The sequence below is a fragment of the Rhodococcus sp. Chr-9 genome (genome assembly GCF_000801125.1).
Classification (GTDB): Bacteria; Actinomycetota; Actinomycetes; order Mycobacteriales; family Mycobacteriaceae; genus Rhodococcus; species Rhodococcus pyridinivorans.
On the sequence record NZ_JTIZ01000089.1, the window covers coordinates 342,610 to 398,559 of the forward strand.

Genomic DNA, 55,950 nt, shown 5'->3' on the forward strand with positions numbered 1-55,950 from the left:
ACGGATCCTTTTCGCGCCAGGGTGTTCTCCGTCGATCGGGTCGGGCGCGGGGCGGCCGGTCGCCGGTCGCGGGCGGTCACCACGATCGGCCGTACCGTGGGTAGTCGCCGCGGCGACACCGGCCCGGTTCATCTGCCCGCCACGATCCGCGCGTCCGCCTTCACCGATCGGGGTCTGCAGGTGCGCCGCAAGATCATCGAAGGCCGCGAGACCAATCTCGTCCTGCTCTGCGTCGACGCATCCGGGTCGATGGCAGCACGCAACCGGATGGTGCAGGTCAAGACCGCTGTCCTGTCGCTGCTGCTCGACGCCTACCGCCGTCGCGACACCGTCGGACTCGTGACTTTCCGCGGCACCGGTGCGACCGTCGCACTCCCGCCGACGAATTCGGTGGACGTGGCTGCCGCACGGCTGCGAGAACTTCCCGCCGGTGGGCGGACCCCGCTGGCGGAGGGGTTGATCGAAGCGGCCACCACCCTTCGGCGTCATTCCCTGCGGGATCCGCGTCGACGCGCCCTGCTCGTCGTGGTTACCGACGGTCGCGCCACCGCCGGACCGGACGCTGTGCAGCGCTCGCTCGACGCCGCGGACGTCATCGCTGCACAGGGAATCTCCTCCGTGGTGGTCGATTCCGAGACGGGCCGGTTCCGGATGGGTCTCGCGGCCCGTCTCGCCGAACGCCTCGGCGCCGAGTATGTGCCCGTCGGTGAGGTCGATGCCGACGCTTTGACCGGAATCGTCCGAGAGAGGGCCGCCTGATGCCGAAGGGACAACCCACCGTCGTCCCCGCCGACGGTCTCACCACCCGGCAGCGCCGCAACCGGCCGCTGCTGATGGTCAACACCGGCGACGGAAAAGGAAAGTCCACAGCCGCATTCGGCCTCGCACTGCGTGGCTGGAACCAGGGCTGGTCGGTCGCCGTCTTCCAGTTCGTCAAGTCCGCCAAGTGGCGACTCGGCGAGCAGACCGCCTTCGAAACCCTCGCCGATCTGCACGCCGAGCGCGGCACCGGGGGGCCGATCGAGTGGCACAAGATGGGTTCCGGCTGGTCGTGGTCGCGCAAGGAAGGCACCGAGGAGGATCATGCCGCCGATGCGCTCGCCGGGTGGCGTGAGATCCAGCGACGTCTCGCCGCGGAGCAGCACGGCCTCTACGTGCTGGACGAGTTCACTTATCCGATCGCCTGGGGCTGGGTCGACATCGACGAGGTCGTCGATACGCTGACCTCACGGCCGGGACACCAGCACGTCATGATCACGGGGCGGCGTGCGCACCCGAAACTCGTCGAGGTCGCCGACCTGGTGACGGAGATGACGAAGGTCAAGCATCCGATGGATGCGGGACAGAAGGGCCAACGAGGGATCGAGTGGTGAGGGTTCCACGCGTCGTCGTCGCCGCACCGGCATCCGGGCATGGGAAGACCACCGTCGCCACGGGTCTCATGGCGGCACTGCGTCGCGCCGGCCACATCGTGTCGGGGCACAAGATCGGTCCCGACTACATCGATCCCGGCTACCACTCGCTCGCCACCGGCCGACCGGGCCGCAACCTCGACCCGCACCTCGTCGGCGAGGACCTCGTCGCTCCTCTCTTCCTGCACGGCGCCGCCGGTGCGGACATCGCCGTGATCGAAGGGGTCATGGGGTTGTACGACGGGATGATCGGCACCGAGGGGTACGCGTCCACCGCCCACACCGCGGCCCTGCTGTCCGCACCGGTGATCCTCGTCGTCGACGTCTCGCACGCCTCCCGGTCGATCGCGGCGATCGTGCACGGCATGGCGTCCTACGACCGCGGCACGCGGATCGCCGGCGTGATCCTGAACAAGGCCGGATCGCAGCGACATTCGGACGAGGTGATCCGCGCACTCGAACCGACCGGTATCCCGGTGCTCGGTGTGCTCGGTCGCGACGACGGCGTCACCGTCCCCTCGCGCCATCTCGGCCTGGTGCCCGCCGAGGAGCGCGACGAGGCGACCGCGCAGGTGGATCGTCTCGCCGCGCGGATCGCCGAGCGCATCGACCTCACCGAGATCCTCGGTATCGCCTCGGCAGCACCCGCTCTGTCGGCGACGCCGTGGTCACCGGGCACGCCCACCGAGGACGGACCGGTGATCGCCGTCGCCGGAGGCCGCGCCTTCACCTTCCGCTACACCGAGACCGAGGAACTGCTGCGCGCACACGGATGCCGACCGGTGACCTTCGATGCCCTGCGCGACGAACGACTGCCCACCGGCACCGCGGGCATCTACCTCGGCGGCGGGTTCCCCGAGGTACATGCCGCCGACCTCGCCGCGAACCTCCCCTTGCGCACGCACCTGCGTGCCGCGATCGCGGCGGGAGTTCCGACCGTCGCCGAGTGCGCCGGTCTGCTCTATCTGGGGCGTGAGGTCGACGGGCACGAGATGGTGGGAGCCCTCGACACTGCGGCACGGATGACCCCGCGCCTGACCCTCGGCTACCGCACCGCGATCGCGCCGCAGGACACCCTGCTCGCCTCCGCCGGCACCCGCGTCACCGGCCACGAATTCCACCGCACCGTGATCGGTTCCGGCTCGTCTGCCGCGTGGCTGCTCGACGGCCGGCCGGACGGCATCGCCACCGCAACGGTGCATGCGTCGTACCTGCACACGCACTGGGCCGGACATCCCGATCTCGCACGACGGTTCGCAGACGCCGCACGGTCGGCGGAACCCGCCCCCGAACCCACCTCGGCACCTGCGCGTCGTCGAACACCCGAACCCGACCTGCACCATCACGGCGACCGCGACGCGACCGAGGGGCTGGTCGACCTCGCCGTCAACGTCTCGCGCCGACCGCGACCGGCATGGCTCGACGACGCCCTGCGTGCATCGCTGGACGATCTCGCCCGGTATCCCGACCCGAGCGATGCACGCGCCGCTCTCGCCGATCGTCACGGCCGCAGCGTCGACGAGGTCCTCCCGACCGCCGGAGGTGCCGAGGCGTTCACATTGATCGCTCGGGCACGGGCGTGGCGGAAGCCGGTGGTGGTGCACCCGCAGTTCACCGAACCGGAGGCCGCACTGTTGGCCGCCGGACATCGTGTCACGCGGGTCGTGTTGCGCTGCGATGACGGGTTCGTCCTCGATCCGGGTGCGGTCCCGGAGGATGCCGACCTGGTCATCGTCGGCAATCCGACGAACCCCACCTCGGTCCTGCACCCGGCCGACACGCTCCTGGCACTGACCCGACCGGGACGGGTGGTCGTGGTCGACGAGGCGTTCATGGACGCCGTTCCCGGCGAAACCGAATCGTTGACGGGACAGCTCGTTCCGGGACTCGTGGTGCTGCGGTCGCTCACCAAGACGTGGGCGATCCCGGGTCTGCGCGCCGGATACGTGGTCGGCGACGCCGCAGTGCTCGCGGATTTCGCCGCGCAGCAACCACCCTGGTCGGTGTCCACTCCCGCAGGGGCCGCGATGATCGCGTGCGCATCCGGTGACGCAGTACGCGAGACCGAGGTGATCGCACAGGAGATCGCCGGCGACAGGAAGGTTCTCATCGACGCCCTCACCGGACTCGGAATCCACGTGGTCTCCCCCGCGACAGCCCCGTTCGTGCTGGCGGAAACGCCAGAGGGAACGCGGGAGAGATTGCGGGAGAAGGGCTTCGCGCTGCGTCGCGGCGACACCTTCCCCGGCCTCGGTGACGACTGGGTACGGATCGCGGTGCGCGACGCGGCGACCACGGCAACGCTCGTCGAGGCGTGGAGAACGATCCTGTGAAGCACAGGGCACTCGGACTGGCGCTCGGCTACGCCGCCGACCAACTCGTCGGCGACCCGCAGCGGTGGCATCCCGTGAGCGGCTTCGGGAAGTTGGCGCGCGCCGCCGAGGGCCGGCTGTATGCCGACCACCGCGTTGCCGGGGTGGTGTTCACCTCGCTGCTGGTCGGCTCTGCCGGAGCGCTGGGATACGTCGCCGACCACGCGACCCGCGGTCGTCCGGTGCCGGCGGTGGCGGTCACGGCGCTGACCACCTGGACCGTGCTCGGCGGCCGCTCCCTCGGATTCGAGGCCCGGACGATCGACGCCCAACTCCGCGACGGCGATCTCGCCGCGGCGCGGCAACAGGTGACCCACCTGGTGGGCCGCGACCCGTCTCGGCTCGACGAGAACGGGATCGCGCGCGCCACGATCGAGTCGGTCGCCGAGAACACCTCCGACGCCGTCGTCGCCCCGCTGTGGTGGGGTGCGGTCCTCGGTCCGGCCGGCCTGCTCGGGTACCGCGCCGCGAACACCCTGGACGCGCGCGTCGGTCACCGCACACCGCGGCTCGAACGGTTCGGCTGGGCCTCGGCCCGGTTCGACGACCTGCTCAATCTCGTCCCCGCTCGCCTCACCGCCCTGCTGGCTGTCGCACTCGGTGACGACGGCCGGGGCGCGGTCCAGGCGTGGCGCCGGGACGCCCGTCAGCATCCGAGTCCGAATGCCGGTCCGGTCGAAGCGGCGTTCGCCGGTGCTCTCGGGATCCGGCTCGGCGGCTCGAACGTCTACCACGGTGTGGTCGAGGATCGCGGCACGCTCGGCGACGGACCCGCGCCGGCCCCGGAAGATATCGGCCGTACCGCGCGACTCGCCTCCAAGGTCGGACTCGGAGCCGTGGCGACCGCCATCGCGGTCGCCCTCGTCCATCGATAGCCTCCCCGATATTTCCCAGCCGCGACGGGAATTCCGGCCGAGGGTGAAATTCCGGGGTGAATCCGTGTTCGTTCTGCCCGAAACGTAACTCCGGTTGCTGGACGCGACGAACATGGCGCACTGCGCCACGCCGAGTCGGTCGCGTCAACTCCGACAACACGTCGGCGTCCACGGCCGACAACCTGTCACGGAATGTCCCGCAGGTCCTCGATGCGATGGTCGAACTCCCCCTCGGTGTCGTCGACCGAGTCCTCGACGCGGCCGTTCTCGAGCGGCCGGTACACGAAGACGGTGTTCAGTCCGACTTCGCGGGCGGCCCGCAGATCGTAGGGATGCGACGCGACCATCGCGGCCCGGAAGGGATCGACGCCCAGATACCGGCAGGTGCGCTCGTACAGGAAACGTTCGGGTTTGAAGGCGCCGAACAGTTCGGCCGTGAGGATGGCATCGGCCTCGAGCTGCTGGTCGCGGAAGAGCGCGATCATCGTGGCCATGTCCGTATTGGACAGTGTCGCCACCACTGCCTGCGAACGGAGTTCGTTCAGCCCGGGCCGCACGTCCGGCCATGCCTCGAGGCGTTGCCAGGCCCGCGCCGTCTCGACGCGCACGTCCTTGGGAAGGTCGATCCCGAACTGCTCGCACACGTCGCCGAGTCCGTCGACGTAGGAGTCCTGCACGCGATACCACTTCTCCACCGACTGGTCGAGACGGAGGATGCGTTCGTAGTAGTCGCTCCTCCAGGCCCGCACCAGGTCGCCCACGGTCGCCGGATCGGCATCGGGTCCGAGCGCATGGGCCACCGCCCGGGTGACCGGGGTGTAGAAGTCCATCAGCGTGCCCTGCACGTCGAAGATGTACGCGTCGTATCGGCTCACGCCTTGGAGCATGCCCGATCGCGCCTGCCCGAAACTGCTTTCCCGAACCCGCACGCCGATGTGACCCGCGTCGCATACTGGGACCGAAGCGTCGCCGCGCTCCGGGGGTGCACCATGGACGACCTGGCGGAATTCCGTCACGATCTCGATCGCATCGAACACCGCGTCGCCGGTGAGGTGGTCGTCGGCCGCTCGCGGGTCCGGATCCTGGCCGGGTGCGTCGCGCTGCTGGTCATGGGTCTGCTGCTTCCCCAGGCCACTTCGGTGACGTCCCTGACGACCCTTCTGCGCTGGGACTCCGAGGCCGCAACCCTTCCCCTCCGTGTCTTCGACGTCTTCGTGGTGGTGTTCGGCATCCTCGTACCGCTCGTCGCATTGCTCCGCCGCCGGTGGGGTGCCGCAACGCTCGCGATGCTCGGTTCGGGGGCGGCGTCGATGGTGGGACTGTTCGCCGTCTGGTCACAGGCCGGGATGGTCGCCCACACCTCTCACGCACCGCACGTCGGCCTGTATCTGTGCTGGGGCGCGGTGATGGCATCCACTGCGGTGTGGTTACCCGTCGTGCTCTCCACCGCTCCCCTGCGCAGCGCCCCTCCGGTCACCTCCGGAGTTCTGACTCCCCGGAACGGTCGCTGACCGCACCGTTCGCCGCTCGACAGTGGCGCACGACACGCTTGCGGTGCAACACTGTAATCAGTGCAACGCGCACAGGTTGATCGGTGCGACACGCACCGGGTCGCGTCCCGAGGAGGACATCATGCGACATTCACACATCCACGGATTCGGACGACCGGGCGGCTGGCAACAGGCAGACGTCCCCGACGCGAGCGATGCTGCCGAGTGGTTCGCCGGCAGGCTCCCCGACGACTGGTTCACCGGACCGCCCGACATCGAGATCGACAGAGAAGAGATCTTCGTCGTCGGCCCCCTCGGGGTACCCGACGGCACGAGCGACACCGAGATCGACGGACGCATCGCTCGATTCCGCGAGACCACGCGCGCCGACCGGATGCGCATCGCCGACGAGGCCGAGGCCCGCTACGGCCGCAACGTGGCCTGGGGCGTGACGGTCGGCGACCGGACCGACCTGTTCACCCACCTCGCCGTCCCGGTCATGACGCGACTGCGCCAACCCGAACGGAAGGTGCTCGACACCCTTGTCGACGCCGGTGTCGCGCGGTCCCGTTCGGACGCACTGAAGTGGACCGTCAGGCTCGTGGGGCAGCACTCGGAGCAGTGGCTCCGGGAACTGCGCGAAGCGATGAAGAAGGTCGACGATCTGCGTTCCGAAGGTCCGCAGATCTGACCTCCGCCACCCGGAGGACCCATTCCCGCGCTACCGTCACGGTCTCCACCGTGGCGACACCGCGGGGTGTGGGCGGGCGGCGTATGACGATCACGCGCACGCCCAGTTCATCGGCGGCGTCGAGTTTGCCGCGGGTGAGCGAACCACCCGAATCCTTCGTGACGAGGGTATCGATCCCGTTGTCGAGCAGCAGCTTCCGTTCGTCACTCGCCGTGTAGGGGCCGCGTCCGAGCAGCACCGACCAGCTCGGTGGCAGTTCGGTCGTCAGTGGATCGACGACGCGGACGAGCACGTCGTGCGCGGCGAGCGGTCCGACGAAGCGGTCGAGTGTCTGCCGTCCGGTGCTGAGGAAGATCCTCCGGCCGGTCGCGGCGACGTGCGCGGCGCCGTCGTGGTCGTCGACCCACGTCCACCAGCCGTGCGCGTCGTGCCAGCCCGGTCGTTGCAGGCGCACCAGTGGCACGTTCGCGGCGGCGCATGCCGCGGCGGCGTTCGCGCTGATGCCCGCGGCGAACGGATGGGTGGCGTCGACGACGGCTCGGATACCGCGCTCGGTCAGGTACCGGACGAGACCGTCCGCTCCGCCGAACCCTCCGATGCGCACCGGACCGACGGGCAGGCGTGGATTGCGGACCCGGCCTGCCAGGGAGGATTCGAACGCGATGTCCGCGTCGTCCAATGCCGCGGCGAGGGAACGGGCTTCCCCCGTCCCACCGAGGATGAGGACCGTCACCGCAGGGTTCCCCTCAGCACGGGCAGGGTTCGCTCGTCGGAGAGCATGGTGAGCAGAGCGTCCATGTCGAGATGTTCGTCGACGAGGTCCGCGAGCGCCTCGATGCGGACCTCGCGTGCGGCCGGGAAACTCACTTCCCCGGTGCGGATCTCGCGGCCCACCACCGCAGCGACCTCGCGTAACCACGCCCAGCGCAACGCGTCCCCTTCGAGGGCGCCGTGCCACATGGTGCCGAACACCGAACCCTCCCGGGTGCCACCGAGGAATTCGGTGCCACCGTCGACGGTGACGCGTCCGTGATGGATCTCGTATCCGGAGGCAGCCGCATCCAACGCTGACCCCCTCGGCAATCGGAGGACCTTCTCGTGTCCGAACTCGGTTCGGGCCGGGAGCAACCCGAGACCCGCTGCGCTTGCGCCGGGAACACCCTCGACGCCGTGCGGGTCGTCGATGCGCGTGCCGAGCATCTGGAAGCCGCCGCAGATACCGAGGACCGGTCCACCTCGGCGGACGTGGTCGACGATCGCGGTGTCGAGTCCTCGCGAGCGCAGCCACGCGAGATCCGCGAGGGTCGCGCGTGTTCCGGGCACGATCACGACGTCGGCGCCGGCGAGCGCTCGCGGGTCGTCGACGAAGCGGACCCGCACGTCCGGTTCGAGGCACAACGCGTCGACATCGGTGAAGTTGCTGACCCGCGGCAGCATCACGACGGCGATGCTCAGTGCGCCGTCACCATCGTGTGCGGGACGGGAGGTGAGGGCGAGTGAATCCTCCGAGTCGAGCCACAGGTCGCGTTGCCATGGCAGCACGCCGAGCACCGGGCGGCCGGTGAGCCGTTCGAGCGAGTCGAGTCCGGGCTTCAGGAGCGAGACGTCGCCGCGGAACTTGTTGATCACGAAGCCGCGGATCAACTGCTGATCCGCGGCGTCGAGCAGGGCCAGCGTCCCGTACATCGAGGCGAACACACCACCGCGGTCGATGTCGCCGACCACGACGGTCGGCATCGAACCATGTTGCGCCAGACCCATGTTCACATAGTCGTGGTCGCGCAGATTGATCTCGGCCGCGCTCCCGGCACCTTCGCACACCACCACGTCGAATCTACGCCGGAGGTCGTCGAAGGCACCGAATGCCGCGTCGGCGAGATGCTTTCGTCCACCGGCGAACTCACCCGCCTCCAGCGCTCCGGCCGGCCGCCCGAGAACCACGACGTGGCTGCGCCGGTCGCCGCCGGGCTTGAGCAGCACCGGGTTCATCGCGGCCTCGGGGATCGCACGGGCAGCCACTGCCTGGATCCACTGGGCGCGCCCGATCTCCGCGCCCTCGCTCGTCACCATCGAGTTGTTCGACATGTTCTGCGCCTTGAACGGCGCGACCTTCAGGCCGCGCCGCGCCAAGGATCGGCAGATCCCGGTGACGACCACGGATTTTCCTGCATCCGAGGTCGTTCCGGCGACGAGCAGACCCGAACCCATGCCGTCAGGCCGGGATCGTCACGCGACGGGACGCGCGTTCGGTGAGGTATGCGAAGACCACACCGAGCACCGCCCACAGGGTGAGCTGCACGGTGAACGACGCGACCCGGAACTCCCACAACAGCGTCGCAGGGAAGCCCTCCCCCACCTCGTCGATTTTCGGCAAGGCGAGATATCCGAGACCCACCACGACGAGGAAGGCGACCGCCGGGCCTGCGATGCGGACGGTGTGCAGATCCTGGGCGGCCAGCGCCTTCGCCACCGCGACGGCCACTGCGATCGCGACGAGTCCGAGAACGACCGAGGCGAGCCACAGCAGGGTGCGTTGATCGATCGTGTCGGGATCACCGACGGCCGGCGGATTCGCCGGATACTTCACGAACGGGACGGCCTCGACGGCGAGCCACGCTCCGGCCGCCCCGAACAATCCGAGCTTCCAGCCCGGCATGTCAGTGAGGCGACGCGCGAAGTGCAGCACCGACGCGTAGAGGGCGCCGAACGCGAGACCGGCGAGAGTCGTCGCGAGGAACAGTCCGGCCTTCTGCCCGGTACGGTCGACGAGCGCATCCTCGCCGTGACTGTGACCGTGGGATTCCCCGGTGGTCGCAGCGTGGTCGTGATCATGCGAATGCGCCTCGCCGGCAGCTTCTTCGAGCGCGATCGCGGATTCGATGTGGGGTTCGCCGACGACGAAGGCGACACCGCCGGCGAGCAGACCCGCGACGAGTCCGGCGAGCAGGCCCCGCAGCAGCAGGTGGAGGTAGGTTCCGGGCATCGTGGTCCCCGTTCTCAATGGCACGGAAGACCGAGGAGGTGCCGGCCGTCGTGCATCAGTTCGTGCATGAACATGCCGGTGCGCGAGATCGCGCCCTGATCGAATCCGACCAGGTAGAGAACGAGAAAAGCCGCGACGATCACTGCGGCGAGAGCGACTGCGAGTGCGGCGGAGCCGAGCGACTCGTCGGGGGTATGGACAACAGCCATGACAATCCTCCTGGGATTTCGCGCCCCATTCGATTCCGTCATGTGCCGCGGGAGTTTTCTGGCTTCCGGAGATTTCGACATCTCCGGTTACAGTGGCGCGACCGCTCCGGCTTTCCACCGGATTGCCTACACCTCGGCACATCTTTACCGACGCACCTTCGCACCGGGCGTTGTGCGATGTCAAGCGGAGAGGACGTACCTGCCGTGACCCGATTGTTCGTCGTCGCACACGCTTCCACGCGTGCGACGGAACAGGCCCGATTTCCGTGCGACGAACCGATCTCCGATCGGGGCCGCCGCGAACTCGGACGCTTCGCGGTGCCGGTCGTCGACCGGTGGGTGTGTGCACCCGAGCGACGCGCGGTCGACACGGTCCACGCCTTCGGTGTCCCCGCCGAGATCGACTCCGCGCTGCGCGAGCTCGACTACGGCAGGTGGTGCGGGGCGGCGATGGGTGATGTGCCCGAGGGCGAGCTGGCGATGTGGCTGACCGAGCCGGCGGCCGCACCGCACGGCGGCGAGTCCGTCGAGGACCTCATCCGCCGGGTCGGCACCTGGCTGGCGGCACAGGACGACGGCTACGAACGGGTCGGGGTGGTGACACACCCGGCGGTCGTGCGAGCGGCGACGGTGTGCGCTCTCGACGCTCCGGCGGCGTCGTTCCGGAGGGTCGACGTGGGACCGCTGGACGTCGTCCGGCTCTACGGCGGGCCGGGTCGGTGGACTTTGCGGCCGAACCGATTCGCGCGGTGAGCTACCAGGTGACGTCCTTCTCGCACTGCTTGCCGTCGACCGTCGACTCCACCTGGACGGTGGCGTGCTCGAGCCCGTGCGACGACAGCGCGGTGCGCGCCGAGTCGAGGATCCACTGCGGGTCGTGGTCGCTGACGAGATGCACGGTCGCGACGTCCATGCCGGTGGTCAGCGTCCACACGTGCAGGTCGTGCACGCCGCACACGCCGGGCAGCGCGAGCAGGTCGGTGCGCAGCAGGTCGACGTCGAGATGCGCCGGCGAGGTCTGAGTGAGGATGCGCAGCGACTCGGCGGCCAGTCGCAGGGCGCGCGGCACGACCCACAGGGAGATGAGCACACCGACGACGACGTCGGCCAGGCTCCAGCCGAAGATCATGACGAGTGCGCCCGCGATGAGGACGCCGACGGATCCGACGGCGTCGGCGAGCACCTCCATGTAGGCGCCGCGCACCGCGATGCTGTCCTTCGCGTCGGCCCGCAGCATGAGCATCACGACGATGTTGGCGGCCAGTCCCGCGAGGGCGGTGACGATCATGGGCAGGCCGGGAAGTTCGGGGGCGTCGCCGATGCGGTCGATCGCCTCGTAGAACACCCAGCCGGCGACGCCGAGCAGCAGCACCGCGTTGACCATCGCGGTGAGGACTTCGGCGCGATGCCAGCCGAAGGTGCGCGAGGCCGCGCTGCTCCCGCGTCGGGCGAGGATGAGGGCGACCATGCCCATGGACACCCCGACGACGTCGGTGAGCATGTGGCCCGCGTCGGCGAGCAGGGCGAGAGAACCGATCAGGAGACCGACGAACGCCTCCAGTACGAAGAACGCTCCGAGGATGCCCAGCGCGAAGGCCATGCGCCGGATGACGGCGCGCGTGGGACCGGCGCCCTGACCGTGACCGTGGCCGACGCCGTGTGAGTGCCCGTGACCCGAACCCATCGAACTCCCTCTCCGAACCTCGGGCCATCGTATGCACGAATGCGCATATGTTTCAACGGCTACGTGCCCGGCGGGCTCGGAGGGCTTACTCGTCCGGGTGGTAGGCCGGATGTTCGACGGTGGATGGAAGGGTCGCGATCGCGGTGATCCGCTTGAGTCCGGCGGTCTGCAGCAGGTCGACGATCAGTGACCTCATCTGCGCGAACACCACCGTGGCCGACACTCCTGCCCCGGCGATGAGTTCGGGATCCATCTTCTTGGCGATGCTGCGCAGCACACGTGCAGCCTCGGCCTGGTCGGGCTGCTCCCCCGGCTCCGCGAGAACCATCTCGCGGAGCACGTCCACCGCATCGGCTACCTCGGCGAACAGCTGCACGAGCCGCGGATCAAGGATCTCGTCGTCGCGGACGAGGGTCAGCGACCGGCGCGCGAGCACGCGAATGTTGCGCATCGCGTGATCGATCGGGTCGGCGGCAGCCGTCAGGACCGCGAGACGCTTGCGGCTGTTCCAGTACAGCGGCGAGATCCGGCTGATCTCCCGACCGCCCTTGAGGTGGGTGCGCATCGAGTCGATCGCGGGCTGGGTGGCCCGCGCCTGCTTGAGGGCGTCCTCGATCGGTTTCGGGTTGTTCTCGACGAGCCCGGTCTCGACCTTCCTCAGGACCTCGCTCGCCGTGGCGAGGATCTCGGCGGCGTTGCGCCGGGCACGCCGCACCGGATGGGTGGGGATCATCGCGACGACCGCGATGCCCGTGAGACCCCCGACCAGGGCGTCGACCATCCGATCGGGCCCACCGGTGCCACCGGGTGGCAGCAGCGTCGCCACGAGCACCGCGGAGTTCCCGGCCTGCATCGCGAAGATCGGGCCGCTGTTCAACGCGACCGCCGTACTCATCGCGATGGTCACGACGAGCGCGATCTGCCACGGTCCGCTGCCGATCAGCGAGACGAGCAGGTCGCCCACGCCGATCCCGACGGTCACACCGCAGACGAGTTCGACGGAACGCCGCAATCGGGCGCCGAGACCGAGCCCGAGGGAGACGACTGCCGCGATGGGGGCGAAGAAGGGCTGTTGGTGCCCGACCAGATCCTTCGCGACCCACCACGCCAGGCCCGCCGCCAGCGCGCACTGCACGATCGGCAGCGCCGATGTGCGCAGCCGTTCGAACGAGTCGGTCAGGCGTTTACGAGCTCCCTGACGGGTGGGTCGACGCCGGGTCGCCGCGGACAGTCTGTTCAACACAGACATGTACGGGCGTCTATTCGACGCCGAGTTCTTCCGCTGCCCGCGGGTCGCAGTCCTCGAGCAGGTCCAGGCAGCGGGCGTGCTCGTCCGACTCACCGATGGTTCGGGCTGCCCGGGCCAGGACGGCGACGCAACGCAGGAAACCGCGGTTGGGTTCGTGGCTGTAGGGCACGGGACCGAAACCCTTCCAGCCGTTGCGGCGCAGCTGGTCGAGACCGCGGTGATATCCGGTGCGTGCGTAGGCGTATGCCTGGATCGTCTCGCCACTGTCGAGTGCGGCCTCGGCGAGGTGCGCCCAGGCGATCGAGGCGGTGGGATGGTCGGCTGCGACCTTCGCCGGGTCCTCGTTGTTCAGCAGGGCCGACTCCGCGTCGTCGTCGCCGGGGAGAAGGGTGGGCTGCGGTCCGAGAAGATCACCGAAAGACGTCATGGGGTCATTGTGCCCTTCCGTGGCGAAGGCTCGATAGAGTCCCCGGGTAACCGCAGGCCGTCGAGCGAGGTGCAGCACGTTGTCGGACCCGAAGAACGAAGAGTCACCCGAGCAGACTTCGACGACCCCTTCTGTCGAGACACCGGACGAGAGTGCGGAAAACGAACCCCCTGTCGAGCCGGCGGCGACCGACGAAGCAGCCGCAGAAGAAGCGGTATCCGAGGATGCAGTGCCCCAGGATGCAGTGCCCCAGGATGCAGTGCCCCAGGATGCAGCGTCCCAGGATGCAGTGCCCGAGGATGCAGTGGGCGCGGGAACCGAGAAGGCCGACGAGCCGGCGGAGCAGGTCTCCGAGAAACCTGAGGAGCCGACCACCGATGCGGCGTCCTCGGGTGAGGACGCGAGCAGCGATGAGCCGGAACAGGCTGCAGACGAGAGCGTCACCACGGACGAGACCGTGGCGCTTCCCGTCGTCGAACCCGAGACCGTCGAGTCCCGCCCGACCCCCGAATCCGAGCCCGCGCCCGATGTCACCTCCGCCGATGCGCCCACGGTGCAGATCCCGGTCCGCAGCCACGTGCCGAAGGCGCCGCCGCAGCGCATCGCTCCGCGCCGTGAGGAACCGACGGTTCAGCCCGAGCCCGTCCGCGTCGCCGTCCAGCCCACGCCCACGCGCATCCCGCCGGCCCGCGACAAGAGCCGCGGTCGTCGGCTGATCGCTGCCGGAGCAGCGGCCGTGCTGGTGGTCGTGGCGATCGTCGCGGCCGGGGTGATCGTGTTCCTGAAGGACCGCGCCGACAATTCCCCCGAGAGCCGGATCCGCGCGAGCATCGACACCTTCGTCGGAGCACTCGAATCGGGCGACCTGGGGACTCTGCGGGAGTCGACCTGCGGAGCGCTCTCCGACTTCTACGAGACGGTCGATCCGGAGAACTTCCGCGACATCCACCGGCTCGCCGTCGAACAGGGCGAGATCCCGGTGGTGACGAGCGTCGATCGCATCCAGATCACCGAGGGCACCGCCATCGCGCAGGTCACCGCGCACACGGTGAACGATCCCGACGATGTCACCGACCGCACCTTCGACCTCACGCTCGACGGTGAGCAGTGGAAGGTCTGCAGCGAATAACGGGACGACAGCGACCACGAGTGTGCAGAAGTCGTCGTTCGCCCTCGGCGTGTCGCGAGGATTTCTGCACACCGTAGGGACGACGAAGGGCGCCGACGAGAACGTCNGTCATGGACGCCTCGGCCTTCTTGAGGTAGCTGCGCGGGTCGTAGGCCTTCTTGTTGCCGACCTCGCCGTCGATCTTGAGCACACCGTCGTAGTTGGTGAACATGTGTCCCGCGATCGGACGGGTGAACGCGTACTGCGTGTCGGTGTCGACGTTCATCTTCACGACGCCGTAGCTCAGCGCCTCGTCGATCTCCGACTTCAGCGAACCCGAACCGCCGTGGAAGACGAGGTCGAACGGCTTCGACCCCTCGGGCAGACCCAGCTTCTTCGACGCGGCGGCCTGGCCCTCGGCGAGGACGGACGGCTTGAGCTTGACGTTGCCCGGCTTGTAGACGCCGTGGACGTTGCCGAAGGTAGCGGCGAGCAGGTACTGGCCCTTGTCGGCGCCGAGCGCGTCGACGGTCTTCTCGAAGTCCTCGACCGTGGTGTAGAGCTTGTCGTTGATGGCGTTCTCGACGCCGTCCTCTTCACCGCCGACGACGCCGATCTCGATCTCGAGGATGATCTTCGCGGCCTTGGCGGCAGCGAGGAGTTCCTGCGCGATCTCGAGGTTCTCGTCGATCGGGATGGCCGAGCCGTCCCACATGTGCGACTGGAACAGCGGGTTCTGTCCGTTGTTCACGCGCTCCTGCGAGATCGCGATGAGCGGGCGGACGAAGCCGTCGAGCTTGTCCTTCGGGCAGTGGTCGGTGTGCAGAGCGATCGTCACGTCGTACTTCTCGGCGACGACATGGGCGAACTCGGCGAGTGCCACGGCGCCGGTGACCATGTCCTTCACACCCAGGCCCGAGCCGAACTCGGCGCCACCGGTCGAGAACTGGATGATGCCGTCGCTGCCGGCGTCCGCAAAGCCCTTGATGGCGGCGTTGATCGTTTCGGACGACGTGCAGTTGATGGCCGGAAACGCGAAGGAGTGCTCCTTGGCGCGGGCGATCATCTCGGCGTAGACCTCGGGAGTTGCGATGGGCACGGCAGGTGACCTCCATGTCGACGTGTCTGTGCGCTCGGCCGATGTGGGCGGCGGCGCGTTGTCCCTGCATTATGGCAACTCCGGACGTCGAACGCTTGAGTGCATCCGCGAAGTCACGTGCGGCTGTGCCCGGCCGAGTGCCACTACGATGGCAGCCGTGATGACGGAGGCCCGCTCGGAGGCGAAACCCGAGGACGACGACCGCACCGCCCAACCGAAGCCGGCCGAGATGCTCGCCAACGTCGCGCGAGGCGGCCTGATCGGAGTTGCAGAGACGGTACCCGGCGTGTCGGGCGGTACAGTGGCCCTGGTCACAGGGATTTACAGTCGCCTGATCGCGTCCGGCAAGCACATCACGGACGTCCCCCGCGCGATGGTCGGGGGAGTGGGTTGGCGGACCGCTCTGCGACGTGTCGACTGGTGGCTTCTGATTCCGGTCGCTGTCGGCATGGTGGTCGCCGTGTTCTCGATCGCCGGGGTCATGGAGTCGTTCGTGAGCAACCAGCCCGTCTATTCCCGGGCATTGTTCATGGGAATGATCGCGACGTCGGTGATCGTCCCCTTCCTGGAAATCGAACGCGGAGCCCTACGTGCACGGGGAGCGAAGGGCCGCGCGTGCGCTCTGTTCGTACTGATGGCCGCCGCTGTGTTCGCGCTGACGTCGCTGCCTCGCAGCGAGATGACCGATCCGTCCCTGATCCTGGTCTTCGGCGCCGCGGCCGTGGCAGTCTGCGCTCTCGTGCTGCCGGGTGTCTCGGGATCGTTCTTCCTGCTGGTCGTCGGCCTCTACGCGCCGACGATGGCCGCCGTCGACGATCGGAACGTGCAATACCTGGGCGTGTTCGCGCTCGGGGCACTGGTGGGTGTGGTGACGTTCGTGCGCGTACTCGAATGGCTGCTGGAACGCCATCACACCGCGGCCATGGTCGCCGCAGCGGGTCTGATGCTCGGCTCACTACGTGCGCTGTGGCCGTGGCAGACGGATACCGGAGCACTCCTCGGCGTAGGCGACGGCTGGCCACTCGCATCGGGTCTGTTCGTGGCCGGTGCCGCTGTGGTCGGCGTGGTCGCTCTGGTCCAACGCCGGGTTTATGCCGCTGATGCCCGCGCATCCGTGGAGGCAGCGGAGCAAGCACGAAGTATGGAACAACGCTGAAGAACGACGCCGAACGCTGTACCGGGTCGGAGGATCGGTTCGTGAATCGGTACTCTCGCACGTCGTGATTACTTCGGTCCCCACGACCAACCTGGCACTGCTTCCGGGGTTTCTCGATCCTGTCAATCTCCTGAATTCGTTCGGGACCTGGATGCTCATCGGGCTACTGCTCGTGGTGTTCATCGAATCCGGCCTGCTGTTCCCGCTGCTGCCCGGCGACTCGCTGCTGTTCACCGCCGGCCTGATCGCGGCGGCCAAGTCGGCGGAGGTCGAACCGTTCGCCCCGTTGTGGGTGCTGATGGTGACGATCCCCATCGCGGCGGTCCTCGGCGACCAGGTCGGCTATCTCATCGGCGCGAAGGGCGGAACCAGGCTGTTCAAGCCGGACTCGAAGCTCTTCAAGCAGGCCTACATCGACGAAGCGCACCGCTTCTTCCTGCGCCACGGACCCGCGATGATCTTCCTGGCACGTTTCGTGCCGATCGTGCGCACCTACGCCCCGCTCGTCGCGGGCGCCGCGAAGATGCCCTACCGCGTGTTCATCACCTACAACATCATCGGCGGCATCGTGTGGGGCGCCGGCGTAACGCTGCTCGGCTACCTGCTGGGACAGATCGGCTTCATCGCCGACAACATCGACATCATCTTCCTGGGCATCGTGTTCGTCTCGGTGATCCCGATCATCACGGAGGTCGGCAAGCGCGTGCTCAACTCGCGTCGTGCGGCCAAGAACGGTGAGGCGCCGGCCGCCGAGGCCGCGACGATGCCGATCAACCGCATCGAGTCCACGTAGGAAACGACCCTCACACCGCGGAAGGTGGATTCCGCCCGTCGAACGAACGGGTCGGAATCCACCTTCTTCCGTTTCAGGACCGCGAGGCCGCGACAGCGTAGGCCGCTTCCATGAGCATCCACCCGCCGAGCTGCACCGACAGATCGCGTTCGGCGACGGCCGACTCGCGGACGGTGCCGCCCGCGAACCGCGCGACCGAGGTGCCCAGGCCGGGTAGCCGCGCCTGCCGCGACCAGTCGCGGCCGAAGACCGGCAGCTCCTCGACCTGCAGCCGGTTCTCCCAGGCGGCCTCCGCCGACGCCAGCACGATCCGTGCCGCGACGTTGCGGGCGCGGATGTCGTCGCGGTCGACGACGGGCAGTGTCGTGGCGACCATCGCGAGGTAGCGGGCCAGGATCCCGTTGAACAGTCCCCCGTCGCCGCCTCCCCCGCCGGTGACGACGCTGCGCTCGGTGAGGTGATCGTCGACCGCGGCGACGAGCGCGTGGACCCTGCGGCGATGCCTGGGGTCGTCGAGTTGCAGGGCGAGCTCGGTCTCGAGGCCGAGCGTCACCCCCTGGCAGTAGCTGTAGATCGCGCGTTCGTGCACGCCATCACGGATGCCGTCCAGGACGAGGCCCGTCTCGGGGTCGAGCAGCACGTCGTGGATCCAGTCGGCCATCTCCTCGGCGCGGTAGACCTTGCCGGTGCGGGCGAGCAGCAGCGCCGCCGGACCGTTCGCGGGGGCGTTGAAGAAGGTGTCCCGCCGGCGCCACGGGATGCCGCCGCCGCTCTCGGGTTGCCAGGCGTCGACGAGCTCGTCGACGAGGGTCGCGATCGCGCCGCGGTGGTCGACGTAGAGATGCCGTTCTGCCCGTTCGAGCGACAGGCCGAGCCACGCCATGTCGTCGTAGTAGTTGTTGGTCCAGCCGGTGAGGTTGCGGATGCGGTGGGTGCGTGCGAGCCGCACGACACGGCGCCGGCGGCGCGGGGTGGCGTCGCGCTCGGCGGCGTCGACGGCGGCGTCGATCAGGTGCGCCTGCCACCAGTAGTGCCAGGAGAGGAACAGTCGCTCACGTCGGACGGCGGGCCATCCGACCACCCCGAGCGCGGTGCCGGGCAGTGCCCAGAGACGACGGATGTGCCGCGACACGATCGCACCCTCCGCGGCGTCGGCCCGCTCCGACCACCGGGCGGCCTCGACTCCGTCCGAACGCTGTCCTGCTGCGGTGTTCATCACCCTCCACACTGCCCGACCGGCGGCCGCCCCGACGACGGTCCGCGCGACTTTCATCCCGGATTGCGGGGCAGGTGTTACCAGGCGTCCGAGAAATCGGCGTGCTGCCGGATCCACGCGTGCATTGCGATCCCCGCGGCGACACCCGCGTTGATGGACCGCGTGGAGCCGAACTGGGCGATGGAGACCGTCATCGAGGCGACGTTGCGGGCCGCTTCGGTGACGCCGGGACCCTCCTGCCCGAACAGCAGCAGGCAGCGGCGCGGCAGGGTCGCCGTCTCCAACCGGACCGAGCCGGGGGTGTTGTCCACCGCGACGATCTCGAGGTCCTTTTCGGCCGCCCACGCGACGAGCGCGTCGACATCCGAGTGGTGGAGCAGGTGCTGGTAGCGGTCGGTGACCATCGCTCCGCGCCGATTCCATCGGCGTCGCCCGACGATGTGCACGGTGCCCACGGCGAACGCGTTGGCGGTGCGAACGACCGTCCCGATGTTCGCGTCGTGGGCGAAGTTCTCGATGGCGACGTGCAGCGGGTGCCGGCGACGGTCGATGTCCGCGACGATCGCCTCGCGGGTCCAGTAGCGGTAGGCGTCGACGACGTTGCGCCGGTCGCCGTGGGCGAGCAGCTCGGGGTCGTAGCGCGGGTCGGTGGGCGGCTCGGTGCCGAACTCCTCGATCCACGGTCCGACGCCGTGCGGGTGCTCACCCCATTCGGTGGGGCCCGCCACGTCCTCGACGGCCGGTTCGGAATGCGTGTCGGTCACCGTCAGAACGTCTCGTTCGAACCTGCTGCTACGCGGAAACCGTGGCCGGTGGCGTCGTTGGTGCAGGTCACGTCGGCTGCGGTGGTGGCGCACGTGTAGCCGAGCTGCGACAACGACGATCCCGGCGGCAGGACGGGGCTCGCCCCGTCGGGCGAGAGGTAGACCGGTCCGCCCGAGCACACGAACTCGCCTTCTCCGGAGTCCTGTACGCGGATGCCGAGTCCCCAGTTGACCATGCAGTCCTCGGGGCGCGGCGGGATCGGATCGGTCGGTCCTTCGCAGCCCGCCTCGGTGCGGGTGGGCAGCCGGACGATGCCGCATTCGAAGGTGCCGTCGGGGCTGCTGAAGTAGTACGACTCGTTGCGCTGGTACTCGACCTGCGCGAGCGGAGCCGGTTCCTCCGGGGAGGTCTCCGGCTCGGGAGCTGGTTCGGTCGTCGACGGGGTCGCCTCCTCGGTGGTGCTCGCAGCGACCGTCGTGGAGGGGGTCGTCGAGGCAGCCGCGGAGGTCGTCGTCGACGTCGCTCCGGAGTCGGCCTCCGACCCGTCCGCGGAGCCTCCGCATCCTGCGACGAACAGTGCCACACCCGCGACGACTGCGACCGGCCACATCCGAATTCTCACGCAACACCCTTCCCGACGACGTGCGGGTGTCACTCTATCGAGCGGCGTCAGTGGCCGGTCAGGCGCCGGTTCACCAGGCGATTCATCCATCCGGGCGACACCTGGGCGAGCGTGGCGAGCACGGTCGCCTGCCGGCCCACGGGCCGATGCACCCGTCCCGAGCGCCGCGTGGGACGAGTCGCGTCGAACACCGCGCGGGCGACGTCGTCGGCGCCGAGGTTCACGCCCAGGGAGCGTCGCGAGCCGATGTCCATCCCGTCGACCATGTTCGTGTCGACGAACAGCGGCCACAACGCCTGCACCTTGATGTCATGGCGGGCCCACTCGAGTTCGAGTGCTTCGGTCAGGCCGCGCACCGCGAACTTGGTGGCGCTGTAGGTGGCGAGCTCGGGCTGTCCGTAGAGCGCCGACGCCGAGCACATGTTCACGATGTGCGCGCCGGGGGTGTCGCGGAGATACGGGAAGGCCGCGTGGCAGCCGAGGACGACACCGGTGACGTTGACGTCGACGAGCTGCCGGTGCCGGCTCGCCGGGGTGTCCTCGAACGGCCCGGACGACAGCAGCCCGGCGTTGTTGACGAGGACGTCGAGCCGGCCGTCGGTGCAGAACTCCTCGAGTACGCGGGTCCACGCGGAGGTGTCGGTGACGTCGAGGGCACCGGTGGCGATCTGCCCCGCGGTGACCGAGGCGCCCTCCTCGGCGAGGCTCGCGAGCCCCGCGGTGTCGATGTCGAAGGCGCCGACGCGGTAACCGTGACGGGCGAAGAACAGAGCTGTGGAGCGGCCGATACCGGCGGCGGCTCCGGTGATCACCACGCTGGGAGCAGACATGGCATCACCCTAGTCACGGGCGGGAGCCGACGGCGCACAGCGGGGATAGGCTGGGATCGGAGGAGCTGTGAATCGTCGTATCGTTGCCACCGTCGCGTTCGTCACCGTGGGATATGTCGTCGTTCTCGCGTTGTGGATGCACCTGTTCCTGCCGATCTCCGAACCCGGCACCGAGGGCTTCCAGGTGGTCTTCCTCGTCTGCCTGTACGGCACCGTGCTCGGTCTGTCGATGGCGCTCGCGGGTCGCCGCTCGAAGGTCATGCGCCGTATCGAACGCGAAGGGTACGAGGGATGGGCGACCATCCGTTCCGCGACCCCGCTCGATCTGACCTCGACCGGTCAGCTGACCCGGCTCGATCTCGAGCTCACGGTGCCCGGCTCGGAGTCCTATCGCGGCACGGTCGTCTACGAGGTCGACCGTCGCAACCTGCAGCGCTACGCGCCCGGGGAGGTCGTGAGCATCTGGGTGGACCCGCTCGACCGCGACCGGATCGTCCTCTATCCCTGACTGTTCCGGCTCGTGAGAGCAAGGAGCCCTTCCACGAGCAACAGCTGGGCCACGGTGTAGGTGGCGAGCACGAACCCTTCCGCTGCCGCGCGCATCTTCTCGTCCTTCAGCAGGGTGCGGCGCACCACGATCGATCCGTCGGACAGCGTGAAGATCAGGCCGCCGAGACCGAGCCGACTACGCCTGTCGGCACCCGGCACGGCCAGACCCGCGCGCACTCGCGCACCGGGTGCGAGGGCGGGGTCTCCGGCAAGGATCGCAGTGGTGGCGAGCAGGGCGCCGTATCCGGTCAGCGGCGCGGCCACCGAGCGGTTGCGGGCGGCGAGCAGACCGGCCGCACCGACCAGGGCACCGGCACGCTGCACCGCGACCGGCTTCGACACCCGCGCACCGCGCCGGACGAGGATGCTCGAGTAGGCGGTCTGCATGACACCGAAACAGGCTGCACCGCTCAGGATCCGGCGGTCCTCGTCGGAGCGGATCATGGCGATGTCACCGAGGGTGGCGGCTGCGAGACCTGCGACAAGCAGGGCGGTGTCGGCGCGATCGGTGTCGCGGGAGCGGCGCAGCACCCGCACGGCGAGCGCGGGTGCGATGAGCGGTTTGGCGATCTGCTGCAACTTCTCGTTCCCCGACACTCCCCCGACGACGGTGGCGGCCGAGGCCGCCGCGAACACCGCGTGCTCGACGCCCCACCTCTTGCGACTGAACCAACCCATGCGCGCACAGTACCCGGCTGCATCGATCGTCCCGCAAGCTTCAGCAGCGGCGCGCACCGCCGGACGCCGTGGCGCGCAGGAAGGTCGGCGCCGGCAGGTCGCGCTGCACAGCGGCGTCGGCGACGGCCTTCCGCACCGAGTCCACGCGGTCGTCCTCGCACAGCGCGATCGCCGACCCGCCGAAACCGCCGCCCACCATTCGGGCGCCGAGTGCACCGGCAGCGACGGCCGCGTCGACTGCGGTGTCGAGTTCGAGGCAGCTGACCTCGAAGTCGTCGCGCAACGAGCGGTGCGACGCATCGAGCAATGGTCCGAGATCCCGGATCCGCCCTGCCCGCAGCAACTCCGCAGCCTTCTGAACGCGGGCGATCTCGTCGATCACGTGCCGGGCGCGGCGACGTAGGACGGGATCGTCGATCAGGTCCGCCGACGAGGCGTCGCGCAAGCTCTCCACGCCGAGGAACCGGGTGGCGTCTTCGACCTCACGGCGACGCTGTCCGTACTGTCCGTCGGCGAGCTCGTGCCCGGTCCCGGTGTCGACGACCAGCACGGTCAGCCCGCGGGCTTCCGCGTCGAACGGGATGTGTTCGCTGCTGCCATCGGCGAAGTCGAGGAGCAGCGCGTGGCCCGGACGTGCGTGGAGGGCGATCCGCTGGTCGAGCCCACCGGTGGGGGCACCGGCGTAATCGTTCTCCGCGCGCACACACGCCGCGGCGAGTCGATCACGGCCGTCGTCGCCGAGGGGCAGCCCGCACAGGTCGGCGAGCGCCACCGCGACCGACGTCTCGAGCGCCGCGGACGACGAGAGTCCCGCTCCGACGGGCACGTCCGACGCGACCGCGATGTCCGCACCGGTCAATCCCGGCGGGTCGAGCGTCCAGATCACGCCGGCGACGTAGGCGGCCCAACCGTCGACGTGCCGGTCGCGCAGATCCAGGTCGACGCCGTCGAAACCGGAACTGCGCACGCGCAGTAAATGATCGGAGCGCCGACGCACCGCGACGACGGTGATCTGCGGGATCGCCATCGGCAGACACAGACCCCCGGCGTAGTCGACGTGCTCGCCGATGAGATTGACGCGCCCGGGGGCGCACCAGCAGCCCTCGGGTTCGGTGCCGAACTCGGTCGCGAACAGTGCGCGTGCGGTCTCTGCGAGCGTCATGGCGCCACCTCACGCAGGCGTTCGGCGATCCGTTCGGGGGTGGTGTCGCTGATCCACGCGCCCATCGCGGATTCGGACCCTGCGAGATATTTCAGCTTGTCCGGGGCCCGCCGCAACGAGAAGATCTGGCAGAACAGCCGCATGTCCCCGCGAGGTGCACCGACCGGCGCCTGGTGCCAGGAAGCGATGTAGGGGGCGCGGTCGACGCCGGGGAAGAACCGGTCGACGCGGCCGAGAAGGTCGCGCTGGACGGCGGCGAGTTCGTCGCGTTCGTGTTTGTCGAGGGCGGCGAGATCCGGGATGTCGCGGTGCGGGACGAGGTGCACCTCGACGGGCCAGCGTGCCGCGGCGGGGACATAGGCCGACCACGCGTCGCCGGAGACCACCAGTCGGGTGCCCGCGCGTCGTTCGGCGTCGAGGATGGCGCCCTGCAGCGACCTGCCGGTCCGCTGCCGATACTCACGGGCGCGGTCGAGCAGGGCGCGTGAGCGCGGTGGGACGAACGGGTAGGCGTAGATCTGCCCGTGTGGATGTTGCAGTGTCACACCGATTTCCACGCCGCGATTCTCGAAGCAGAAGACCTGCTCGACATCCGGTTGCTTCGACAGCGCGGCGGTGCGGGCGGCGAGCGCATCGATGACGGTGCGCGCCCGCGGCACGGAGAGGTCGGCGAATCGGGCGTCGTGGTCGGGGGTGAACGCGACGACCTCGCAGCGGCCGGTCGCCGGTCGTCGCGGCCACAGACCTTCGTCGTCGACGAGATCCTCACCGGCCGACGGCGCCCCGAGCGACGGAAAACGGTTCTCGAACACGACGACGTCGTAGTCGTCGGCCGGGATCTCGGTACACACGTCCGCCCTGCTCGGGCACAGTGGGCAGTCGACGGCCGACGGCAGGAAGGTGCGGTCCATGCGGTGGGCCGCGAAGGTGACCCACTCCCCCGTCAGCGGGTCGCCGCGCATCTCGGAGGTCGCCGCGACCGGCGGCAGGTCGCGGCGGTCGCGGAGGTCGCGGGTCGCGGCACCGGAGACGAACGGCTCGGTGTCGTCGAAATAGATCAGTTCCCGGCCGTCCGCGAGATGCGTGACGGTCTGCCGGACCCGCGCCCCCACGCGGCTACTTGTCGTCCAGACCCAGGTCGGCGAGGCCGAGCAGGGAACGGTACTCGACGCCCTCGGCGGCGATGACCTCGTCGGCGCCGGTCGCGCGGTCGACGACGGTCGCGACACCCACGACGATCGCGCCGGCATCGCGCAGCGCCTTGACGGCGGTGAGCGGCGAGTTGCCGGTGGTGGTGGTGTCCTCGACGACGAGCACGCGCTTGCCGGTGACGTCCGGTCCCTCGATCTGCCGCTGCATGCCGTGGGCCTTGGCGGCCTTGCGGACGACGAAGGCGTCGATGGGCCGGCCGGGGGCGTGCATGACGGCGAGGGCGACGGGGTCGGCACCCATGGTCAGGCCGCCGACGGCGTCGAAGTCCCAGTCGGAGACGAGCTCGCGCAGGAGCGTGCCGATGAGCGGGCCGGCCTTGTGGTGCAGGGTCGCGCGGCGCAGGTCGACGTAGTAGTCGGCTTCCTTACCGGACGACAGGGTCACGCGGCCGTGTACCACCGCCAGCTCGCGTACCAGTGCTGCCAGTTCGTCGCGGTCACTCATTGCGTCCTCACCCGTCGTTCGGCGGCGCGACGCCGGTGCGGTCGCGCTCGTGTCGGGGAACGAGCCTAGTCGCTGTGGGTCGCAGGTCAGGCAGCGACGGTGTCGGAGGTCGCCTCGGACTCCGACCGGACGTCGTTCTCGACAACCTTCGCATCGACGGTCTCGTGCCTGCGGGCCGGCTCGGATGCGGCGACGGGCGCGGGCGCCTCGAACAGCACGACAGGTCCGACGGCCGCGAGCTTCGCGAACAGCGAGGTGGGGAATCCGCCGACCGCGGTGTTCAGTGCGCCACCGAGGTCGTTGTGTACGCGGACGGCTCCGGCGATGCGCTGCTCGCGGGTCTGCAGTTCCCGGGCGACCCGGATGAACGGCGAGTGGTTGACCCCTCCGAGTCCACCGATCAGCTCGTGGAGCGTCGCCGACAGCGCGTTCTCCGCACCGGCGCGTTCGGTGAGACCCAGGCGCTGGTCGCGCACACCGATGGCGAGCGAGCGGGCGCCGACGACGGGCCGGATGCGCTCACGTTCTACACCGGCGCCGGCCGACGCCGCGATGAGCGCGGGCACGAGATCGTAGCGGTCGTCGAGCTCGTGGAGGAGCAGGCGCAGGCTCTCCCGGTGGCGTTGCTGCAACGTTTGAAGACGGCGCACGCCTGCGCGCAACCACAGCACCACCGCAACCACGACAGCAACACAGAGCACCACAGCCACAGACGTCACGCGCAGAAATGTACCGAGCGCACGAACCGCGTCGAAGACTGCACCCGGCGTGTCCTGCGCGGTGTATCCGTACCGTGATCTGGCAACGCCCGCCGTCAGTTCGTCCGTGGCGATCGGGTGCTGTCGCGGCCGCAGCCGATCAGGTCCGGCCGCGACCGTTGCCGAAGGTGTTGGTCAGCTTCCGCACGAGGTTCTGCGGCACCAGTCGTCCCGCCGTGGCGAGCACCTTGTACTGCAGCCCCGGAATGCTGCGGACCTTGCCCTTGTCGAGGTCGGCGAGCGAAGTGCGCACCACCTCGTCGACGTCGAGCCACATCAGGTTCGGGGTGGACGACATGTCGATCCCGGCACGCTGATGGAACTCGGTGCGCACGAAGCCGGGGCACAGTGCCTGCACCCGCACGCCCGTGCCGGCGAGGCCACCGGCCAGCCCTTCGGTGAACGACACGACATAGGCCTTGCTGCCGGAGTAGGTGGAACCGCGACCGGGCAGCAGACCGGCCACGCTCGCGACGTTGACGATGTCGCCCCTGCCCGCCTCGATCATCGACGGGAGCGCGGCGCGGGTGAACGCGACGACCGAGGTGACGTTGACGTCGAGCTGCGCCTGCAGCAGGCCCGGATCGGCGGTCCAGAACTCGCCGGTCGTGCCGAAGCCGGCGTTGTTGACGAGCATCTCGACACCGCGACCGAGGCGTTCGACGACGAGATCGCGACCGTCGACGGCCGCCAGATCGGCGACGATGATCTCCGATGCCGCCCCGAACTTCTGCTTCAGCTCGGCGGCGAGTTCGTCGAGGGCGGGACGGGTGCGGGCGACGAGCACGAGGTCGTAACCGCGACTCGCGAGGGTGCGGGCGAAACCCGCACCGATTCCCGAGGTGGGTCCGGTCACGAGCGCGACGGGGCGGACGGAAGTCATGGCCGCCACACTAACGACACGCGACGCGCGCGACCACCTCCCGAGGATCTACCTCAGTGACAATTCTCGGCGTTTCGCCTCAGTGACAATCCTCGGCGTTCCGCCTCAGTGACAATCCTCGGCGTTCCGCCTCAGTGACGGGCGGAGGGCCGGCCCGGATCCTGCGAACCCCGGTCCAGTTCCTCGGGTTCCACGACGGGCGGCAGCACGTGGAGGATGCCCGACAAACGCGCGACGGTCTCGATGGCCGAGTCCCATTCGCGTCCGGAGCTGCCGACGGGGATCGAGCCGAGCGTCCACTCGCCTTCGCTCCACAGCATCTGTACGTGGTCGGGGATGGACTCGGTGAACGCGACCATCCGCTGGTCGCACACGCGTCGCGCGATCTCGAGGTCGGTGGCGAAGACGATGCGCGGGCCGATCGAACCGAGCAGGTTCATGTCGGGGTCCTTCGGCGGCGGCGTCGACTTGAGCCGCAGATCGATGTCGACGTCGGAGCCGACCTTGCGCCGGACCGCGATGATCGTCGCGGTCTCCTCGATGTCGAACAGGACGAACTCCTCGCCGCGGCGAACCCCACGGACGATGTCGATCGCGCCGAGATATTCCTGCTTGGCGAGCGCCGCGCGGTGCCAGGTGGACGGCAGGTGGTCCTCGGCGGAGGTGTACTTGTAGCCCTGCGCTTTGGCCCAGATCTCCCGGATACGACCCGACTGTTCTCGCCGCGTCCGGTCGACGTAGAGCAGCGCGACCGCACCCAGCAGTGCGACCGCGGCCAGAGAGAACCACATGGCAGTCATCGTCGAGTCAGCCTAGCGGGTCAGCGGCCCGAACCACCGAAGGATGGGAGGGACGCGCTGACGACGGTCTCGGCGGTCATCCGTCCCTGCTCGACGGCACTGCCGGTCGCCACGGCGGTCGCTCCGACCTCGAGGCTCTCGGCGGTGTCGCCGGTCAGGGTGATGATCTCGGTGTCGGGGGTGAGGACGACGGTGACTGTCGAACCACCGATGACGCCGAGGGTGATGCTGCCGCCGTCGTTAGCGGTGATCGTGCCCACGACCGCGCCCGCGTCGCCCATGACCTCGCCGAGTCCGCCGGGGATCCGGTCGAGCGGCAGTCCCGGTGTGGTCGGTTCGGGTGCCGGCGGGAGAGTCGCCGTCGGCGGGGGCGCGACGGTGGCCGGGGCGCGATCCGACGCGACCCGCGAGGTGGAGTCGTCGGGCCGGCTGAGCAGGAACCCGATGGTGCCGCCGAGCGCGATGAGGACCACCGCGGCGAGCGTGATCAGTCCCCAGCGCGGGCCGCGCGGCTTCCCGGCATCCGTGCCGGGCGCCGGACCCGTGGGTGGCTGCCCGGGGATTCCGTGCCCCCGCGTTCCCGGTCCCGGGTTCATCGCCGTCTGCGGGTTACCGGGGTCGTATCCGGGGAGCACCTGTGTGGGCTGATAGCCGTGCGGGGGCGGGTAGCCCGGCTGAGGCGGATACGGCTGTTGCGACGGAGGACCCTGTTGCGACGGAGGACCCTGCGGGGAGGGATAGGCCTGGGTGGGCTGGTACTCGCTCCCCTGCGCGCCCCACTGCTCGTAGCGGGTGTACGCGACCGTCGGGTTGGTGACCGGCCGCCCGTACGCCTCGGTCGCGTCGTCGGTGTGCAGCACGCGGGTCGCGTCGGGGTCCGTCCCGTTCGACGACTCGTCGAGTGCGTAGGCCCGTTCCTGCGGGGTGCGCGGATCCTGGGGATTCTTCATAGCGCCTTCCAGAGTAGGCGCGCGCGGCCCCGGCAGCTCCTGCCACCGAGGCCGCGCACGGGCGCCGTCAGGCGCTGATCACGAGGTGGTCGCCGTCCTCGCTGACGCCCACGTGGACGGTGTCTCCGTCCTTGATCTCACCGGCGAGCAGCTTCTTGGCGAGCTGGTCGCCGACCGCCTGCTGTATCAGGCGGCGCAACGGACGTGCACCGTACTGCGGGTCGTAGCCGCGCACCGCCAGCCAGAACCGCGCGGTGCTCGAGACGTCCAGTGTCAGTCGCCGCGCCGACATGCGGTCGGCGAACTGGTCGAGCTGGATGTCGACGATCTTCTCGAGCTGCTCCTCCGAGAGCGGGTCGAAGATCACGACGTCGTCGAGCCGGTTGATGAACTCCGGCTTGAACGCCGCCCGCACCGCCGCCATGATGTGCTCCCGATCGCCACCCGCACCGAGGTTCGATGTGAGGATCAGGATGGTGTTGCGGAAGTCGACCGTGCGGCCCTGGCCGTCGGTGAGACGACCGTCGTCGAGCACCTGCAGCAGCGTGTCGAAGACGTCCGGGTGTGCCTTCTCGACCTCGTCGAACAGCACCACCGTGTAGGGGCGACGCCGCACGGCCTCGGTCAGCTGACCGCCGGCCTCATAGCCGACGTAGCCCGGAGGCGCACCGACGAGGCGTGCCACCGAGTGCTTCTCGCTGTACTCGGACATGTCGATCCGCACCATGGCGCGTTCGTCGTCGAACAGGAAGTCGGCGAGCGCCTTCGCCAGCTCCGTCTTGCCGACACCGGTCGGGCCGAGGAACAGGAAGGACCCCGTCGGACGGTTCGGGTCGGCGACACCGGCACGTGCACGACGCACCGCGTCGGAGACGGCCTGCACCGCGACGTCCTGGCCGACGACCCGCTTGCGCAGTTCGTCCTCCATCCGCAGCAACTTGGAGGTCTCGCCCTCGAGCATGCGGCCGGCGGGGATGCCGGTCCATGCCGCGACGACGTCGGCGACGTCGTCCGGGCCGACCTCCTCCTTGAGCATCAGGTCGCCACCGGCGGTGGTACCCGACGCGGCGGCTGCCGCCTCGAGCTTCTTCTCCAGCTCGGGGATGCGGCCGTAGCGCAGCTCGGCGGCCTTGCCGAGGTCGCCGTCGCGTTCGGCGCGTTCTTCCTCACCGCGCAGGGATTCGAGCTGTTCCTTGATCTCCCGCACGGAGTCGATCGCGGTCTTCTCGTTCTGCCAGCGCGTGGTGAGCTGGTTGAGCTTCTCCCGCTCGTCGGCGAGTTCGGCGCGCAGCTTCTCGAGGCGTTCCTTCGAGGCCTCGTCGCTCTCCTTCTGCAACGCCATCTCCTCGATCTCGAGGCGACGGACGACGCGTTCGACGGTGTCGATCTCCTCGGGACGCGAGTCGATCTCCATCCGCAGACGCGAGGCTGCCTCGTCGACGAGGTCGATCGCCTTGTCGGGTAGGAAGCGCGAGGTGATGTACCGGTCGGACAGCGTCGCCGCCGCGACGAGCGCGGAGTCGGTGATGCGCACGCCGTGGTGCACCTCGTAGCGCTCCTTGAGGCCGCGCAGGATGCCGACGGTGTCCTCGACACTCGGCTCCCCCACCAGGACCTGCTGGAAACGACGTTCGAGGGCCGCGTCCTTCTCGATGTACTTGCGGTACTCGTCGAGGGTCGTGGCACCGACCAGCCGCAGCTCACCGCGGGCGAGCATCGGCTTGATCATGTTGCCGGCGTCCATCGCCGACTCGCCGGTCGCGCCGGCGCCGACGATGGTGTGGAGCTCGTCGATGAAGGTGATGATCTGCCCGGCCGATTCCTTGATCTCGTCGAGCACGGCCTTGAGGCGTTCCTCGAACTCGCCGCGGTACTTCGCGCCCGCGACCATCGAGCCGAGGTCGAGCGAGATGACGGTCTTGCCGCGCAGCGACTCGGGCACGTCCCCGGCGACGATGCGCTGGGCGAGGCCCTCGACGATGGCGGTCTTACCGACGCCTGGCTCACCGATGAGGACCGGGTTGTTCTTGGTCCTGCGGGAGAGCACCTGGACGACACGGCGGATCTCGTTGTCGCGACCGATGACCGGGTCGAGCTTGCCTTCACGCGCCCGCGCCGTCAGATCGGTGGAGTACTTCTCCAGGGCCTGATAGCTGGCCTCGGGATCGGCGGAGGTCACGCGGCGGTTGCCGCGGACGGTCGTGAAGGCGTCGCGCAGGGCGGCCGGCGTTGCGCCGTGCCCGGCGAGGAGCTTCGCGACATCGGAGTCGCCACCGGCGAGGCCGACGAGGACGTGCTCGGTGGAGACGAATTCGTCGGTGAGTTCGGTGGCGAGTTTCTGTGCCGCGGTCATGGCCGCGATCGCCTCACGCCCGAGCTGCGGTGTGGTGGTCGCCCCGCTGGTCTGCGGAAGACGACGGACGAGGTCCTCGGCTTCCCTGCGCACCGCGGCCGGGTCGACGCCCACCGCTTCGAGCAGCGGGCCGGCGATGCCGTCGGTCTGGTCGAGCAGTGCCACGAGCAGGTGTGCCGGACGGATCTCCGGGTTGCCCGCAGCGGACGCCGACTGAAGTGCAGCGGTGAGTGCGGCCTGGGTCTTGGTCGTCGGATTGAACGAGTCCACTGCGCGCCCCTTTCTTTCTCGGTGCACCCCACGCGCAGGCGAGTGCCCCATGTCGATTCTGCAGCCGATTCCCTGCCTCGGGCAGGTCTCGGTGATGTCGAATTCTTCAACGGATCATAAGTTGAGTTTGTTCCACTCAACTTTCCTGAGTGTAGTGATTCTGCTCACAAAACGCTCGCAGGTTGTGACGGACCCGGCGGTCAGTGGCCGGGCGCCCTGCAACCGACTACAGTGGCGGCGTTCGCGCAGCACGGATACAGGGAGGATGGCGTGGAGGCTTTCGCCATCGCCCGGGTTCAGCTCAGCTTCGCGTCGATCATCGCCACCCCCACCGGAGCCGAACGGTTCGCGACGGCGTTCTACAACGCCATGTGGAGCGAGTCCACCGGCATCCGCTCACTGTTCCCCGCCGGCATGGAGTCGATGCGACAGCGGTTCGCGACCGCGGTCGGCTGGGTCGTCGCCCGCCTCCACGAACCGGGCACCGTCGACAGGTTCCTCGCCCAGCTCGCGCGCGACCACCGTAAGTACGGGGTCGAGCCGCTGCACTACCGCGTCGCGGGCAACGCACTGCTCGCCGCGGTCCGCGAATGCACTCCCCTGATCCTGTGGACGGCCGCGCTCGAACGCACCTGGGCCGAGGTCGTCGACGGAGTCGTCGAGACGATGGCGACCGCCGCGGCCACCGACGACCTGCCTGCCTCGTGGGGGGCCACCGTCGTCGGCCACGAACGCGTGCTCCCCGATCTGGCCATCATCCGGCTCGAGGCCGACAGCTCGATCCCCTACTACGCGGGCCAGTACATGAGCGTGCAGATCCCGCAGCGCCCGCACATGTGGCGGTACCTGTCGCCAGCGATCCCGCCGAATCCGTACGGGCAGATCGAATTCCACGTTCGACGGGTCTCCACCGGATGGGTGAGCCCCGCGCTCGTCGGCGAGACCGCGGTCGGCGACCGGTGGACGATCGGCCCACCGCTCGGTGGCCTGCACGTCGACCGCGAGAGCGGCCGGGACGTGCTGATGATCGCGTCCGGCACCGGCCTCGCCCCCATGCGCGCCCAGATCATGGAGATGGCGATGCGCGGTGACAACCCGCGCGTCCACCTGTTCTACGGCGGCAAATATCCGTGCGACCTCTACGACCTCGAGACGCTGTGGCAGATCGCCACGACCAACCCGTGGCTGACCATCGTGCCCGTGCTCGAGGAGAAGGAGAACCCTTGGTGGCACCCGGTTCCCGTGAAGGAAACGCCCACCGGCCTCAACCGGCCGATGTACGGCAAGCTCGGTAAGGTCGCCGGGCAGTTCGGCACGTGGGCCGACCGTCAGATCCAGATCGCCGGGTCACCATCGATGATCCGCACGACGCTGTACGCGCTGTCGGCGGCGGGCACCCCGCGTCAGAACATCAGCTTCGACCCGCTCTGATCTGCTTGCGCAGCTTCCGTGCTGCGAGAACGTTCCGCGTCAGCGAGATGGGGTTCGGTGGCACCCATCCGGCCTGCTTCGCCATTCCGAGATCGTCGCGTACGGCCCAGTGCTCGACCACCTTGCCGTCGGCCACCCGCAGCCAATGGGTCTGCCGCACCGAGAACCGCTTCCCCGTGGGCGCGAACACCTGATCGACGCGCCCGTACTCGTCGTAGGTCACGAACGGACCTTCGTGCCGGGCCGACATGACGGAGTCGACGACGACGAGACCGTCCTCCTCCACGACGTGCCTCACCTCGAACCTCAGGTCCGCGAAGGCCTCGCGCAACCACAGTGCAGTCGCGAAGAAACCCTCGGGCCCCGGCGCTCTCGCGGCCGGCGGTTCGTCCTTCGCCTCGTGGTTGACCGCATCGGCGGACACCACCTCCTCGAAGACGCTGCGGTCACCGTCGACCATGATCATCATGGACCGCACGGCGAGAGCCCTCTTCTCCTCCGAACCGAGTTCCGAGGTGGACGCCGGAGTGGAATGTTCGATCTTCACGGCACTCTCCTGCCTGTGAAACGAGACGATCGACCCCCGGTTCGAGTATGAACCGGCCGGTCGGGAAGTCAACGCCGCAGGAGAAGGGAAACGGTGGCTACATCCGCTGCGCCGCGACCGCCCGCGCGAACTCCGGATGCGCCTGCGAGATGACGAGTTCCGAACCGTCCTCGGCCACGGACATTCCCAGCGACGCCCGCTTCGGTTCGAGCACCCGCAGGGCGACGTAGATCGGGAGGAACGACAGACCGAAGACACTGAGCAGCGCGAGACCGTAGATCTTGGGAGCGCCCTGCACGAGCGCGAACACCAGCGCGAGGAAGATGACGCCGAGGACCGTGCAGGTCGCGGCGGCGGCGATCTGCCACCGCGTGCGGACGGCGACGCAGCGAGCGCACACAGGCCAGTCCACCGCGGCGACCTGCACCGTGTAGGCGGCCTCGAGCGCCGAACCGAACCGGTTCGATCCCTGGCGGGGCTCCGACGCGTCGGCCGCGACCGTCACCCGGACACGTCCGGTCTCGGGCTCTCCGTGGCGCGGGCAGATCGGGGGGATGGGATCGATCGGTCGCATCGAACCGTCTCCGAGCGTGCTCGTCGCTCCCGAGCCCGGATATTCGACTGCCAACCGCACCTCGACCCGCTGGGCGTCCCCGTTCACCATGCGAGGGAGTATGTCAGGCCGCACTCCCCGGTGAAAGCCGAGGATCTATCGGCCGCGTCGCCTCTCCGTCTCGGCCACAAAATTCGGGTGGGCGTACGCGACAACGAGGGCCGACCCGTCGATCGGAGCCTCGAAACCCCACCAGCCCTGACGCATCTGTCTGACGAAGATCGCCGGGGTCGGAACGAGAATGGCACCGAACACCAGCAGTGTCGCCACGCCGGGATGTTCACGCCCCAACCCGATGATCGCCATATTCACCACGGCGAGCAGACAGAACAACCCGGCAAACAGGAACAACTTGATCGCCCATCGCGCCACCCGATCCACCCGCACACAGTGCGCACACATCGGCACGTCGAACGAGATGTGGCGCGGTACGTGCTGTGCGCGGGCGCGCCAGGTGCTCGCCTGAGCTCCGGCCTCGGTGCCGAGGATCCGAATTTGACCACGGGTGTGCCGAACCTTCCGGCTCGTGGTGACCCATGTCCTCACTCGTTCGATCTCCGGCACACCGTGCACGGGACACAAGGGCGGAAGTGGATCCTTCACGGTCAGCAGGGGGTTCGATGCTCCATCCGGCGCCGACTTCACGTCGTCGCGGCACTTCAACTCGAAACGCACATGTGCACGGTCCGATTTCGTGATCCCCCCATGTTTCACGCCGAGCACTGTAGCGGGCCGTCTGGAGGCGCGTCGCCATGCCCTACACTCTCGTCCGATCACGACAGGGGGGATGTCTTGACACAACCGTATCTACACGTGGATCCCGACGATCTGCGCACAGCGGCACGCGATCTGCAGGATCTGGCCGATCAGGCCGACAGCGCGCGCCGCTACGTAGACCGATGGCTGACGGCACCCGAGATCGGGGGGTTCGTCTTCCTCGACGTCGCCGAGCGTGTGCATACCGTCCGCTCCCGGCTGACCTCGCTCTACGGGGAACTGGGCGTGGCCACCGACCGGGCTGCGACGGCGATGACCGAATCCGCACGGACGTACGAGGACACCGAAGTCGCCACTTCGACACAGTTCGAGCGCACGAACCCGGACGTCGGCTGGTGAGCGCCCGTCCCGATGAAGCGCTTGTCGAACCCACCGCCTCCGATCCCATACCGGACCTGCTCGAACGCACCCTCGGCTTGTACTACCTCTCCCCGAGCTTCTACGTCGCCGAACTGTGCAAGTTCGTGGTGGGTACCGATCCGTGGGCATGGGCTGCCCAGTACTACGCCGGGGATTGGGCGACAGTGCTGCGCGCGAGCGATGCTGTCGACAGACTCGCCACCTTCCACCGCGAGTACGCGACCGCCGTCGAGGAGGTCCACGGCACGGTCGCCCCCTGGAGTGGGTCGGCCGCACACGCCGCAGGGTTGTACCTCACCGATCTCGCGGCCGTTCTCGACGAGCAGGCGCAGGCCGTCCACGGCATCGGTAGGCAACTCGAACAGGTAGCCCTGGCCATGTACGAACTGAACCAGGCCTTCGCCGAAATTCTCTCCGTCATAACGGATGCCGCAATCATCGCCCTCGTCAAGTGGGCCGCGGCGGGTGTCGTCGGCGCGACCGGGGTCGGCGCCATCGCCTCCGTGGTGGTGGCGGGCACCTCACTGCGGGAACTCAAGCTCATCGCCGATTCGTGGAGCCGAGCGATGAGCATCCACACCGCCGTATGGACGACCGTCCAGGGATCCATGGGATTGCTCGTCGGTCACCTCACACAGATCGAGAACATCGAGATCCCCACCCTCCCCGCAGTCTAAGCACCACGGTGCCGCACAGGAATCGAGAAGACATGGACGAACCCGAGATCGTCGTCGACGTCGCGCGCGGCGATGCCACCCTGTCGCGCGAGATCGTCACGTCATTGCGGTCGATCGCCGATGCCACGGGCGACCCGGCCTTCGCGAAGCTCGTCGAGCAGGTGACGTCGGGTGAGCTGGGGGTGCGGGAACTCGCCGGTACAGAAGTGTTCTCGTCGATGCTCGACCGTCTGGTCGCCCCGGTCTTCGAGTCGCTGAAGGAGACGACCTTCGAGGACCTCGTCGAGGAGCGTCCCGACCCTCAAATGTAACGCGGATCACACTCCTCGCGATGATCCATCATCAGCCACACACAGAGGAACGGACATGAGCAGGATTCACGTGTGGCTCGCGATGATCGTCGTCATCGCGGGGATCGGGCTGACGGGCCCGACCGCGTCGGCCGCAACGCCCTATTGCGGCATCCACTGGGGTTCGCTGGACAAGGTGAACCCGACGATGGCCGCCTCACCGTTCACCGCCGTGCGGGCAGGACGGCACGAGTGCTTCGACCGGATCGTCGTCGATCTCGCCGGGCCGGCCGCGGGTTACCGCGTCGGCTACGTCCCCGCCGTCCACGAGGACGGATCGGGGTTCGAGGTCCCGCTGCGCGGAGGCGCCTACCTCCAGGTGGTCGTCCTCGCGCCCGCCTACTACGTACCGGCGAACCGGCGCGAGGTCGTCGACGTGAGCGGATACCGCACCCTGCGACAGGTGGCGTGGGCCAACAGTTTCGAAGGCCAGACCACCCTCGGTGTCGGGGTACGGGCCCGGCTGCCGTTCCGGGTGTTCACCCTCGACGGTCCCGGTAGCGGTTCACGGGTGGTGCTGGACGTCGCGCACCAGTGGTGAGGCAGGACAGCGGCATTCCGAATCCACGAGTCCTGGTGACAAACAGCCGGCCCCGGCAACCACGACCGGTTGCCGGGACCGACCGCCACGCGAACGAGGTCAGCGATAGGACGCCCGCAGCGTCTTCTTGTCGAGCTTGCCCAGCGGCGTCAACGGCAGGGCGTCGAGGAAGTCGACCGATTTGGGGGCGTGCACCGAACCCTTTGCGGCACGCACCTTCTCGATCAGTTCCTCGACCGGCACCGACTGACCGTCGCGCAGCACGACACACGCCTTGACGGCCTCGCCCCACTTGGTATCCGGCACACCGACGACGGCCACGGACGCGACCGCCGGGTGCGACGAGATGACGTCCTCGATCTCGCGGGGGAAGACGTTGAAGCCGCCGGTGACGATCATGTCCTTCTTGCGGTCGACGATCGTCATGAAGCCGTTCTTGTCGGCGCGCGCGACGTCGCCGGTGTGCAGCCATCCGCCGCGCAGCGCCTCGGCGGTCTCCTCCGGCTTGTTCAGATAGCCCTTCATCACGAGCGGGCCGCGCACACAGATCTCGCCGAGTTCGCCCTGCGGCACCTCGTTCAGGTCGTCGTCGAGCAGGCGGACGTCGAGCCACGGCACGGGGCGGCCGCACGACGCGAGGCGGCTCGGATCGTCGGGGAGGTGTTCTTCCTTGCGCAGCACCGAGATGGTCATGCCGCATTCGGACTGGCCGTAGAACTGGAAGAAGACCGGGCCGAGCCGCTCGATCCCTTCGCGCAGGCGGGACGGCGACATCGCCGACGCACCGTAGAACAGGGTCTCGATGCTCGACAGGTCGCGGCTGTCGAAATCGGGATGGTCGAGCAGCATGTAGATCATCGTCGGCACGAGCATGGTCGCGTTGATGCGATGCTTCTCGATCGCTTCGAGCACGAGCGCAGGATCGAAGTGCGGCAGCACGTAGAGGCATCCGCCGCGCAGGAGCGTGGGGACGAAGAACGCCGCACCGGCGTGCGAGAGCGGGGTGCACACGAGGAAGCGCGGCTGCTCGGGCCACTGCCACTCGGCCATCTGGATCTGGTTCAGGGCCGCGCCCGAACGGAACGAGCCCATCACGCCCTTCGGCTTCCCGGTGGTGCCGCCGGTGTAGACGATGGAGGAGGTGTCCTCGATGTCGACAGGCGCGGACACGAGGCGCTGCTCGGTGAACTCCTCGGACAGGGCGAGGATGTCGGTGCCCACCGAGGACGGGCCGAGGGAGAACAGGTTCTTCAGGGTCGGCACCTGCTCGCGCAGCTCCGCGGCGCGTTCCTCGAAGTGGCGGGGATCGAAGATCAGGGTCTCGATCTCGGCGTCGGTCGAGATGTACTGGTGGTCGGAGAGCGAGCCCATCGGGTTCAGGGCCGTGGTGCGGCAGCCGGCGACCATCGTGGCGCCCATCGAGATGAGCACCTCGGGCCGGTTCTTGGACAGCATCGCGACCGCCGTTCCCTGGCCGACCCCGACGGACGCGAGCGCCTGCTGGAACCGGCTGATGGCGGCGCGCATCTCGGCTCCGGTGAGGACGACGTCACCGAGGTGCAGGGCGGGCCGGTCGGCGCTGCGGTCGAGCGCGGTGATGAGGAGATCGGGCGTGAATGCGGGGCGGTAGAGGTCGGCGTACTCCTCGGGCATGGTCGTCCTTCCGGTGTTCTGTGACGGTCCGTTGTGTGACGTCACCGGTTGGCGTTCTCCGCTGTGGTGACCATCACCTGCCGTTCGTCACGATAACTGCCCGAGACCGAAAACTGAAACACGTTCCACCCTGCCTTTTCGGCGACTTCTCGCCTAGAGTCTTGGGCACGTCACAGCACACCACCGGGGGATCACGCATGCAGTCGGCCACGCCGTCACCGAGCGAGACCGAAACGGCAGTCACCGCAACCGTCGTCGAACATCATCGGCTCCGGCACGACCTCGCCGTCGTGCGTCTCGAATGCGACGACGCGATCGTCGATTTCCGCCCCGGGCAGTACGTCGACGTGGCCGTGCCGCAGCGTCCCACGCTGCCGCGTCGCCTCTCCCCCGCGCTGCCACCGTCGCTGGACGGCAAGCTCGAGTTCCACGTGCGCACGGTCCCGGGTGGCTGGGTGAGCGGCGCGATCGTCGCCGACACCCAACCGGGCGACGTGTGGCAGATCGGCGCCGCCCGCGGCGGCGACCTCCACATCGACGACACCGGCCGCATCGTCATCATGGTGGCCGGCGGCACGGGCCTCGCGCCGCTGCGGTCGCTGATCCTCGACACGGCGCGTCACCCGGATCCGCCCCGCACCTTCCTGTTCACGGGCGCCCGCAACCCGCGCGACCTGTACGCCGCCGACATGCTCATGCTCCTGTCCGAGGCACTGCCGTGGCTGACGGTGGTGCCGGTCGTGGAGACCCTCGAGATCCCCGACATCCCCGACCCCTGGTTCGATCGCATCGCCCCGCGCATCGACGAGTTCGGACCCGACCCCGACGAACTGCTCGAGGGCAGCGTCGACGAGGTCGTCACGTCCTACGGTGCGTTCGGCGACCACCAGGTGCTCGTGTGTGGCCCGGCGGCCATGGTGCGCACCACCGCTCAGCGGCTGATCGAGACCGGCACCCCGGTCGAGAACATCCGCTACGACCCGTACTGAGTGCGCCCGACGTCCGGCCGGCTCTTCAGCGATCGGCTGCGACGGTCACCCAGGCACGAGCGACGACGGATCCGGAAGGATCCGTGCCGATGAGCGCGACGTCCTCGACGTCCTCGTGATCGGTGCGGTAACGCTGCAACACGGTCACCGACCAGGTCTGTGATCCGGGACCCGCGGAATGTCCGTAGAACCGCATCCGGAGTCGCCGCACATCGGCGAGGTCGAACCGTTCGACAACCGAATGCAGCAGTTCGTCGGCGAGCGGGACGGACGCACCGTGCTCACCGACCGGACGCGCCGATCCGGACACGTAGACCTCGGCGACCAACCGCCCGATCTCATCGACGTATCCGAGTGTCCGGTCGAGCCGACCGGACGCCTCGTCGCGGTTGTCGCGGGACCGGCAGGCCAGCGCCTCGGTGGTGGGTGGCGCGAAGAACACGATGTCCACTTCGTCCACCGGGCCGTCTTCGAGACGGGGCCCGGCTCCCCAGAGGGACAGCACGGTCGGGAGGGAACGGACGTCCCCGTTCGTGATCGTCACATGCCCTCCCTACCTTTCGGATCGTCCACTCAGGCGACCGGTGCGTCCGACGATGCTGCGTCGCGGGCCGCGATGTACCCGAAGACCAGGCCCTGCCCGATGGTGGCACCGGCACCGGGATAGCGGTGGCCGAACGCGTTGGCCGCGGTGTTGCCGATGGCGTAGAGACCGGCGATGGGGCTGCCGTCCTCGCGGAGGACCCGCGCCCGCTCGTCGGCGCGCACGCCACCGCACGTGCCGAGATCGCTCAGCGTCATCTTCACCGCGTAGAGCGGGCCGTGCGTGAGGGGTCGCAGGTTCGGGTTCGGCTGGACGGTCGGGTCACCGTAGTAGCGGTCGTAGGCACTGCCGCCACGTCCGAACTCGGAATCCGTTCCCGCCGCGGCGTCCTCGTTGAACCTTCCGAACGTCGCGGCGAAGGTGTCCACCGGCACGCCCATCGACGCCGCGAGTTCCGCAGCGGTGGTGCCGCGGTGGGCGATGCCCGCCTCGTACCAGGCCTCCGGGAGCGGCCGGCGCGGGAACACCCCGGCCGCGAACACGTAGCTGTTGCGGTACTTCTGGTCGAAGACGATCCACATCGACTCGATCGGATCGCCGGCACGCTCGCGTTCGAGCACCAGCTGTCCGAACGACATGTAGTCGGACGACTCGTTCGTGAACCGGCGTCCCGTCTGGTCGACGATGAACGAGCCGGGCAGCGAACGCTCGGCGAGCATGACCATCGGAGGCTTGCCCGGACGGGTCGGCGCGACGGCGGGGAACCACCATGCCTGATCCATGAGGGCGAGATCGGCACCGACCTCCTGGGCCGCCTTGATCGCGTCGCCGGTGTTGGTCTCCGCCCCGAGGCTCTCGTGGTCGAGCAGACGCTCGGACTGGAACTTGCGCCGCATCTCCATGTCGTGGTCGAACCCCCCCGCGGCAAGCACCACCCCGCGACGAGCGGTCACCGTCACCTCACGTCCGTTCTGCGCTACGACGGCACCGGTGACACGATCCCCGTCGGTGAGCAGACGCACCAGCGACGTCTCGGTCCACACCGGCACACCGGCCTTCAGCACACCCGCGAACAGGCCGGCGGCGATCGCTTGCCCACCGGCGACGTATTCACGCTTGACGGCGAGACCGGCGACCCCCTGTGCGAGCCGCTTGAAGATACGCGGAAAACCCTTGTGCGGCACGCGCAACATGAGGTTCATCCACTTGTAGTCGGCACCGGTGGTGGGCATCGGCAGGCTCGCCTCCATGAGGCCGGGACGCAGTCGACCCCGCTCCTCACCGAGGACCGACAGGTCCATGGGCAGGCACTCGCAGCTGCGGCCGACCGCCGAACCACCCGCCAGTTCGGGGTGATAGTCGGAGTAGCCCTCAGCCCAGAACAGCTTCATGGGGGTGGTGCGCTGGAGCATCTCGACGGTGGCGACACCGTTGTCGACGAAGGCCTCGCCCCGTTCGACCGGCGCCGTGCCGTCGACGACCGTCCGCACGTAGGTGTGGCCGCGCTCGACGGTGTCGCCGCTTCCCGCCGCGGTGAGTACCGGATTGGCCGGCACCCAGAACGCACCGCCGGAACGGGCGGTCGATCCGCCGACGTAGGCCGACTTCTCCACGAGGAGGGCGGACAGTCCCACCTCGTGCGCGGTGAGTGCGGCGGCCATGCCGGTACCGGACCCGATCACGAGCAGGTCGACGGTGGTGTCCTGGGCGGGTGCCACGGGCGGTACGGATGTCGGCGCCATCGACAGTCTCCTTCTCGTCGTTGTCTGCGGGACGCTAGGACAGTTGCTCAGGACGCGAAGCCGCTCGTCCCGGTCACCGGGAGATCCGGCCCGTCGACCAGGGCGCGCACCATCTTCCACACCTCCTGCCGCGCCGGCTCGCTGAGCGACAACGCGGGGAAGGTCAGGAATCCGTGGAACAGGCCGTCGAATCTGCGGTGCTGCACGGACACCCCGGCCGCGGCGAGACGGTCGGCGTAGTCGTCGCCGGACGAACACGGCGGATCGAGTTCGGCGGTGGCGACGACCGCCGAGGGCAGCCCGGCGAGCGACTCGGCGCGGGTGGGGATCAGGCGGGGATCGTCGGTGCCGTCCGGTGCGTACTGCTCCCAGTACCACCGCATCGCCGCGGCGGAGTTGTAGTAGCCCACCCCGTACTTCCGGTACGACTCGGTGTCGAAGTCGTCGTCGATCACCGGATAGAACAACGCCTGACCGAGCACCGCCGGTCCGCCCCTGTCGCAGGTGGCGATCGCGACGGTCACGGCGAGGTTTCCACCGGCACTGTCGCCGGCAAGCACGATGCGCGCCGGGTCTCCCCCGTACGACGCGACGGTCGCGGCCGTCCATTCGAGCGCGGCGTACAGGTCGTCGTGCGCGGCCGGGGCAGGGTGTTCGGGGGCGAGGCGGTAATCGACGGACACGACGACGGCCCCGACAGCCTCCGCCATCGACCGGCAGAACTCGTCGTGACTGTCGAGATCGCAGAAGACGAACCCTCCACCGTGCGCGAACACGACGACCGGGCGCGCGGCCTCGGAGGACTCGGGACGGTAGAGGCGCAACGCGAGGCCGCCTCCCGGTCCGTCGACGACGAGATCGTGTACCTCACTGGTCGTGTATCGGCGAGCGGGACCGGACGTGCTCCGCGAGCCCGTCCGAGCGCACACTCCTGACGGACCGATCGACGAAGGAGAGCGTATGACCGACGGATCGAACCGCATGGCGGCAGTACGCATCGGGATCACCAGCCCGGTCGTCACCCGGGTCCCCGGGGCCTCCGGCGACTGGGAGGCCGGCGCGGGCATCGAGGAACTGTCGCAGATCGCGGTCACCGCGGATCGGTCGGGATTCCACCACCTCACCTGCAGTGAACACGTCGCCGTACCGGCGCCCGTGGCCGCGACGCGCGGTGGGACGTACTGGGATCCGCTGGCGACCCTCGGCTTCCTGGCAGCGCACACCGACCGGATCCGACTGGTCACCCAGGTTCTCGTCCTCGGCTACCACCATCCTCTGGAGATCGCGAAGCGCTACGGCACGCTCGACACGGTCAGCGGTGGACGCCTGACCCTCGGTCTCGGCGTCGGTTCGCTCGAGGAGGAGTTCGCGTTGCTCGAAGCCCCCTTCACTGATCGCGGCGCACGCGCCGACGATGCTCTCGCCGCCCTGCGCGCATCTCTATCGACACGCGAACCCTCCTATCACGGAGAGTATTTCGAGTACTCGGATGTGGTGGTCGATCCCTGCGCCGTGCAGCCGCGAGTTCCGTTATGGATCGGCGGCCGCACCCCGCGTTCGCTGCGACGCGCGTGCGAGTTCGGGGACGGCTGGGTACCTTTCGGGCTCCCCTTCGACGACGTGAAAACGATGCTCGCGAAGAGGCAGCCGCCGCCCGGCTTCGAGGTCGTGCTGTCGGTGACGCGGCTCGACCCGCTCGGTGACCCCGACGCGACGCGCAGACGACTCGGCCGCGCGATCGCAGCGGGCGCGACGATCGTCGGTGCCGGTGTGGACGCCGGATCCGCCGACCACTACTGCGACCAGCTCGTCGCCCTCGCCGACCTGTTCGGCAGGGAATTCGGCGATCTCGGGGTGGGGTGAGGTCGGCATCTCCCGCTGGCCGGGAGAACGGCGATGCGGTGCGCCAGCGGGTCGCTAGCCAGCGTCGACGCGACACCTTTCGTCCCGCACCACACAGGAGCGACCGTGACCGTTTCCGACACCGACGCCCGCACTCAGCGCATCCGCACCACCGTGCACGCCTATCTCGATACAGTGGCCGCAGGCGTGGCCGCCGACATCGCCGCCTTCTACGCCGACGACGCCACCCTCGAGGATCCTGCCGGAAGCGAGCCTCGCGTGGGCCGGGCAGCGATCGCCGAGTTCTACAAGGGTGTCGAGGCCACCGAGAACACCACCGAGTTGCTCACGCTCCGGATCGCCGGGTCGACCGCGACCTTCCACTTCCGTGTGGTCACGAAGGCGGGCGAGCAGACCTACGAGATCGAGCCCATCGACGTCATGACGTTCGACGACGAGGGACGCATCACCAGCATGCGGGCGGTCTGGGCTCCCAGCGACATGCGTGTTCGCTGACCGGTCGGCGGGACAGGGTTCGCACACTGTGTCGTCGGTGACGGACACTGGAACGAACGCCGATCGATTGGAGTTTCGATGACAGCGGAACACGCGGTACTGGATCCCCGACGGATCCGCGACGTGATGGGCAACTTCTGCACGGGTGTCACGGTGATCACCGCGCTCGACGGCGACGAACCGCTGGGATTCGCCTGTCAGTCGTTCGTGTCGGTCTCGCTGGACCCGCCGCTCATCTCGTTCTGTCCCGCCCGCACGTCGACGACCTGGCCGAAGATCCGGGAGGTCGGCAACCTGGCCGTCAACGTCCTGGCCGAGAGCCAGCGCACCCTGTGCGGTGCGTTCGCGGTGAGCGGCGGCAACAAGTTCCGCGGGGTGCGCTGGGAGCCGGGCGACAACGGCGCTCCGGCGATCGAGGGAGCCCTGGCGCGGGTCGAGGCAACCGTGGAGACCGAGTACGAGGCCGGCGACCACACGATCGTGCTGGCACGGGTCACGGGGCTGACGTCGCTGCACTCCCGCGGTCCGCTCCTGTTCTTCCAGGGCACCTACGGCGGTTTCGAACGGCGGTGACGCCGAACGACAGGTGAGGGAATAGACGGTCACCGGTCGAGGTTGCTCCGAAGGTGTGCCCGGCGGCCGATACCGGGCCCCGACGCGAAGGATTACCGGTGACCGTTCCCCTCTCCATCCTCGACCTCGCACACATCGGCAAGGGCGAGACCGCCCGTGAGAGCTTCGACGCCAGCGTGAAGATGGCCCAGCTCGCCGAGCAGTGGGGTTACCGGCGCATCTGGTACGCCGAACACCACAACATGCCGACGATCGCCTCGTCGGCGACGAGCGTACTCATTGCGCACGTCGCCGCGCACACCTCGTCGATCCGTCTCGGCGCCGGCGGCATCATGCTGCCGAACCACTCGCCGCTGACCATCGCCGAACAGTTCGGAACTCTCGCCACGCTGCATCCCGGCCGCATCGACCTCGGTCTCGGCCGCGCCCCCGGCAGCGACCAGAAGACCATGCGGGCGCTGCGCCGCGACCCGACGTCGGCCGACAGTTTTCCGCAGGACGTCCTCGAACTGCAGGCCTACCTGAAGGGTGAGTCGCGGATCCCTGGAGTCGACGCGATCCCCGGTAAGGGCACCGATGTGCCGCTGTACATCCTGGGCTCGTCGCTGTTCGGCGCGAAACTCGCTGCTCTGCTCGGTCTTCCGTACGCCTTCGCGTCGCACTTCGCGCCGCAGGCCCTCGAGGACGCGGTGCGGCTGTACCGCCGCGAGTTCCAGCCCTCCCCCGACCACTCGGAGCCGTACGTCATCGCGGGTGTCGGTGTGATCGCCGCCGATACCGCCGAGGAGGCGCAGTCGCTGTTCGAGGCGACCAAGCGGGCGCGGGTCGTCCAGATGGTCGGACGCGGGCGCACGTTCAGCGAGGAGGAGATCGACATGCTGCTCGACTCCCCCGCCGGCATGCAGGTGCTCGAGATGCTTCGGTACACCGCCGTGGGTACGCCGCAGGAGGTGCGCGACTACCTCGACCGGTTCACCGAGCGCGCGCAGGCCGACGAGCTGATCGTCGTGTCGTCGGCTCCCGGACGCGACGCGTGGCTGCGTTCGCTGGAGCTTGTTGCGCAGGTCAGCGACCTCGTCCCGGCCTGATCGCCGAAGAGCGACGGATCGGGCTACCGACGGGTACACTTCAGCGGCCGGCCAGGCACGGCTGAGAACCACGAGTCGTCAACCGCCAGGAGCACGATGAAGTACCGCACCCGCGCTGTCGCAGCGGCAGTTCTGACCGCTGCAGCGGCGATCACCGCACCCGCCACTGCGGCCGCCGATTCCCTGCCCACCGACGGGCCCACCATCACGCTGACGATCCGCAATGACACCGATGCGCCGATGGTGCTCACGTCGACCGAGAACCCTTACGGAACATGGGTGGACGAGCCGGCCACCGTGGTGCCGGCCCGCTCCACCGAGACGGTCTCGGCGAGCAGCGCCGACCGGCGCGGGTTCGGCATCCAGATCGACTACACGATGCCCGGCGACGCGACCGTGGCGCTCATGGCCAACAACTACGGCACGGGCGTCGCGAACGGCGACGGCACCCACATCGGCGGTGCCAACCGGCACGGCTTCGAGGTCGCGACCACCGTAGAGGACGGATATCCGTTCATGACAGCGGACTTCGCCGTCACCCGACCCTGAGACGACGGACCGGGCCCGGAGGATACCTGCGTATCCTCCGGGCCCGNGGCGTCCCGCCTCTGTGTGTCAGCGTCCCGCAGCGTCCATCACGGACAGGTGCGCGAACAGTGCGCTCGCGCCGATCGGATTGCCGCCGCCGGGGTAGACGGTGCCGCTCGGTGCGGCCATCGTGTTGCCCGCCGCGTACAGGCCGGGGATCGAAGCACCCTCGCTGTCGAGCACCCGCCCGACGGTGTCGGTCCGCAGACCGCCCTTGGTGCCGAGGTCGGAGATGCCGAACTGTGCCGCGTGGAAGGGGCCCTGTTCGATCGGGACCAGCGCGGACCCACCGCCGGTGAAGGCGAGATCGTAGGGCTCGTCCCCGCGGCCGAAGTCCTCGTCGACTCCCTTCGCGGCCAGGTCGTTCCACCGCGCGACGGTCGCCTTCAGGGATTCGGCTGGCACACCGATCTGCTCGGCGAGTTCCTCGAGGGTGTCGGCGGTCTTCCACAGTCCCGCGTCGACGTACTTCTCGGTTTCGACGAGCGGCACATTCGTCGCCCCGACCGGTGGGACCTCACCGTTCCGGTCGTCGTAGATCATCCAGAACGGCAACGTCATCTCGCCGCGCTCCATGCGGGCGATGACGTCGCGGCCCAGACGGTCGTAGGGTGCGTACTCGTTGGTGAACCGCGCACCGTCCTGGTCGACGAAGATGCCGCCCGTGAAGCACAGCGCGAACGCCGAACGTCCGTCCGGGTGGGTCAGTCCCGGCGACCACCAGGCCTGATCCATCAGGTCGACGTCGGCGCCGACGGCGATGCCCGCCTCGTGGGCCTTGCCGAGATTCGACCACGGGCCCATCGAGTCCCGCGCGGCGCCGGGCACCCCGTACTTGCTGCGCATCTCGTCGTTCCGATCGAAGCCACCGGCGGCGAGGACGACACCCTTGCGCGCGCGGATCGCCCGTCGCTCGCCGTCGTTCCCGACGACCGCGCCCACGACCACACCGTCCTCGACGATCAGTTCTTCGAGCGGGGTGTTCCGGTACAGCTCCACGTTCGGGTACTTGCGCAGGGCGATGAGGAATCGTCCGACGAGCGCGCGACCTCCGATGAGCATGTCGGGCAGGGGTTCGCCGTTGCGTTCGCGGCCGAGCGGGCCGCGGATCGACTCGTTGAGCTCGGGATCGGCGGCGATGGGCAGCGGCGACGGGACGATGTGACGTCCCTGGGCACGGGCCTTGGGCGCCTTGCCGAAGTAGTCGGGCCACGGGTAGACCATGAATTCGAGATCGTCGTCGGACTCGAGGTAGTCGATCAGCGGGGCGCCGCCGCGGACATACGCCTCCTGCAGTTCGCGCGGGGTGCGGTCGCCGACGACCGCGTGGTAGTAGGTCAGTGCGTCCTCGAGGGTGTCGTCGTCACCGGCACGCTGCAGGACCGCGTTGGTGGGGAACCAGACGCCGCCGCCCCCGGAGTACGCCGTGGTGCCGCCGAAGTACTCGGATGCCTCGACGAGGATCACCGACAGTCCTTCGCGCGCAGCGGTGTACGCACCGCAGCACCCTCCGGCTCCCGACCCCACCACGAGGACGTCGCATTCTTCCGCCCACTCCGCCATGACTGTTGCCTTCCGTCGACCGTTCGTGTGGAACACGCCACACTAGGCAGACGTCGAGGCTTCACAGGGCGATCGTCTCGCTGGGCGGGAGATTTTCGTTCTCGACCGATCCGGCGGATCAGTCCCGCTCGACCGCGGTGCGGTCAGTCGCGCTCGACCGCGGTGCGGTCAGTCGCGCCTGTTGCGCGGCTTCCACACGACGAGGGCGTTGCTGCGCGGAATGGGCACCAGATCGCCGCGTGTCGAACGCAACTGGGCGACCTCGGCGTTGAGTTCGGCGACGCGCTGCTGCAGTGCCTCGACCTGGTTGGTCAGCTCTATGATCCGTTTGATCCCGGCGAGGTTGACACCTTCGTCCTGGGAGAGGCGCTGCACTTCGCGCAGCAGTTCGACGTCGCGCGGCGAGTACCGGCGGCCGCCGCCGCTGGTGCGGTGCGGGGTGACGAGTCCNCGGTCGTAGTTACGCAGCGTCTGCGCATGCATCCCGGCGAGTTCTGCTGCCACCGAGATGACGTAGACGCGCGCATCGGGATCCGGTGACAGATTCCGTGGCATTCTCGTCTCGCTCATCACGCACCTGCCCATCCCTCTCGAGGATCGAAACCGCTTGCCTCTTCTGCACGAAGATAGTTGTGCAGCGCTTCCGTCGCCTTCTCGTCGAGATTCTGCGGGATCGCGACCTTCACCGTGACGAGAAGGTCACCGGCGCCGCCCCCGCGCTTGGGGACGCCGCGTCCGCGGACCCGCAGGACCCGGCCGTCGGCCGTTCCCGGCGGGATCTTCAGCCCGACGCGGCCGTCGAGGGTCGGCACCGAGACGGTGCCGCCGAGGACGAGTTCGCCGTAGCTGACGGGCAGCACGAGGGTCAGATCGTCGCCCTCACGCCCGAACACGCGGTCGGGACGGACGTGCACCGTCACGAACAGGTCGCCGGACGGGGCGCCGCGCAGCCCGGCCTCGCCCTGACCGGCAAGGCGGATGCGCGAACCGTCCTTGATGCCTGCGGGAACCCGCACGGTGATGGTGCGGGTGCGGTTCTGCACGCCGGTACCGCGGCAGTCGCTGCAGGGGTTGTCGATGATCGATCCGCTGCCCCGGCAGTCGTCGCACGGTTCCGAGAATCCGAAGGCGCCCTGGTTACGGGAGACCACACCGCTTCCGTTGCAGTTCGGACAGACCCGCGGACTCGTTCCCGGCTGGGCACCGCTGCCGTGGCAGGTGGTGCACGGCGCCGGGCTGGTCATCCGCAGGGGAACCGTGACGCCCTGGACGGCATCGCGGAAGTCGAGCGTCGTCTCGGTCTCGACATCGGATCCGCGGCGTGGACGCGAACGGCCGGCGGTGGAAGCAGTGCCGCCACCGGCGCGGTTAAACAGGCCACCGAAGAGGTCGCCGAGCCCACCGTCGCCGCCACCGCCGAACAGGTCGCCGATGTCGAAGGTCGCTCCGGTACCACCGGAGAATCCGCCGGCGCCGGGACGGAAGCCACCCGGCATGCCGCCGGAGGCGAACAGGCGCCGGGTCTCGTCGTATTCCTTGCGCTTGGCGGGATCCGACAGGACGGCGTTGGCCTCGCTGACGGCCTTGAAGCGTTCCTCGGCCGTGGCGTCACCGGGGTTGGCGTCGGGATGCAGGTCCCGCGCCAGTTTCCGGTAGGCCTTCTTGATCTCGTCCTGCGTTGCGTCGGGGGAGACGCCCAGGTCCTTGTAGAAATCCTTCTCGATCCACTCCCGCTGGCTCACCGGGCGTCTCCTCCTCTCGCGTTCTCTTGTTCTTACTCTGTGCCCGGCTCCGCCGACCGCGCGTCACCCGGCGTGTCCGCCGGATCGCCGTCGGTGACCGTCACCATCGCGTGCCGCAGGATGCGGTCGCCGAAGCGGTAACCCTTGCGGAGCACCGTCCCGAGCACCGGGTGGTGACCGTCGCCTTCCATCTGGACGGCCTCGTGCAACTCGGGATCGAAGGCGTCGCCCTCCTCACCGAACGCGACGAGTCCGACACTGTCGAACACACCGGTCAGCTTGCCGGACAGTGCCTTCAGCGGACCCGTCTCCAAGTCGCCGTGGGCGCGTGCCCGGTCGAGGTCGTCGAGGACGTCGAGGAACTTCGCCGCGACGGAGGCCTTGGCCTCCTCCGCGATCGCCGTGCGCTGCGCCTCGGCGCGGCGACGGTAGTTCGCGTACTCCGCGCTCACGCGCTGCAGGTCGGCGGTGCGCTCGGCGAGTTCCTTCGCCTCCTGCGACTGTCCTTCGGTCCGCTCGGCCTTCTCGGCGTCGCCCTCCGCAGGAACCGACTCGATCACCTCGCCCTCCTCGGCACGCGGCTCCTCGGCGGGGTCGCGCACCTCGAAGGTCTCAGGGTCGATCCGTCGCTTGTCGGTGACGGTCACCGGTTCCTGCTCGGGCTTGTCGGCACTCACTTCTTCTCCGAATCGTTCGGCTCGTCGACGACCTCGGCGTCGACGACGTCGTCGGCACCTGCGGCCGCGCCGTCACCGGCAGCGGCACCCTCGGCGCCCTGCGCCTCGTAGATGGCCTGGCCGAGGGCCTGCGACTCGGTCGCGAGCTTCTCGACGGCGGCCTTGACCGCGTTGATGTCGGAGCCGGCGAGGGCGTCGTTGGCTTCCTTGATCGCAGCCTCGACCTTCTCCTTGACGTCGGCCGGGACCTTGTCCTCGTTCTCCTTGATGAACTTCTCGGTCTGGTGCACGAGCGACTCGGCCTGGTTGCGGACCTCGGCCTCCTCGCGACGCTTGCGGTCCTCCTCGGCGTGCGCCTCGGCGTCCTTGACCATCCGGTCGATCTCCTCCTGGGACAGGCCGGAGCCTTCCTGGATCTTGATCGTGTTCTCCTTGCCGGTGCCCTTGTCGCGGGCGGTGACGTGGACGATGCCGTTGGCGTCGATGTCGAAGGTCACCTCGATCTGCGGGACGCCACGCGGAGCCGGCGCGATGCCGCCGAGCTCGAACGAGCCGAGCAGCTTGTTGTGCGCCGCGATCTCACGCTCGCCCTGGAAGACCTGGATCTGCACCGACGGCTGGTTGTCGTCGGCGGTGGTGAAGGTCTCCGACCGCTTGGTGGGGATCGTGGTGTTGCGCTCGATGAGCTTGGTCATCACGCCGCCCTTGGTCTCGATACCCAGCGACAGCGGGGTGACGTCGAGCAGCAGCACGTCCTTGACCTCGCCCTTGAGGACGCCGGCCTGCAGGGCTGCACCCACGGCGACGACCTCGTCGGGGTTCACGCCCTTGTTGGGCTCGCGGCCACCGGTGAGCTCGCGCACCAGGTCGGTGACGGCGGGCATACGGGTCGAGCCGCCGACCAGCACGACGTGGTCGATGTCGCCGACGGAAATGCCGGCGTCCTTGACGACCTGCTGGAAGGGAGCGCGGGTGCGCTCGAGGAGGTCGCCGGTGATCTTCTGGAACTCCGAGCGGGTGAGCTGCTCGTCGAGGAACAGCGGGTTCTTGTCCGCGTCGACGGTGATGTACGGCAGGTTGATCGAGGTCGACTGCGAGGACGACAGCTCGATCTTGGCCTTCTCGGCAGCCTCACGCAGACGCTGCATGGCCATCTTGTCCTTGGTCAGGTCGACGCCGTGCTGTGCCTTGAACTTGTCGACGAGCCAGTTGACGATGCGCTCGTCCCAGTCGTCGCCACCGAGGTGGTTGTCGCCGGAGGTCGCGCGGACCTCGACGACGCCGTCGCCGATCTCGAGGAGGGAGACGTCGAAGGTGCCGCCACCGAGGTCGAAGACCAGGATGGTCTGCTCCTTCTCGCCCTTGTCGAGACCGTACGCGAGGGCAGCCGCGGTGGGCTCGTTGACGATGCGCAGGACGTTGAGACCGGCGATGGTGCCGGCTTCCTTCGTGGCCTGACGCTGGGCGTCGTTGAAGTACGCCGGGACGGTGATGACCGCGTCGGTGATGTCCTCACCGAGGTAGGCCTCCGCGTCGCGCTTGAGCTTCATCAGCGTGCGGGCGCTGATCTCCTGCGGCGTGTACTTCTTGTCGTCGATGGCCACGGTCCAGTCCGTGCCGATGTGGCGCTTGACCGAACGGATGGTGCGGTCGACGTTGGTGACCGCCTGGTTCTTGGCGGGCTGACCCACCAGAACCTCACCGTTCTTCGCGAATGCTACGACGGACGGGGTGGTGCGGGACCCCTCGGCGTTGGCGACCACAACGGGCTCGCCGCCTTCCAGAACGGAAACGACCGAGTTGGTGGTTCCGAGGTCGATGCCGACCGCACGAGCCATAATTTTCCTCCAATGTTCCTGCCGCGACGCGTGCGCGCCGCGAAAACGTTCCATGCCCGACCTGAGCCCGTTCGGCTCAGGTGAGCGCGGTCGACTCAAGCCTGCACCCGAGCGGTCCACGCCGTCAAGTGAAGTTGAGTCTTATGCGCTCAAGTTGTCTGACTCGTCCAACGGCAGGTCGTGGACTTTTGTTCCGAGGGTGGCGCACATCACTTCGATCGGTCGCATCTGCTCGATTCGGGGACCGATACCCGATGTCGACAACGCGCCACTGTCCGCACCGGTGCGCGAGGACGGGTTGTCCACAGGGACCCCGTCGATCCACAGGTGGTCGGGTCGAGGGCTTCGATGCTCCGGGTCCGTCGTCGCCGTACACGACCCTCGCTGCATGGACGAACCGAACTTCCTTCTGCGCTCCGACCTGCTGGCCGGCGGGACGACCTCGGACGAGATCCGTCAGGCTGTCCGTGTGGGACGACTGCGGAACGTCACGCGCGGTGTGTACGTCGACGGTGGCGCGGACCTCGACCCGCTCACCCTGCACCATGCGCGCGTACTGGCGCGACGGGGACGGATCACCCCGGACGCCGTCGTCAGCCATGTCTCCGCTGCGGTGCTGCACGGCCTTCCTCTCTGGGACGTCGACCTCTCCCCGGTGCACATCAGCCGCGAACGGCCGTCGAGCGGACGCCGCACCCCGACCCTCCATGTACACAGGTGCACCTATCAACCCGACGAGGTCTGCGTCGTCGCGGGTCTGCGCACCACGACCGTCGCGCGGACGGTTGTCGACCTGGCACGAACACTGTCGGTGGACTCGGCAGTCATCGCCGGCGACGCGGCGCTGCGGGCGCATCCCCATATCGCGCCCCTGCTCCTCGATGCGCTGGCATCGTCCGGCATGCGGCACGGGATCGCCGCTGCCCGGCGGACCGTTGCTTTCCTCGACGGTCGCAGCGAAAGTCCCGGCGAGTCGCTCAGCCGACTACGGATCCGGTCGGCGGGGTTACCGGCGCCGAAGCTGCAGCACGAGCTGCGGACCCCTTCCGGAGCATTCGTCGCTCGTCCCGACTTCCTCTGGGAGGACGAAGGCGTGGTCGGGGAATTCGACGGAAGGAGCAAGTACGGCTCGGACGAGCCCGGCGCGACGGCCGAGACCGTCCATCGCGAGAAGCTGCGGGAGGATGCGATCCGGGCTCTGGGCTTCGAGGTCGTGCGATGGACGTGGGCGGATCTGTTCCGCTTCGAGGCCGTCCACGCCCGCCTGGTTCGCGCCGCCGGCAGAGCCCGTCGACGTTGATTGCACGATTCGGGGACGGATGCTCGATGACGACATCGAGCATCCGTCCCTGTGCTTACGTAGATCGCGCCTCGTTCGCCTTCGTGATGAACTCGATGTGTTCGCGACTCGGCCCGCAGAACTCCTGCTCGATCTGCTGCGCGTTGTCCTCGTGCATGCGGTAGAGGCTGTCGCGTAGGCCCTCGTCGCCGCCGTGGAACTGCTCGAGCAGATCCATCCATTGCCGTGCCATCTCCTGGGCCTCCGAACAGGCCGGATCCATCCCCGAACTCAGCGCAGCGTCGACACGCGGGATGAGTTCCTGCCACGACGTCTCTGCCGCCGTGATGACGTCGTCGCCCAGCATCGCGCGTCGTTCCGCGAGGTCTGCGATCTGTCCCTTGTCGAAATACCTTTCGAAGATGTCGTCCACTTCGATCACTCCTCGGATCACGTGAAGGAAGTCGGCGACCGATGCATCCGGCGACGTTCGGACCGTGCGGGAGAGCATCTCGACCTGCGCACGCAGCGTGCGGGTCGCCGCGAGCTGATCGTCCAGGTAGGCACGGTGCGCGTCGAGGATCTCCGACAGCGAGGTGTCGCCGTCGGTGACCGTGGCGATCGCGTCCAGTGACAGCCCGAGCTGACGCAGCGCCAGCACCTGGTACAGCCTCTCGACGTCCGACTCCTCGTACAGCCGATGGCCCGACGCCGTCCGACCCGACGGCCGCACGAGGCCTATGTCGTCGTAGTGATGCAGGGTCCGCACGGTCAGGCCTGTCTCCGCTGCGAGACGCCCCACCTTCCAGTGCTGTCCGGAACGTGTCTGCTGCCCGGAACCAGTCGCCGGCATCGTCCACCCACTTCCACCGGCACTCCGTGCGCCGGCACGATCGACGCTATGACCTCACGTTACGTGAGGTGCAAGCCGAATCGTTCGGCTACAGCTCACATCTGTCGGCCGGCTCCCGCGACCAGCCCTTCCGCACTGCGCGCCGCCACCGCTGCGGCTTTCGCAGTGAACGGATCGAGCAGCGGATGTTCGGCGCGGGATCGCCAGTGCCGCACCGCATCGACGGCCGCAGCGCGGATCTCGGCAGGTGACGCGTCGTCGGCGAGACCAAGGCGCCGGGTGGCGCCGATCCCGGATCCACCGACCACGCGCTGCAGCGCCTGGACCTCCTCGTCGGGCAGTGACACCGACGACGACCGCAGTCTGCCCAGCAGGCGGAGTTCGGCGAAGCCGTGGTCGTCGGCCAGTTCGCGTCGCACGGCTCCCAGCAGCTCGTGGTCGCCGCACGCGTGCAACACCCGCTCGAGCGCCAGCAGCGCCGAATGGGTCTTGAGCTGATCGGCACGCTGACCGAACTGCACGTCGATGACCTGACGCAGCTCGTCGAGCCCGCTGCGCGCGACGAGTTCGGCGGCGAGGGACGGTGAATCGCGCGCGCCGAGCTGCACGAGCAGCACTGCGGTGCGGATGCCGAACAGACCGAACCGGTCGACGAGACGTGCCCGCATCCCGGGGTCGACGGGCAGGTCGACGTCGGGCCGCGCGAAACGGTCGGCCGACAGCATCGCGACCTGCAGTTGTTCCACCGGCACCTGTGCGAGCGCCTCGAAGGCCGCGAACTCGTTCTGCCGCAGGGTCCGTGCGGCGAGGGCGAGCAACCCGGCGACCGGCACGACCGCCTGGCACAGTCCGGTGCGTTCGAGTTCGTCGGTGAACCTCGCCGCGACCTGCTTCGCCGACATCATCGCGTCGGCACGACCCGCACCGACCTCGTCGGCGCGCGACACCACCCCGACGATGCCGAGCGGTCCCGATCCCCCGCCGACGTGCCGGCCGATCCGTTCGAGGAACTCGACGTCGGCGGCTCCGAGCGAACGCATCAGGTAGACGACGGCGTCGGCACCGGAGGCCGATTCCTCCGGGGTGAGCAGCGCCAGGGTCCGCGCCGACACGTCCTGCGACAACGACGACGTGCCCGGGGTGTCGATGATGGTGGTCTGCGCCAGCGCGCTGGCCGGCCATTCGACGTCGATGAAGTCGACGCGGTCGGCGGTGAGTTCGCCGAGGTCGAAGGTCAAACGGCCGTCGGGACGCTGCACGGGCACCGGCATGCGGCGGTTCCCGTCGTACCAGGCGTTCACCGTCGGCACGGGTCCGTTGCGGTACCAGGTGACGACGCGCGTGCACTCCGTCGCGTCGGTGGGCGCGATGTCCTGTCCTACAAGCGCATTGAGTAGGGTCGACTTGCCGGCCTTGAGCGATCCGGCGAGCGCGATCCGCAACGGCTGATCGAGTCGCGCGGCGCAGTGGTCGAGCCGGTCCGCGACGGCCGGGTTCCCGCCGTACGACGCGCGTGCCCGGTCGAGCAGGTCGCGGGCGCGCGAGAGAGTCGGGGTCACGCCGACACTCCCGCGAGTTCCGCGGCGCGCTCGCGCAATCGGCCCAGTTCCGCGACCTGCGTGTCGAGTTCACCGATCCGACGGCGGCGTTCCTGTTCCTGCACGGTCGCGGCCTGGCGGGCCGCTTCGAGCGACTCGTCGAGCGAACGTAGTGTCTGTTCTGCGATCTCGGTGAAGTGATCGCGCAACTGACGCTGGATGAGCCGGAGCCGGTCCTTCGATTCCTTGCCGACCTGGAAGCTCACGTCGTCGGTGAAGGCGCGGATCGCGCTCTTCGCGTCGACGCGGCGCTTGGCGAGCCGCACCTGCTTGTCGTCGCGATACGCCTTGGTACCCAGGACGACTCCGGCTCCCACCGAGATCGGGTTCACGAGCGCCATCCCCATCAGGGTGGTGACGAGACCGAACATCAGCACGCCACCGTAAGAACCCTTCATGCCGACGAGTACCTTCTGACCGATACCGATCCGGCCCGATTCGAGATCGGACAGGTTCTCGACGGGCTCGAGCAGTCTCGACAGGTCGCCGAGATGCAACGACGGCAAGGAGTCGTCGTCGAGTGCGAAGT

60 protein-coding genes, 2 pseudogenes and 1 riboswitch (2 of these 63 cut by a window edge) are annotated in these 55,950 nt (G+C 68.7%); of the genes and pseudogenes, 23 read left to right on the forward strand and 39 right to left on the reverse strand.

The window, feature by feature from the left end; genetic code table 11:
* The 4 genes in view from QR64_RS13600 to QR64_RS13615 are tightly spaced (each overlapping or abutting the next) and all read left to right on the forward strand, a layout consistent with a single transcriptional unit that may run on beyond the window.
* On the forward strand, positions 1 to 759 hold the 3' end of the coding sequence (locus QR64_RS13600) for a VWA domain-containing protein (protein WP_235367124.1). Its footprint begins 1,122 nt before the window's first position; the window shows 759 of its 1,881 coding nt (coding positions 1,123-1,881); its start codon lies off the left edge, out of view; its stop codon occupies positions 757 to 759.
* Entirely contained in the window at positions 759 to 1,373 is a 615-nt protein-coding gene (gene cobO / locus QR64_RS13605) for a cob(I)yrinic acid a,c-diamide adenosyltransferase (RefSeq protein ID WP_006552973.1), read from the forward strand. Before QR64_RS13600 ends, cobO begins: the two co-directional genes overlap by 1 nt.
* A complete protein-coding gene (locus QR64_RS13610) occupies positions 1,370 to 3,745 on the forward strand; it encodes a cobyrinate a,c-diamide synthase (RefSeq protein ID WP_039585687.1) in 2,376 nt (791 codons plus the stop codon). The genes cobO and QR64_RS13610 overlap by 4 nt, the downstream gene beginning before the upstream one ends.
* Positions 3,742 to 4,659, forward strand: coding sequence for a cobalamin biosynthesis protein (locus tag QR64_RS13615; protein WP_039585539.1), 918 nt, complete (start codon positions 3,742 to 3,744; stop codon positions 4,657 to 4,659). The genes QR64_RS13610 and QR64_RS13615 overlap by 4 nt, the downstream gene beginning before the upstream one ends.
* Before the next feature lie 185 nt (positions 4,660 to 4,844).
* On the opposite strand, the gene QR64_RS13620 is transcribed toward QR64_RS13615, so the two are convergent.
* Entirely contained in the window at positions 4,845 to 5,546 is a 702-nt protein-coding gene (locus tag QR64_RS13620; RefSeq protein ID WP_019291058.1) for a haloacid dehalogenase type II, read from the reverse strand.
* A 102-nt stretch (positions 5,547 to 5,648) separates the two neighbouring features.
* Between QR64_RS13620 and QR64_RS13625 the strand changes: the two genes are divergently transcribed.
* Positions 5,649 to 6,170: a hypothetical protein gene (locus tag QR64_RS13625; protein ID WP_019291057.1), complete on the forward strand. Its 522-nt coding sequence runs from the start codon at positions 5,649 to 5,651 to the stop codon at positions 6,168 to 6,170.
* 121 nt (positions 6,171 to 6,291) lie between these two features.
* Positions 6,292 to 6,840: a hypothetical protein gene (locus QR64_RS13630; protein ID WP_039585690.1), complete on the forward strand. Its 549-nt coding sequence runs from the start codon at positions 6,292 to 6,294 to the stop codon at positions 6,838 to 6,840.
* Here QR64_RS13630 and QR64_RS13635 read toward each other — a convergent pair.
* Genes QR64_RS13635 through QR64_RS13650 form a run of 4 tightly spaced genes read right to left on the reverse strand, consistent with a single transcriptional unit; the run spans position 6,743 to position 10,032 of the window.
* Positions 6,743 to 7,573 carry a cobalt-precorrin-6A reductase gene (locus QR64_RS13635; protein WP_039585542.1) on the reverse strand — a complete coding sequence of 277 codons (831 nt, stop codon included), beginning with the start codon at positions 7,571 to 7,573 and terminating at the stop codon, positions 6,743 to 6,745. The genes QR64_RS13630 and QR64_RS13635 overlap by 98 nt on opposite strands.
* Positions 7,570 to 9,048 (reverse strand): cobyric acid synthase, encoded by a 1,479-nt coding sequence (locus tag QR64_RS13640; protein WP_039585544.1) that lies wholly within the window; start codon positions 9,046 to 9,048, stop codon positions 7,570 to 7,572. Before QR64_RS13640 ends, QR64_RS13635 begins: the two co-directional genes overlap by 4 nt.
* A 4-nt stretch (positions 9,049 to 9,052) precedes the next feature.
* Complete coding sequence (locus QR64_RS13645) at positions 9,053 to 9,823, reverse strand: CbtA family protein (RefSeq protein ID WP_019291054.1); 771 nt, start codon at positions 9,821 to 9,823, stop codon at positions 9,053 to 9,055.
* Between the two features lie 14 nt (positions 9,824 to 9,837).
* Positions 9,838 to 10,032, reverse strand: coding sequence for a CbtB domain-containing protein (locus tag QR64_RS13650; protein ID WP_006552982.1), 195 nt, complete (start codon positions 10,030 to 10,032; stop codon positions 9,838 to 9,840).
* A 54-nt stretch (positions 10,033 to 10,086) separates the two neighbouring features.
* Positions 10,087 to 10,156: riboswitch (cobalamin riboswitch) on the reverse strand.
* An 80-nt stretch (positions 10,157 to 10,236) separates the two neighbouring features.
* Between QR64_RS13650 and QR64_RS13655 the strand changes: the two genes are divergently transcribed.
* Positions 10,237 to 10,785 carry a histidine phosphatase family protein gene (locus QR64_RS13655; protein ID WP_084222332.1) on the forward strand — a complete coding sequence of 183 codons (549 nt, stop codon included), beginning with the start codon at positions 10,237 to 10,239 and terminating at the stop codon, positions 10,783 to 10,785.
* Position 10,786: 1 nt separating this feature from the next.
* On the opposite strand, the gene QR64_RS13660 is transcribed toward QR64_RS13655, so the two are convergent.
* The 3 genes from QR64_RS13660 to QR64_RS13670 all read right to left on the reverse strand — a co-directional run bounded on the left by QR64_RS13660 (position 10,787) and on the right by QR64_RS13670 (position 13,392).
* Positions 10,787 to 11,716, reverse strand: a complete 930-nt coding sequence (locus QR64_RS13660; RefSeq protein ID WP_006552984.1) for a cation diffusion facilitator family transporter — start codon at positions 11,714 to 11,716, stop codon at positions 10,787 to 10,789.
* A gap of 85 nt (positions 11,717 to 11,801) precedes the next feature.
* Positions 11,802 to 12,965, reverse strand: coding sequence for an FUSC family protein (locus QR64_RS13665; protein WP_200886505.1), 1,164 nt, complete (start codon positions 12,963 to 12,965; stop codon positions 11,802 to 11,804).
* A 10-nt stretch (positions 12,966 to 12,975) separates the two neighbouring features.
* Positions 12,976 to 13,392 carry a DUF3151 domain-containing protein gene (locus QR64_RS13670; RefSeq protein WP_039585547.1) on the reverse strand — a complete coding sequence of 139 codons (417 nt, stop codon included), beginning with the start codon at positions 13,390 to 13,392 and terminating at the stop codon, positions 12,976 to 12,978.
* Positions 13,393 to 13,681: 289 nt separating this feature from the next.
* Here QR64_RS13670 and QR64_RS13675 point away from each other — a divergent pair, with 289 nt between their 5' ends.
* The gene (locus QR64_RS13675) at positions 13,682 to 14,521 is read left to right on the forward strand and encodes a hypothetical protein (RefSeq protein WP_232237965.1); all 840 of its coding nucleotides are present in this window, start codon (positions 13,682 to 13,684) and stop codon (positions 14,519 to 14,521) included.
* Here QR64_RS13675 and QR64_RS28880 read toward each other — a convergent pair.
* On the reverse strand, positions 14,481 to 14,627 hold a 147-nt coding region (locus QR64_RS28880), incomplete at its 5' end, for a hypothetical protein (protein ID WP_411908082.1). The two genes, QR64_RS13675 and QR64_RS28880, sit on opposite strands and share 41 nt — an antisense overlap.
* Position 14,628: 1 nt before the next feature.
* Positions 14,629 to 15,599 (reverse strand): annotated as a pseudogene (fbaA, locus tag QR64_RS13680) (class II fructose-bisphosphate aldolase); the annotation flags it as partial.
* Between the two features lie 148 nt (positions 15,600 to 15,747).
* On the opposite strand from fbaA, the gene QR64_RS13685 reads away from it, so the two are divergent.
* Positions 15,748 to 16,755: a DUF368 domain-containing protein gene (locus QR64_RS13685; protein ID WP_039585550.1), complete on the forward strand. Its 1,008-nt coding sequence runs from the start codon at positions 15,748 to 15,750 to the stop codon at positions 16,753 to 16,755.
* Positions 16,756 to 16,819: 64 nt separating this feature from the next.
* Positions 16,820 to 17,548 carry a VTT domain-containing protein gene (locus tag QR64_RS13690; RefSeq protein WP_039585551.1) on the forward strand — a complete coding sequence of 243 codons (729 nt, stop codon included), beginning with the start codon at positions 16,820 to 16,822 and terminating at the stop codon, positions 17,546 to 17,548.
* 73 nt (positions 17,549 to 17,621) lie between these two features.
* On the opposite strand, the gene QR64_RS13695 is transcribed toward QR64_RS13690, so the two are convergent.
* The 4 genes from QR64_RS13695 to QR64_RS13710 all read right to left on the reverse strand — a co-directional run bounded on the left by QR64_RS13695 (position 17,622) and on the right by QR64_RS13710 (position 20,981).
* Positions 17,622 to 18,764, reverse strand: coding sequence for a glycoside hydrolase family 76 protein (locus QR64_RS13695; RefSeq protein WP_039585697.1), 1,143 nt, complete (start codon positions 18,762 to 18,764; stop codon positions 17,622 to 17,624).
* Between the two features lie 77 nt (positions 18,765 to 18,841).
* Entirely contained in the window at positions 18,842 to 19,528 is a 687-nt protein-coding gene (locus QR64_RS13700) for a TrmH family RNA methyltransferase (RefSeq protein WP_039585553.1), read from the reverse strand.
* 2 nt (positions 19,529 to 19,530) lie between these two features.
* Positions 19,531 to 20,139 carry a hypothetical protein gene (locus tag QR64_RS13705; RefSeq protein ID WP_039585556.1) on the reverse strand — a complete coding sequence of 203 codons (609 nt, stop codon included), beginning with the start codon at positions 20,137 to 20,139 and terminating at the stop codon, positions 19,531 to 19,533.
* A 59-nt stretch (positions 20,140 to 20,198) separates the two neighbouring features.
* Positions 20,199 to 20,981, reverse strand: a complete 783-nt coding sequence (locus tag QR64_RS13710) for an SDR family oxidoreductase (protein ID WP_033096219.1) — start codon at positions 20,979 to 20,981, stop codon at positions 20,199 to 20,201.
* A 67-nt stretch (positions 20,982 to 21,048) separates the two neighbouring features.
* On the opposite strand from QR64_RS13710, the gene QR64_RS13715 reads away from it, so the two are divergent.
* Positions 21,049 to 21,489 (forward strand): hypothetical protein, encoded by a 441-nt coding sequence (locus QR64_RS13715; protein WP_019291044.1) that lies wholly within the window; start codon positions 21,049 to 21,051, stop codon positions 21,487 to 21,489.
* Here QR64_RS13715 and QR64_RS13720 read toward each other — a convergent pair.
* The 9 genes from QR64_RS13720 to clpB all read right to left on the reverse strand — a co-directional run bounded on the left by QR64_RS13720 (position 21,480) and on the right by clpB (position 31,040).
* Positions 21,480 to 22,208: a lysoplasmalogenase family protein gene (locus tag QR64_RS13720; RefSeq protein ID WP_039585558.1), complete on the reverse strand. Its 729-nt coding sequence runs from the start codon at positions 22,206 to 22,208 to the stop codon at positions 21,480 to 21,482. The two genes, QR64_RS13715 and QR64_RS13720, sit on opposite strands and share 10 nt — an antisense overlap.
* Positions 22,209 to 22,248: 40 nt before the next feature.
* Positions 22,249 to 23,370, reverse strand: a complete 1,122-nt coding sequence (gene galK, locus QR64_RS13725; RefSeq protein WP_039585561.1) for a galactokinase — start codon at positions 23,368 to 23,370, stop codon at positions 22,249 to 22,251.
* Complete coding sequence (gene galT, locus QR64_RS13730) at positions 23,367 to 24,482, reverse strand: galactose-1-phosphate uridylyltransferase (RefSeq protein WP_039585563.1); 1,116 nt, start codon at positions 24,480 to 24,482, stop codon at positions 23,367 to 23,369. The genes galK and galT overlap by 4 nt, the downstream gene beginning before the upstream one ends.
* 4 nt (positions 24,483 to 24,486) lie before the next feature.
* A complete protein-coding gene (pyrE, locus tag QR64_RS13735; RefSeq protein WP_006552999.1) occupies positions 24,487 to 25,026 on the reverse strand; it encodes an orotate phosphoribosyltransferase in 540 nt (179 codons plus the stop codon).
* A gap of 86 nt (positions 25,027 to 25,112) precedes the next feature.
* Entirely contained in the window at positions 25,113 to 25,700 is a 588-nt protein-coding gene (locus QR64_RS13740; protein ID WP_039585565.1) for a LemA family protein, read from the reverse strand.
* 184 nt (positions 25,701 to 25,884) lie between these two features.
* The gene (locus tag QR64_RS13745; protein ID WP_019291039.1) at positions 25,885 to 26,667 is read right to left on the reverse strand and encodes an SDR family NAD(P)-dependent oxidoreductase; all 783 of its coding nucleotides are present in this window, start codon (positions 26,665 to 26,667) and stop codon (positions 25,885 to 25,887) included.
* A gap of 131 nt (positions 26,668 to 26,798) precedes the next feature.
* Positions 26,799 to 27,458, reverse strand: a complete 660-nt coding sequence (locus QR64_RS13750; protein ID WP_006553002.1) for a hypothetical protein — start codon at positions 27,456 to 27,458, stop codon at positions 26,799 to 26,801.
* A 29-nt stretch (positions 27,459 to 27,487) separates the two neighbouring features.
* On the reverse strand, positions 27,488 to 28,417 hold the full coding sequence (locus QR64_RS13755) for a hypothetical protein (protein ID WP_039585566.1): 930 nt from the start codon (positions 28,415 to 28,417) through the stop codon (positions 27,488 to 27,490).
* A gap of 67 nt (positions 28,418 to 28,484) precedes the next feature.
* The gene (gene clpB / locus QR64_RS13760) at positions 28,485 to 31,040 is read right to left on the reverse strand and encodes an ATP-dependent chaperone ClpB (protein ID WP_039585568.1); all 2,556 of its coding nucleotides are present in this window, start codon (positions 31,038 to 31,040) and stop codon (positions 28,485 to 28,487) included.
* A gap of 270 nt (positions 31,041 to 31,310) precedes the next feature.
* Here clpB and QR64_RS13765 point away from each other — a divergent pair, with 270 nt between their 5' ends.
* Positions 31,311 to 32,471: an FAD-binding oxidoreductase gene (locus tag QR64_RS13765; RefSeq protein ID WP_039585699.1), complete on the forward strand. Its 1,161-nt coding sequence runs from the start codon at positions 31,311 to 31,313 to the stop codon at positions 32,469 to 32,471.
* On the opposite strand, the gene QR64_RS13770 is transcribed toward QR64_RS13765, so the two are convergent.
* The 3 genes from QR64_RS13770 to QR64_RS13780 all read right to left on the reverse strand — a co-directional run bounded on the left by QR64_RS13770 (position 32,452) and on the right by QR64_RS13780 (position 34,306).
* Positions 32,452 to 33,018, reverse strand: coding sequence for an ester cyclase (locus QR64_RS13770; RefSeq protein WP_039585569.1), 567 nt, complete (start codon positions 33,016 to 33,018; stop codon positions 32,452 to 32,454). The genes QR64_RS13765 and QR64_RS13770 overlap by 20 nt on opposite strands.
* Before the next feature lie 97 nt (positions 33,019 to 33,115).
* A complete protein-coding gene (locus tag QR64_RS13775) occupies positions 33,116 to 33,682 on the reverse strand; it encodes a hypothetical protein (protein ID WP_006553007.1) in 567 nt (188 codons plus the stop codon).
* A gap of 45 nt (positions 33,683 to 33,727) precedes the next feature.
* A complete protein-coding gene (locus QR64_RS13780) occupies positions 33,728 to 34,306 on the reverse strand; it encodes a hypothetical protein (protein WP_006553008.1) in 579 nt (192 codons plus the stop codon).
* 138 nt (positions 34,307 to 34,444) lie between these two features.
* Here QR64_RS13780 and QR64_RS13785 point away from each other — a divergent pair, with 138 nt between their 5' ends.
* Genes QR64_RS13785 through QR64_RS13800 form a run of 4 tightly spaced genes read left to right on the forward strand, consistent with a single transcriptional unit; the run spans position 34,445 to position 36,336 of the window.
* On the forward strand, positions 34,445 to 34,747 hold the full coding sequence (locus QR64_RS13785; RefSeq protein WP_006553010.1) for a hypothetical protein: 303 nt from the start codon (positions 34,445 to 34,447) through the stop codon (positions 34,745 to 34,747).
* Positions 34,744 to 35,445 (forward strand): hypothetical protein, encoded by a 702-nt coding sequence (locus tag QR64_RS13790; protein WP_006553011.1) that lies wholly within the window; start codon positions 34,744 to 34,746, stop codon positions 35,443 to 35,445. The genes QR64_RS13785 and QR64_RS13790 overlap by 4 nt, the downstream gene beginning before the upstream one ends.
* Before the next feature lie 32 nt (positions 35,446 to 35,477).
* On the forward strand, positions 35,478 to 35,756 hold the full coding sequence (locus tag QR64_RS13795; RefSeq protein WP_039585572.1) for a hypothetical protein: 279 nt from the start codon (positions 35,478 to 35,480) through the stop codon (positions 35,754 to 35,756).
* 55 nt (positions 35,757 to 35,811) lie between these two features.
* Positions 35,812 to 36,336 carry a hypothetical protein gene (locus QR64_RS13800; RefSeq protein ID WP_235367126.1) on the forward strand — a complete coding sequence of 175 codons (525 nt, stop codon included), beginning with the start codon at positions 35,812 to 35,814 and terminating at the stop codon, positions 36,334 to 36,336.
* 99 nt (positions 36,337 to 36,435) lie between these two features.
* Here the strand turns inward: QR64_RS13800 and QR64_RS13805 are convergent, their stop codons facing one another.
* Entirely contained in the window at positions 36,436 to 37,989 is a 1,554-nt protein-coding gene (locus QR64_RS13805) for an AMP-binding protein (RefSeq protein WP_039585576.1), read from the reverse strand.
* Between the two features lie 197 nt (positions 37,990 to 38,186).
* Between QR64_RS13805 and QR64_RS13810 the strand changes: the two genes are divergently transcribed.
* Positions 38,187 to 38,978 carry an FAD-binding oxidoreductase gene (locus QR64_RS13810; protein WP_019291028.1) on the forward strand — a complete coding sequence of 264 codons (792 nt, stop codon included), beginning with the start codon at positions 38,187 to 38,189 and terminating at the stop codon, positions 38,976 to 38,978.
* A 25-nt stretch (positions 38,979 to 39,003) separates the two neighbouring features.
* Here the strand turns inward: QR64_RS13810 and QR64_RS13815 are convergent, their stop codons facing one another.
* The 3 genes from QR64_RS13815 to QR64_RS13825 are packed head-to-tail and all read right to left on the reverse strand — an operon-like array spanning position 39,004 to position 42,193.
* Complete coding sequence (locus tag QR64_RS13815; protein WP_006553016.1) at positions 39,004 to 39,522, reverse strand: hypothetical protein; 519 nt, start codon at positions 39,520 to 39,522, stop codon at positions 39,004 to 39,006.
* A gap of 29 nt (positions 39,523 to 39,551) precedes the next feature.
* Complete coding sequence (locus tag QR64_RS13820; protein ID WP_039585578.1) at positions 39,552 to 41,264, reverse strand: 3-ketosteroid-delta-1-dehydrogenase; 1,713 nt, start codon at positions 41,262 to 41,264, stop codon at positions 39,552 to 39,554.
* A 47-nt stretch (positions 41,265 to 41,311) separates the two neighbouring features.
* The gene (locus tag QR64_RS13825) at positions 41,312 to 42,193 is read right to left on the reverse strand and encodes an alpha/beta hydrolase (RefSeq protein ID WP_006553018.1); all 882 of its coding nucleotides are present in this window, start codon (positions 42,191 to 42,193) and stop codon (positions 41,312 to 41,314) included.
* A 31-nt stretch (positions 42,194 to 42,224) separates the two neighbouring features.
* On the opposite strand from QR64_RS13825, the gene QR64_RS13830 reads away from it, so the two are divergent.
* From QR64_RS13830 to QR64_RS13850, 5 genes are all read left to right on the forward strand, one after another.
* Entirely contained in the window at positions 42,225 to 43,127 is a 903-nt protein-coding gene (locus QR64_RS13830) for an LLM class F420-dependent oxidoreductase (protein WP_039585579.1), read from the forward strand.
* Positions 43,128 to 43,232: 105 nt separating this feature from the next.
* Positions 43,233 to 43,622, forward strand: a complete 390-nt coding sequence (locus QR64_RS13835) for a nuclear transport factor 2 family protein (RefSeq protein ID WP_039585581.1) — start codon at positions 43,233 to 43,235, stop codon at positions 43,620 to 43,622.
* A gap of 78 nt (positions 43,623 to 43,700) precedes the next feature.
* Positions 43,701 to 44,195, forward strand: coding sequence for a flavin reductase family protein (locus tag QR64_RS13840; RefSeq protein WP_006553021.1), 495 nt, complete (start codon positions 43,701 to 43,703; stop codon positions 44,193 to 44,195).
* Between the two features lie 98 nt (positions 44,196 to 44,293).
* Positions 44,294 to 45,283 (forward strand): LLM class flavin-dependent oxidoreductase, encoded by a 990-nt coding sequence (locus tag QR64_RS13845; protein WP_019291024.1) that lies wholly within the window; start codon positions 44,294 to 44,296, stop codon positions 45,281 to 45,283.
* Positions 45,284 to 45,379: 96 nt separating this feature from the next.
* A complete protein-coding gene (locus tag QR64_RS13850; RefSeq protein ID WP_024101916.1) occupies positions 45,380 to 45,832 on the forward strand; it encodes a hypothetical protein in 453 nt (150 codons plus the stop codon).
* 66 nt (positions 45,833 to 45,898) lie between these two features.
* Here QR64_RS13850 and QR64_RS13855 read toward each other — a convergent pair whose 3' ends face one another.
* The 6 genes and pseudogenes from QR64_RS13855 to dnaK all read right to left on the reverse strand — a co-directional run bounded on the left by QR64_RS13855 (position 45,899) and on the right by dnaK (position 51,691).
* Positions 45,899 to 47,434 carry an FAD-binding protein gene (locus QR64_RS13855; RefSeq protein WP_039585583.1) on the reverse strand — a complete coding sequence of 512 codons (1,536 nt, stop codon included), beginning with the start codon at positions 47,432 to 47,434 and terminating at the stop codon, positions 45,899 to 45,901.
* Between the two features lie 168 nt (positions 47,435 to 47,602).
* Positions 47,603 to 47,884: MerR family transcriptional regulator (locus tag QR64_RS13860; protein WP_235367127.1), on the reverse strand; the 282-nt coding region annotated here is incomplete at its 5' end.
* A 1-nt stretch (position 47,885) separates the two neighbouring features.
* A pseudogene (locus tag QR64_RS27860) lies at positions 47,886 to 48,004 on the reverse strand (MerR family transcriptional regulator); the annotation flags it as partial.
* Complete coding sequence (gene dnaJ, locus QR64_RS13865; protein ID WP_033096234.1) at positions 48,004 to 49,176, reverse strand: molecular chaperone DnaJ; 1,173 nt, start codon at positions 49,174 to 49,176, stop codon at positions 48,004 to 48,006. The gene dnaJ and the pseudogene QR64_RS27860, both read right to left, overlap by 1 nt.
* A gap of 32 nt (positions 49,177 to 49,208) precedes the next feature.
* Positions 49,209 to 49,853 (reverse strand): nucleotide exchange factor GrpE, encoded by a 645-nt coding sequence (gene grpE / locus QR64_RS13870; protein ID WP_024101920.1) that lies wholly within the window; start codon positions 49,851 to 49,853, stop codon positions 49,209 to 49,211.
* Positions 49,850 to 51,691 carry a molecular chaperone DnaK gene (gene dnaK / locus QR64_RS13875; protein WP_024101921.1) on the reverse strand — a complete coding sequence of 614 codons (1,842 nt, stop codon included), beginning with the start codon at positions 51,689 to 51,691 and terminating at the stop codon, positions 49,850 to 49,852. Before dnaK ends, grpE begins: the two co-directional genes overlap by 4 nt.
* A 388-nt stretch (positions 51,692 to 52,079) precedes the next feature.
* On the opposite strand from dnaK, the gene QR64_RS13880 reads away from it, so the two are divergent.
* A complete protein-coding gene (locus QR64_RS13880; protein ID WP_039585586.1) occupies positions 52,080 to 52,991 on the forward strand; it encodes a hypothetical protein in 912 nt (303 codons plus the stop codon).
* A gap of 55 nt (positions 52,992 to 53,046) precedes the next feature.
* On the opposite strand, the gene QR64_RS13885 is transcribed toward QR64_RS13880, so the two are convergent.
* The 3 genes from QR64_RS13885 to QR64_RS13895 all read right to left on the reverse strand — a co-directional run.
* Positions 53,047 to 53,823 carry a MerR family transcriptional regulator gene (locus tag QR64_RS13885; protein ID WP_006553030.1) on the reverse strand — a complete coding sequence of 259 codons (777 nt, stop codon included), beginning with the start codon at positions 53,821 to 53,823 and terminating at the stop codon, positions 53,047 to 53,049.
* A gap of 95 nt (positions 53,824 to 53,918) precedes the next feature.
* Positions 53,919 to 55,382: a dynamin family protein gene (locus QR64_RS13890; RefSeq protein ID WP_019291019.1), complete on the reverse strand. Its 1,464-nt coding sequence runs from the start codon at positions 55,380 to 55,382 to the stop codon at positions 53,919 to 53,921.
* Positions 55,379 to 55,950: the final stretch of a dynamin family protein gene (locus tag QR64_RS13895; RefSeq protein ID WP_039585588.1), read on the reverse strand. The gene runs 1,246 nt beyond the window's last position; the window shows 572 of its 1,818 coding nt (coding positions 1,247-1,818); its start codon lies off the right edge, out of view; it ends in the stop codon at positions 55,379 to 55,381. Before QR64_RS13895 ends, QR64_RS13890 begins: the two co-directional genes overlap by 4 nt.

Coding starts and splice junctions, on each gene's coding strand:
- cobO (WP_006552973.1), top strand. CDS start 759: ATGCCGAAGGGACAACCCACCGTCGTCCCCGCCGACGGTCTCACCACC.
- QR64_RS13620 (WP_019291058.1), bottom strand. CDS start 5,546: ATGCTCCAAGGCGTGAGCCGATACGACGCGTACATCTTCGACGTGCAG.
- QR64_RS13625 (WP_019291057.1), top strand. CDS start 5,649: ATGGACGACCTGGCGGAATTCCGTCACGATCTCGATCGCATCGAACAC.
- QR64_RS13630 (WP_039585690.1), top strand. CDS start 6,292: ATGCGACATTCACACATCCACGGATTCGGACGACCGGGCGGCTGGCAA.
- QR64_RS13640 (WP_039585544.1), bottom strand. CDS start 9,048: ATGGGTTCGGGTCTGCTCGTCGCCGGAACGACCTCGGATGCAGGAAAA.
- QR64_RS13645 (WP_019291054.1), bottom strand. CDS start 9,823: ATGCCCGGAACCTACCTCCACCTGCTGCTGCGGGGCCTGCTCGCCGGA.
- QR64_RS13650 (WP_006552982.1), bottom strand. CDS start 10,032: ATGGCTGTTGTCCATACCCCCGACGAGTCGCTCGGCTCCGCCGCACTC.
- QR64_RS13660 (WP_006552984.1), bottom strand. CDS start 11,716: ATGGGTTCGGGTCACGGGCACTCACACGGCGTCGGCCACGGTCACGGT.
- QR64_RS13665 (WP_200886505.1), bottom strand. CDS start 12,965: ATGTCTGTGTTGAACAGACTGTCCGCGGCGACCCGGCGTCGACCCACC.
- QR64_RS13670 (WP_039585547.1), bottom strand. CDS start 13,392: ATGACGTCTTTCGGTGATCTTCTCGGACCGCAGCCCACCCTTCTCCCC.
- QR64_RS13685 (WP_039585550.1), top strand. CDS start 15,748: ATGGCAGCCGTGATGACGGAGGCCCGCTCGGAGGCGAAACCCGAGGAC.
- QR64_RS13695 (WP_039585697.1), bottom strand. CDS start 18,764: ATGAACACCGCAGCAGGACAGCGTTCGGACGGAGTCGAGGCCGCCCGG.
- QR64_RS13705 (WP_039585556.1), bottom strand. CDS start 20,139: ATGTGGCCGGTCGCAGTCGTCGCGGGTGTGGCACTGTTCGTCGCAGGA.
- QR64_RS13710 (WP_033096219.1), bottom strand. CDS start 20,981: ATGTCTGCTCCCAGCGTGGTGATCACCGGAGCCGCCGCCGGTATCGGC.
- QR64_RS13720 (WP_039585558.1), bottom strand. CDS start 22,208: ATGGGTTGGTTCAGTCGCAAGAGGTGGGGCGTCGAGCACGCGGTGTTC.
- galK (WP_039585561.1), bottom strand. CDS start 23,370: ATGACGCTCGCAGAGACCGCACGCGCACTGTTCGCGACCGAGTTCGGC.
- pyrE (WP_006552999.1), bottom strand. CDS start 25,026: ATGAGTGACCGCGACGAACTGGCAGCACTGGTACGCGAGCTGGCGGTG.
- QR64_RS13745 (WP_019291039.1), bottom strand. CDS start 26,667: ATGACTTCCGTCCGCCCCGTCGCGCTCGTGACCGGACCCACCTCGGGA.
- QR64_RS13750 (WP_006553002.1), bottom strand. CDS start 27,458: ATGTGGTTCTCTCTGGCCGCGGTCGCACTGCTGGGTGCGGTCGCGCTG.
- QR64_RS13755 (WP_039585566.1), bottom strand. CDS start 28,417: ATGAAGAATCCCCAGGATCCGCGCACCCCGCAGGAACGGGCCTACGCA.
- QR64_RS13775 (WP_006553007.1), bottom strand. CDS start 33,682: ATGGTGAACGGGGACGCCCAGCGGGTCGAGGTGCGGTTGGCAGTCGAA.
- QR64_RS13795 (WP_039585572.1), top strand. CDS start 35,478: ATGGACGAACCCGAGATCGTCGTCGACGTCGCGCGCGGCGATGCCACC.
- QR64_RS13800 (WP_235367126.1), top strand. CDS start 35,812: ATGAGCAGGATTCACGTGTGGCTCGCGATGATCGTCGTCATCGCGGGG.
- QR64_RS13805 (WP_039585576.1), bottom strand. CDS start 37,989: ATGCCCGAGGAGTACGCCGACCTCTACCGCCCCGCATTCACGCCCGAT.
- QR64_RS13810 (WP_019291028.1), top strand. CDS start 38,187: ATGCAGTCGGCCACGCCGTCACCGAGCGAGACCGAAACGGCAGTCACC.
- QR64_RS13820 (WP_039585578.1), bottom strand. CDS start 41,264: ATGGCGCCGACATCCGTACCGCCCGTGGCACCCGCCCAGGACACCACC.
- QR64_RS13830 (WP_039585579.1), top strand. CDS start 42,225: ATGACCGACGGATCGAACCGCATGGCGGCAGTACGCATCGGGATCACC.
- QR64_RS13840 (WP_006553021.1), top strand. CDS start 43,701: ATGACAGCGGAACACGCGGTACTGGATCCCCGACGGATCCGCGACGTG.
- QR64_RS13850 (WP_024101916.1), top strand. CDS start 45,380: ATGAAGTACCGCACCCGCGCTGTCGCAGCGGCAGTTCTGACCGCTGCA.
- QR64_RS13855 (WP_039585583.1), bottom strand. CDS start 47,434: ATGGCGGAGTGGGCGGAAGAATGCGACGTCCTCGTGGTGGGGTCGGGA.
- dnaK (WP_024101921.1), bottom strand. CDS start 51,691: ATGGCTCGTGCGGTCGGCATCGACCTCGGAACCACCAACTCGGTCGTT.
- QR64_RS13880 (WP_039585586.1), top strand. CDS start 52,080: ATGGACGAACCGAACTTCCTTCTGCGCTCCGACCTGCTGGCCGGCGGG.
- QR64_RS13885 (WP_006553030.1), bottom strand. CDS start 53,823: ATGCCGGCGACTGGTTCCGGGCAGCAGACACGTTCCGGACAGCACTGG.